We start from the raw sequence: 57523 nt of genomic DNA on the forward strand, positions 1-57523 counted from the left end.
GGCAACCTCGATGTGGTGACGCTGGCGCTCAACCTCTACACGCAGGGCATCGCGCCGGGACTGGACTTCTCGGACATCGCCGCCGTGGCGCGCATTGCGGAGGAATGCACGGCACTGCCCATCCACCCGCGCCACCCCTATGTGGGCGACCTGGTGTTCACGGCGTTTTCGGGCTCGCACCAGGACGCCATCGCCAAGGGCTTTGCGGCGCAGCGGCCCGATGCGCCCTGGCGCGTTCCCTACCTGCCCATCGACCCGCAGGACCTGGGCCGCACCTACGACAGCATCGTTCGCGTCAACAGCCAGTCGGGCAAGGGCGGCATTGCCTTTTTGCTGCAGCGTGACCATGGCGTGACCATGCCGCGCCGCATGCAGGTGGAGTTCAGCGCCGTGGTGCAAAAACAGGCGGACGCCTGCGAGGCCGAGCTGGCCAGCGACGACCTGTGGAAGCTGTTCGAGGCGACCTACCTCGCACCCCTGCAGCTTCCCTGGCACTACCGCAGCCACCACCTGTTCGACAGCGCCCAGGGCCAGGGCATTGCGCTGGAAGTGGTCCGGCCAGACGGCCTTCGGCTGCAGCTGTATGGCGAAGGCAGCGGCCCCATCGATGCCGTGGCCGCCGCCCTCGGCCAGCACCTGGGCGTGGCGCTGCGCATTGACCACTACGAAGAGCGCAGCCTGGGCCAGGGCGCCGGGGCCATGGCGCTGGCCATCGTCGAGGCCGCCCTGCCCGGCGTGGCGGGCACGCGCTTCGGTGCGGGGCGCCATGCCAACATCGTGACCGCGTCCATCCTGGCCGTGCTGCATGCGGCAGGCCGGCTGGTGGCGGCGCAGCCGGAAAGCCGGCGCGTACCTGCCCAAGCCTGAGGCGCAGCCTGAAAGGAAAAAGGACCGCCAAGGCGGTCCTTTTCTCGTGCGGCTTTTGCCGGTTCAGCGCACGGCGCCCGGATAGGTTCCGGGCAGCAGGATGCTGCGGTCCACGGTATCGATCTGCGTATGGCCGCAGAAGGCCATCGTGGTCTCCAGCTCCTTCTGGATGATCTGCAGTGCACGCGTCACGCCGTCCTGGCCATAAGCGCCCAGGCCGTAGAGGAAGCTGCGGCCGATCATGGTGCCCTGGGCGCCCAGGGCACGCGCCTTGAGCACGTCCTGGCCGCTGCGGATGCCGCCGTCCATCCAGACCTCGATGTCCTTGCCCGCCGCCTCGGCAATGCCGGGCAGCGCCTCGATGGACGAGGGTGCGCCGTCGAGCTGGCGGCCGCCGTGGTTGCTGACGATGAGCGCATCGGCGCCGCTGTCGGCCGCCAGTCGCGCGTCCTCGGCGTCCATGACGCCCTTGAGGATGAGCTTGCCGCCCCAGAGCTTCTTGATGCGCTCCACGTCGCCCCAGTTCAGGCTGGGATCGAACTGGCTGGCGGTCCACGACGACAGCGAACTCATGTCGGCCACGCCATCCACATGGCCGACGATGTTGCCGAAGGTGCGGCGCTTGGTGCCCAGCATGCCCAGGCACCAGTGCGGCTTGGTTGCCAGATTGGCCAGGTTGCGCAGCGTGGGCTTCGGGGGCGTGGACAGGCCGTTCTTGATGTCCTTGTGGCGCTGGCCCAGGATCTGCAGGTCCAGCGTCAGCACCAGGGCCGAGCAGTTGGCGGCACGGGCGCGCTCGATCAGGCGCTCCATGAACCGGCGGTCGCGCATCACATAGAGCTGGAACCAGAACGGATGGCGGGCCGTGTGTTCGGCAATGTCCTCGATGGAGCAGATGCTCATGGTGGACAGCGTGAACGGAATGCCGAAGGCCTGGGCCGCGCGCGCGCCCAGGATCTCGCCATCGGCGTGCTGCATGCCGGTCAGGCCCGTGGGCGCAATGGCCACGGGCATGGCCACCTGCTGGCCGATCATGGTGGTGCGCGTGCTGCGCCCCTCCATGTTCACGGCCACGCGCTGGCGCAGCTTGATCTTCTGGAAGTCGTCCTCGTTGGCGCGGTAGGTGCCCTGGGTGTAGGAGCCCGAGTCGGCGTAGTCATAGAACATGCGCGGCACGCGGCGCTGGGCCACGACGCGCAGGTCTTCGATGCAGGTGATTTTGGAAAGGTCGGTGGACACGTTTTCTGGCTTTCTGAAACCCGCATGGCGCGGGACTGCCGAGCATGGTAGTGCGCAGGGCGCGTTCCAGTCACCCGTTCGGGTTTGAAGTGATTTGTGCGCCGATTGAAATTTTCTCTCTCGCAGCCCAACCGAGGGCTAACGCTAGTGTGCCAACCAGCCATGAGAGCGACGATCCGCCCCGCACAACATCCTAAAAACTCTTCAGGAGACGCTCCTATGGTTTGGCAGCAGGTCTACGACCCTCTTTCCAACATGTGGCTGTCCACACTGCTCGCGGCCATCCCGGTCGTGGTCATGCTGGTGGGATTGGGCTTTTTGCACATGAAGGCCCACCTGGCGGCCGGCGCCGGGCTGATTGCGGCGCTGGTGATCGCGGTCTTCGTCTACAACATGCCGGCAGGCATGGCCGGGCGCGCGGCACTGTTCGGCGGCTTCACGGGGCTGCTGCCCATCGGCTGGATCGTCCTGAACATCATCTTCCTGCACCAGCTGACCGAGAAGAACGGCAGCTTCAAGATCCTGCAGGACTCCATTGCCGGCATCACCGAGGACAGGCGCATCCAGCTGCTGCTGATCGCCTTCGCCTTCGGCGCCTTCTTCGAGGGCGCGGCCGGCTTCGGCACGCCCGTGGCCGTGACGGCGGCCATCCTCATTGGGCTGGGCTTTTCGCCGCTGGCCGCCTCGGGCCTGTCGCTGATCGCCAATACCGCGCCCGTGGCCTTCGGCGCGCTGGGCACGCCGGTGATCACGCTGGCCAAGGTGCACGGCTACGACCTGATGGAGGTCACTGCCATGGTCGGCCGCCAGCTGCCGTTCTTCTCGGTGCTGGTGCCGTTCTGGCTGATCTGGGCCTTTGCCGGGCGCAAGGCCATGATGGAGATCTGGCCCATCATTTTGGTGACCGGCGTGTCCTTCGCCATTCCGCAGTACCTGGTGTCCAACTTCATCGGCCCCGAACTGGTGGACATCATCGCGGCCATCGTCTCCATGGTCTGCACGGTGGGCTTCCTGCGCATGTGGCAACCCAGGACCATCTGGCGCTCGACCTCGCTCAAGGGCCATGAGAACAGCGGCGGCGAAGCCCAGGCGCCCCGCGCCGTGACCCAGCACCCGCGCGCCGACGTGATCCGCGCCTGGACGCCCTGGGCCATCCTCACGGTCTTCGTCTTCATCTGGGGCCTGCCCTCGGTCAAGGCCGCGCTCAACGGCCTGTTCGCCCCGGCCTTTCCCATGGAAGGCCTGCACAACCTGATCGAGAAGGTGCCGCCCGTCGTGCGCCAGCCCACCAAGGAAGGCGCCATCTACACGCTGAACCTGCTGTCGGCCACGGGCACGGGCATCCTGCTGTCGGCCATCGTGGGCGGCCTGGTCATGAAGTACAACCCCGTGCAACTGGTCAGCCAGTTCGTGCGCACCATCTGGCTGGTGCGCTATTCGCTCATCACCATCGTGCTGATGCTGGCCCTGGGCACGCTGACGCGCTACTCGGGCACGGACACCACGCTGGGCCTGGCCTTCGCCAACACGGGCGTGTTCTACCCCTTCTTCGGCACCCTGATGGGCTGGCTGGGCGTGGCGCTGACGGGTTCGGACACGGCATCGAACGTGCTGTTCGGCGGCATGCAGAAGGTGGCGGCCGAGCAACTGGGCCTGTCGCCCAACCTCATGGGCGCGGCCAACAGCTCGGGCGGCGTGATGGGCAAGATGATCGATGCGCAGTCCATCGTCGTCGCCTCCACGGCCACGCGCTGGTTCAACCATGAGGGCGACATCCTGCGCTACGTGTTCTTCCACTCCGTCGCCCTGGCCTGCCTGATGGGCATCTTCGTGACACTGCAGGCCTATGTCTGGCCGTTCCGCCTGATGGTCAATTGAGCCTTGCGCATCTGCGCCAGGCCCCAGCCGCCCGCATGCGCCGGGCGGCTTTTTTACGCCTGGGGCATGCATCGCTGCATCAACAGATGCGCAGCGGCATTTATGGTTGTACCATGCAACCATATTCAAACCCTGCACGGCCACAAGGAGCACCCATGCCGCAGCACGATCTTTCCCTGGTGGATGGCATCCGCGCCGCCTCGCGCCTGATGGTGCGCGAGCTGGGCTTCATGCAGGCCACGCTGGCGGCCACGGACTACCCGCCCTCGGCCGTGCATGCCATCCTGGAGATCGGCGCACAGGGGCGCATGGCGGCCTCGCAGCTGGCCCAGGTCCTGGGGCTGGAGAAATCCAGCGTCAGCCGCATGGTGCGCAAGCTGGTGGAGGCGGGCGAGCTGAAGGAAGCCGCCGATGGAGAGGATGGCCGCGTCAAGCAGCTGGCCCTGACCGCCAAGGGCCGGCGCACGCTGGCCGCCATCGAGGCCTTCGGGCGCCAGCAGGTGACGGCGGCGCTGGACCGCATGCAGGCGCCGCAGCAGCAGGCCGTCGCCCAAGGGCTGGCACTGTACGCCCGGGCGCTGCAGGCGCACCGGCAGGAGGAGCCCCTGCCCCTGCCCCAGCCCGTACCCGTGCCCGCACAGATACAGGTCCTGCCCGGATACCGGCCCGGCTGCCTGGGCCGCATCGTGGACATGCATGCGCGCTTTTATGCGCGCCACGCAGGCTTTGGCGTCTTCTTCGAAAGCCGCGTGGCCAGCGGCCTGGCCGAGTTCGCGGGCCGGCTGGACAAGCCCTGCAACCAGCTGTGGACGGCGCTGGACGGCGACCGCATCGTGGGCTCCGTGGCCATCGATGGAGAGGACCTGGGCAAGCACCCCGAGGGCCGCCAGGCGCATCTGCGCTGGTTCATCCTGGAAGACGGCCTGCGCGGCGCCGGCACGGGGCGCCAGCTGCTGCAGCAAGCCCTGGCGTTCTGCGACCAGCAGGCCTTCGAGGCCACCCAGCTGTGGACCTTCCGGGGCCTGGATGCAGCACGCCGGCTCTACGAATCGTCAGGCTTCACCCTGGCCGAGGAATGGCCGGGCCAGCAATGGGGCGAGACCGTGATCGAGCAGCGCTTCGTACGGCCACGCCCTGCCGCGGCGGCATGGGCTGGCCAGGCCCCCTGAGTCAGGAGCCCTGCTCGCCCGCCACCAGCACGAAGGCAATGCGCGCAGGCCGGCCCGAGCGGTTGGCCCAGGCATGGTTGGTGCCGCGCTGTATGAGCACGTCACCGGCGCGCAGCACGGTTTCCTGGCGGTCCAGGATGGCGACCAGCTCGCCCTCCAGCATCAGCGCGTAGTCCACGGTATCCGTGCGGTGCATGCCCGGATGCTCGCCGGGCTGCACGTTGCGGTGGGCGTCGCCGTACATGCGTGTAAAGGTGGCATGCAGGGCGCGCGCCAGCTCCTGCGGATCGGCAGGTTCGGGCGGAATGTCCAGGATGCGCAGCACCGTGCCATAGGGCGGCGGTGCCACGCCCTGGTGGATGGCAATGGTGTCGGGCGCATTGATCTGCGCGGGTGAGGCATCGGTGCGCCACAGGTTGGTGATGCGGTAGCCGGGGCGTTCCTCGACCAGGCGCACGGCGGGCGAGGCGCCGTCCTCGGCGATGAAGGAGCGGCCCTGTGCGTCGTTGGCCGTGATCACGCGGCGGATGGGGGGCAGGCTGGAATCGGTCATGGATGAAGAGATGGCGGAAAGGAGGTCACTGCGCATGGCGTTCGGCCGCTGCGCCCTGTTTGCGGAATTCGTCGTGGATGCGCCGGTCCCACTGACGGCGGTCCTGGTGGAAGACCACCTGGTCGCCGCGCTGGGCCACCTGCCTGACGGCATCGGACCGCGCGGCGGCGGCGCAGGCAGCGTCCAGCCGGCCCAGCACCGCCTCGGGCACGCCACGCGGCACGAACAGGCCCGCAAACGATTCCTCCTGCACCGCCATGCCCAGTTCCTTGAAGGTGGGGACCTCGGGGAAGGCCGGGTGGCGGCGCTCCGAGGCCACGGCCAGCAGGCGCAGCTTGCCCGCGCGTATCTGGGGCGCAGCCGAGGCCGCGATGCTGCTGACGAAGTCCAGCCGCCCGGCCAGCAATTCCTGTATCGAGCCGGCATCGCCCTTGTAGGGCACATGCACGAGCTTGAGGCCCTGGTCGCGCTCCAGCTGGTCCATGGCCAGGAAGGGCGCCGAGTTCGGTCCCGGCGATCCGTAGCTCAGCGAGCCCTTCTTCGCCGCCGCCACCAGCTCGCCTATCGTCTTGAAAGGGCTGTCTGCGCGCACGCTGACGCCCAGGATGTTCTCCGTCACGCCGCACAGCAGCTGCACGCTGTCGGGCCCCAGCTTCAGGCCCTTGACGTAGTGGGGCTGCACGGTGATGGGGGTCATGGGCGTGAAGGCCAGCGTCAGCCCGTCGGCCGGCGCCTGGGCCAGCACATTCATGCCGATCACGCCCGAGCCCCCGTCGCGCGAGACCACGACCACGCTCTGGCCCAGCTGCTTGCGGAATTCCTCTGCCAACGTACGCGCCATCACGTCGGTGGAGCTGCCCGCCGCCCAGGGGTTGATGAGGGTCAGCGGCCGCGACGGGAACGGCTCCTGCGCGGTGGCCAGGGTGCAGCCCAGCGCCATCAGGGCGCCGAGCCACTTGCGGGTGGTCATGCTGTGTCTCCTTGTCGTTGTGTGATGGCTGCGCATGTTAATTCAGTCAGTCGACTGAATCAATCCATGTCACCACCATGCCATGGTTTGGTGCGGCAAGGGCCTGGCGCTGTCTATGATCCGCAGCCATGACGTCCAGCACCGATGACACCGCGGCCGAGGAACCCCGCGCCCAGGCCCGCGAACGCCTTCTGCAAGCCGCCGAGCAGCTGTTTGCGCGGCATGGCTACGCGGGCACGTCGCTGCGCGCCGTCATGGCGCTGGCCGATGTGGACACGGGCGCCATCCACTACCACTTCCGCAACAAGCTGGGCCTGCTCAAGGCCTTGTTCGAGCAGCGCGTGATGGCCGTCAACGGACAGCGCCATGCGCTGCTGCAAAGGCTGGAGCACCAGTCGCCGCAGCCCGCCGTGGAGGACATTCTTCGGGCCTTCATCGCCCCCGCGCTGCGCGCCGCCCACAGCGAGGGCGAGGCCGACTTCAACCGCGTCACGGCCCTGTGTTCGGTCGATCCCGACCAGGCAGTCAGGGAGGTGGTTTTTGCCGCCTACGACGAGGCTGCCAAACGCTTTGCGGCCCTGCTGCGCCAGGCTCTGCCGCAGCTGTCGCAGCACGATTTCCAGTGGCGCCTGGAATGCATGTACGGCGCCATGATGTACATCCGCTCCGACAACGGCCGAGTCAGCCGCATGCTGGGCGGCGGCCACCGCGCCGACCCCGTGGAGCATGTGATCGACGAGCTGGTGGCCTTCACTGCGGCGGGCTTCCGCGCGGCGGGCATCCGTGCGGCGGGCCCCCGCGCGGCGCAGTGATCACGACCGGCGCCTGATCAGCGCCCGCCCGCGCGCGAAGCCACCACGCCGGCGCCGCGCACCTCCACCTGCACGCTGTCCAGCACCTGCCCCTTGGCATCGACCAGTTCCAGCCGGTGGCGGCCGGGCCAGGGCATCCAGGCGGCGGCAGCACCCCGGCCGATCTCCTTGGGCGCAGGCTCGGCCGCGCCGGGCGGGGCGGCGCTGACCATGCGCCAGCGCAGGCTGGCGTCCTGCCATTCCTGCGTGGCGGCCGTGCCCGAGGGCCGGGCCGACAGCTGCACGCGCTGGCGGTCTGGCGGAATGTCGGGGTCCAGCGCGAGGATGGTGCCGTTGGCCGGGCGCGCAATGCGCACGGGCGAGGCCGCCGAAGTCCCGCGTGTCGATGCGGATGCGGCAGGCAGGCCGCTGCCTGCCATGGCGAACAGGCTCTGCTGCGTGCCCGCCACGAACCATTCGCTGCGCGCGCTCTCCAGCGGCAGGCCCGAGGCATCGGGGCCGAAGCGCACCGCCTGCTGCAGCACACCCGCCGGCGCCTTGGGCGCGCGGCTGGGTGTGCGGGCATGCAGGAAACCCATCACGGCCGCCCAGACAGGTGCCGCGCCGCTGGTGCCGCTGACCGAGTGCATGGCCTCGCCGCGCGCATTGCCCACCCACACGCCCACGGTGTAGCGCTGCGACCAGCCCACGGCCCAGTTGTCGCGCATGTCCTTGCTGGTGCCGGTCTTGACGGCCGACCAGAAGCGCGTGGCCAGCACGCTGTCCGTGCCGAAGGTGGGCGCGCGCGCCATGGGATCGGACAGGATGTCGCCCACGATGAAGGCCGCGCGTGCGTCGATGGCCTGCACGGGCGCAGCCGGCTTTTGCGCTGCGGACCCCGCGCCCGTGGGCTGCGCCGCCCAACGCACGGGCGTCAGTTGCCCGCCGTTGGCCAGGGCGCGGTAGGCATTGGTCAGTTGCAGCAGCGGCACCTCGGCGCTGCCCAGCGCCAGGCTGAAGCCGTGGTAGCCGCCGCTTTCGCGCAGCGGCAGGCCCAGGCGCTGCAGTTGCGAGAAGAAGGCATCGGGCGTGACCATGACCAGGGTGCGCACGGCCGGCACGTTGAGCGACGACGCCAGCGCCGTGCGCGCCGAGACCCAGCCCTTGAAGCGCCGGTCGTAGTTCTGCGGAATGTAGAGCCCGTTCTGCGTGGGAATGTGTGCCGATGAATCCTCGATCAGCGAGGCCGCCGTCAGCCGCCGCTCTGCAATGGCCTGGGCATAGAGAAAGGGCTTGAGCGTGGAGCCGGGCTGGCGCATGGCCGTGACGCCGTCCACCTCGGCCGCCTGGCTCAATTCGCCCGACGAGCCCACCCAGGCCAGCACCTCGCCCGTGGCGTTGTCCAGCACGACGATGGCGCCGTCCTCCACGTTGCGGCCCTGCAGCTCGCGCAGTTGCTGCTGCAGGCTTTGCACGGCAAAGCGCTGCACGGGCGCGCTCAGCGTGGAGCGTACGCGCGCCTGGCCTTTGGACTGCGGCTCGGCCAGCAGGCGGCGCGCCAGATGCGGGGCCTGGCCTTCGCTGGCGGCCCATTGCCGGCGCAGCAGCACGCTGGCGGTGAGCAATTCCATGGCCGTGCAGTCGCGCGCCGCCGCATCCTCGGGCGCCAGCGACTGCAGCACGCCGCAGGCGCGCCGGCCCACGCGCTCGGGCGAGGCGTTGGGGGCACGCACCAGGGCGGCGGCAATGGCGGCCTCGCGCGCGTCCAGCCCGTGCGCGGCCTTGCCGAACAGAGTGCGCGACAGCGCATCGATGCCCACGATCTCGCCCCGGAAGGGCACCAGGTTCAGGTAGGCCTCCAGGATCTGGTCCTTGCGCCAGCGCCGGTCCAGCACCTGGGCCGAGACGGTCTGGCCCAGTTTCTGCACCACGCTGCGCCCGCCCGGGCCCTGGCGCCAGTCGCCGTCCAGCAGACCCGCCAACTGCATGGTGATGGTGCTGGCGCCGCGCGTGCGCTGGTTCCAGAGGTTGCCCCAGGCGGCGGCGGACACTGCAGTCCAGTCCACGCCGCTGTGTTCGTAGAAGCGCTTGTCCTCGCTGACGACCAGAGCCGTGCGCAGCGCGGGCGAGATGTCGGCCAGGGCCACCCAGTCGCCACGGCGCACGCTGGCGTCGGTGCGCTGGCGCTGCAGCACCTCGCCCTCGCGCGAGAGCAATTCGGTCTCGGAGGAGCGGTGGCCTTCGCGGACCTCGGAAAAGCTGGGCAGCGCCTGGGCGGCACCGGCCGCCGCGAACAGCAGCGCGGCCGCCAGGGCCGCGCGGGGAAGACGCATGAAGGGAGAAGGTCGCCGGGATTCGATCATGGAGCCGGCATTGTCCGCCTTTGCACCAGCGGCTCAGGAAGAATGGCGTATGCCCTTCTTGAGCTTGAAGGACAGCAGCACCATGAGCACGCCGAAGACCACCGCATACGTGGCCAGCACCCAGAGCATGGCCATCATGCCCGCGCCCGGCTGGGCCAGCACGAAGGCGCCGAACAGCACGGACAGCACGCCGCCCAGGATCAGCAGCCACTCGCCCGTGATCTCCTTGCGCAGCCGCACGGCCGCCACGATCTGCAGCAGGCCCGTGACCAGGGCCCAGGCGCCGATGTACAGCGTCATCACCAGCGCCGTGACGCCGGGCGCGACCACGGTGAGCACGCCCACCACCACGCCGGCCACGCCCCACAGCAGCAACACCCACCAATGGCGCATCTGGTCGCGCCCCTGGATGGCCGAGTACACGCCCAGCAGGCCATCCACAAAGGTGAAGGCGCCGAAGGTCAGCACCAGCGCCGCCAGCGATACCGCCGGCTGCGCCCAGGTCAGCACGCCGAAGGCGATGGCGACCAGGCCGCGCAGCAGCAGCACCCACCAGGTGCGGTGAAGAATCGTGGACAGCGGATTGGGGCTCATGGATGCTCCTTCAAAACAGTCCCCATGACCTTGGAGCAGGCCCGCCACACTGTCTGTAGGCCAAGGCCGGCTTGGCGGCGGTCCCTGACCTGGATCAATCCAGCTGCAGCAGCACGGGCTGGTGGTCCGAGAGCCTTGTGTCGCTGTCCACGGCCCAGCCACGCACATGGCCGCGCAGGCTGTCGCTGACCCAGGCGAAATCGCAGGCGCCGGGCTCGGGACCCCACTGGCGGTCGAACAATCTGAAGGTGGGCGGCTGGGGCTGGTCCGGGTGCAGCACGCTCCAGCTGTTGTGCCACTGGCCGGCGCTCAGGGCGCCCTGCTCGCCGGCCGCCCAGGGGGCGGACAGGCCGGCGTATTCGTCCTCATGCGGCTCGAAGTTGAAGTCGCCGCAGAGCACGGCATGCGGCGTGTGCGGCTTGGTCTGCTGGGGCGAGCCGTCGCTGGCGGGCTGGGGCGGCGCCTCGGCCTGGCCCAGGGCCTCGATCTGCAGGGAACGCAGCGCCAGCGCCTGGGCCATGCGCTGGCGGCGCGAGAAATATTCGAGGTGGGTGCTCATCACCCGCACGGGGCCCAGCGCGGCATCCATCACCGTGGCCGCCGTGCAGCAGCGCGGCATGCTGCGCACGCCGCCATCGTGCGGATACGGCAGGCGGTGGTGGGCCAGTTGCAGCACCGGCAGGCGCGTGGCCACCAGGTTGCCAAAGCGCTGCCGGCCCACGGCCGTGAACTCGTCCACGGCGGCACCGAAGAAGACCTTCCAGCCTTCGGGCAGGGCCTGGCGGATCTGCGCCACCTGGTCGCCGGGCGCACCCTGCAGGCCGGGATAGTGGATGGCGATTTCCTGCAGGCACAGCACGTCGATATCGGCCATGGACAGCGCATGCGCCACGATGCGCTCCGGGTCCATGCGGCCGTCCAGGCCCAGGCACCATTGGGTGTTCCAGGTGAGGATCTGCATCATGCGGGCAGCGGCTCGCGCAGCTGGAACAGGTTGCCTTCGGGGTCCATGGCGTTGCAGACGCGAAAGCCAGGACCCTGCCAGGACTGCTCCCACAGCTGGCCGCCATGGGCGATGACCAGGGGACGGACGGCCGCGAAGCTGGTCACGGTGGCAAAGAATTTGAGGGCCACGTTCTCGCGCGGCTGGGGTGGCTCGGTGATGGTGATGTGCCGCGCAATCGCCTCGGGAATGGCGTGCAGCACCAGTTGCAGGTCCGGCGACTGCAGCACCATGAGCTCGCTCGTGTGGTGCAGCATGCGCATGGCCAGCACCTCCATGTAGAACAGCGCCAGCCGGTCAGGCTGCTTGGCGTAGATGAACAGACCTGCGGATGCGGGACCGGACATGGTGGACCTCGGGGTGAAAGGCTGGGACAAGGAACTTTAGCACCGCCCTCACTTGATCCCCGCACGCATGAAGCTCTGCACGAACTGGCGCTGGAACAGCACAAAGGCCACCAGCAGCGGGCCCGAGCTCATCAGCGTGGCGGCCGTGATGGTGGCCCATTCCACGCCCGACTCCACGCTGGAGAACACCTGCAGCCCTACCGTGAGCGGGCGCGCCTGCACGCTGTTGGTGATGATCAGCGGCCACAGGAAGTTGTTCCAGTGAAAGCTCACCGACACCAGCGCAAACGCCAGGTACACGGGCCGCGCCAGCGGCACGTAGACGCGCCACAGGATCTGCAGGGTGCTGGCGCCCTCCACCCGCGCGGCCTCGTCCAGTTCCCGGGGAATGCCCAGGAAGGTCTGGCGCAGCAAAAAGATGGCAAAGGCCGATGCGAAGTACGGCAGGCCGATGCCCAGCAGCGTATCGACGGCGCCCAGGCGCGACAGGGTCTGGTAGTTCGCCACCAGCAGGATGTCCGGCATGATCATCAGCTGCACCAGCACCAGGGCAAAGGCCAGGCCCTGGCCGCGAAAGCGGTAGCGCGCAAAGGCATAGGCGGCCAGCGTGCCCAGGACCAGCTGGGCCGCCAAAATCATGACCACCAGCACGGCCGTGTTCAGGAAATAGCGCGCAAAGGGCGCGGCCTGCCAGGCACGGCGGAAGTTCTCCAGCGTCCAGGGCGCTGCCAGGTCGAAGCGTGCCGAGTATTCGGGCGGATGGAAGGCCGTCCAGAACGCATAGGCCAGCGGCAGTATCCACAGCAGGGCCAGCAGCCAGGCGGCCAGCGTGTCCAGCCAGGTGGCGCCATACAGCGCGGGCGGCGCATGGCGCGGGGCAATGGATGCGGCGCTCATTGGTAGTGCACCTTCTTGTCGAGCACGAAGAACTGCAGCAGCGCCACGGCCGCCAGCACGGCGACCAGCACCACGGTGATGGCGGCCGCATAGCCCGTGTCCCAGAACTTGAAGCCCACTTCGTAGAGGTGATAGAGCAGCAGCGTGGAGGCGTTGTCCGGCCCGCCGCGCGTGAGGATGAAGAGGTGGTCCACCAGGCGGAAGGCATTGATCACCGCATTGACCAGCACGAACAGCGTGGTCGGCATCAGCAGCGGCCACTGCACGCGGCGCAGGAAGTACCAGCGCGAGGCCCCCTCGATGGCCGCCGCCTCCTTGAGGCTGGGGTTGAGGGTCTGCAGCGCGGCCAGGTAGAAGATCATGAAAAAGCCCGCCTCCTTCCACACCGCCACCACGGTCACGCAGGCCAGCGCCGTGGACGGATCGCCCAGCCAGTTGTGCGCGGGAAGGCCCAGTGCGCCGCGCAGCTGCTCCAGCAGCCCGTACTGCGGCGTGTAGAAGAACAGCCAGATATTGGCCACGGCAATCATGGGCAGCACCGTGGGCGTGAAATACGCCATGCGCACGAAGGCGCGGCCGGCCAGCCTCTCGTTGACCCACAGCGCCATGGCCAGCGCCAGCGCCATGGACAGCGGAATCGTGGCCGCCGCAAACCACAGGTTGTTGCGCACGGCCTGCCAGAACACCGGGTCGTCGGCCATGACGGCGTAGTTCTCCAGCCCCACCCATGGCCCCGGCTGGCCGCCGCGCGGCGTGGCATGCAGGCTGTCGATCAGCGTGGCCACGGCCGGCCAGTGCGTGAAGGCCACCAGCAGCACCAGCGCCGGCAGCAGCATCAGCCAGGCATGGACGGCCTGGCGGCCGCGGACAAGGGAGGCGGGAGCGGAGCTCATGCGGTCAGCGGCACTGCGCCATCACTTGTAGCGGCGCAGGATGCGGTCTGCTTCCTTTTGCGCATCCTGCAGGGCCTGGGCCGAGGTCTTGCTGCCGTTGAGGGCGGCCTGCACGGCGTCGTTGAGCACCTTGGTCACGCGCTGGTTCTCATGCGTGGAGAACTCGGCCACCGATACCGGCAGCTGGTCGCGCGCCACCAGGGCCTGCGGGAAGTCCTGGCCGTACTTCTTGAGCGCGGGCGTGTCATAGGCGGCGGGCGAGACGGCAACGTAGCCGCTGTCCATGCTCCACTGCGCGGCCAGCGGGGGCTGGGTGACCCACTTCATGAACTGGAAGGCCGCCTCCTGCTGCTCCCTGGGCGCCTTCTTGAACAGGTAGAAATTGCCGCCGCCCGTGGGCGAGCCCTTGCGCACGTTGCCTGCGATCTGGCCCACGCCGAAGTCGAATTTGGCATTGGCGCGGATATTGGTCAGGTTGCCCGTGGTGGTGACGATGATGGCGGCCTTCTTTTCCATGAAGTCCTTGGGCGTCGTGCCCCACTCCACCACGCCGGCCGGGTGCACGCCTTCCTTGACCAGGCCCACCCAGAAGTCCAGCGCCTCCACTACCCGGGGGCTGTCCAGCGTGACCTGGGTGCCGGCCTCGTTGGCCAGCAGCACGTCGTTGGGCGTGGTCAGGGTCTGCAGCATCCAGTAGGCAAAGCCCGTGGACGGGATCTGTATTCCGTACTGCACGACCTTGCCGCTGGCGTCCTTCTTCGTCAGCCTGTGGGCGGCTTCCTTGAGTTCCTTCCAGTTCTGCGGCGCCTTGTTCGGGTCCAGGCCGGCTTCCTTGAAGGCTTCCTTGTTGTAGTACATGACCACGGTGGAACGCTGGAAGGGCACGCCCCAGGTCTTGCCGCCCGCCTGGCTGTTGGCCATGAAGGCCGGGTAGAAGCCCTTGAGCCAGGCCCGGTCGGCATCGGTCTTCACGAAGTCGTCGATGGGGGCGATGGCGTCCTCGTCGATCAGCGTGAACATGTCGGTGGACAGCAGCACCGAGCTGGCCGGCGGCTTGCCCGACTTGTGGGCCGTCAGCGCCTTGACGATGGTCTCCTGGTAGGTGCCCGCATAGACGGGCGTGATCCGGTACTGCGGATGGGCCTTGTTGAACTCGGCCGCATAGCCGTCGATCACCTTGGTGATGGGGCCGCCCACGGCCACGGGGTAGTAGAACGGCACCTCCAGCGGCGTCTGCGCGCTGGCGGTGTTCAGCAGGCCCGTGGCGGCCACGGCGGCAGCGGCTGCGAGGGTTTTGAGGAAGGCATGGCGTTGCATGGCGGACTCTCCTGGAAGGTGCTTCGGGTGCGAAAGCCGGAACGGCTGAAACGGCTGAAACGGTGAATTGGCGAAGGAATTGGGGGCCGGTGCCTCGGCATCAGGCCGTGCAGCGCCGCCCCTTTTCGTCAAAGAAATGCGTGGCCTCGCGCGCCCAGCGCAGGCCCACGAGCTGGCCCGGCTGCAGGCCGCCGAGCTGGCTGCCAGCGGTGCGCACCATCAGTTGCTCGCTGCCCACGCGGCAGCGCAGCACCAGGTCGGCGCCCAGGTATTCGAGGCTTTCGATGTCGGCGGCCACCACGGGGCCGCTGCCGACATCGCCATGGAGCGACAGGCGCATGTCCTCGGGCCTGACGCCCAGCCAGCGCGCCTGGGCCGGCTGCTGCAGGCCGGCGGGCGCGGCGCTGGCATGGCTGCCCGCGATGTGCAGGCCGTCGAGGCGCGCGATGTTCATGGCCGGCGTGCCGATGAAGCGCGCGGCAAAGGTGGTGGCGGGCCGGCTGTAGATCTCCTGGGGCGCAGCGCACTGCTCCACGCGCCCCTGGCTGAGCAGCACCACCTGGTCGGCCATGCCCATGGCCTCGGCCTGGTCGTGCGTGACATAGACCACGGTCAGGCCCAGGCGCCGCTGCAGCTCGCGCAGCTCGGTGCGCATTTCCTGGCGCAGCTGGGCGTCGAGGTTGGACAGGGGCTCGTCCATCAGGCAGACCCGGGCGCGGGCCACCAGGGCGCGGCCCAGCGCCACGCGCTGCTGCTGGCCACCCGACAGCTGGCCGGGCCGGCGTGCCAGCAGCGCGTCCAGGCCCAGCAGCGCGGCGGCCTCGTCGATGCGCCGGCGCGCCTCGGCCGCCGGGACCTTGCGCACGGACAGGCCGAAGCCGATGTTCTGCGCCACCGTCAGGTGCGGGAACAGCGCGTAGTTCTGGAACACCATGGCAATGCCGCGCCGTGCGGGCGGCAGGTGGGTGACGTCCTGCCCATCGATGCGCACGCGGCCCGAGGTGGCGCTTTCCAGGCCCGCGATGATGCGCAGCGTGGTGGACTTGCCGCAGCCCGAGGGACCGAGCAGCACGCAAAAGGATCCGGGTTCAATGCGCAGATCCAGCGCCTGCAGTGCCGTGGTGCCGCCCCAGGACTTGGCGACACCTTCCATCTCGATCAAGGACATCACGCCAGTCTAGGAAGGCTGTGTGACAGGCCCGTGTCGCGCCACCGGACTGGCGCCCCCATGCAGCTCAGGCAGCAGGGTGCTGTCTGTGCCAATCCGTGGCCTGCTGGAACGCCCAGCCCGCGCGCACCAGCAGGTCTTCGCGGAAGTCGGGGGCCACGAACTGGAAGGCCACGGGCGCGCCCTCAGGAGTGCGTCCGCCGGGCAGCGTGATCGTGGGGCTGCCCGTCAGGTCGAACGGGCAGGTATAGCGCAGCATGCCCGAGAACAGCTCGGCATCGGAGCCGAAATGCGCCATGCGTTGCAGCGTGGGGGCCGCAAAGGCCGTGGCGGGGACCAGCAGCAGGTCCACCTGCGCGAAGAGTGCGCGCATCCGGCCCGTGAAGTCCGCGCGGCGCAGCAGCAGCCGCTGGTAGTCGGTGGCGGACAGGCCCAGCCCCAGGTCGATCAGCCCGGCGAGCCCGGGGCCATAGGCCTCGCGCCGTGCAGGGAAAGTGGCGCCGTGCGCCACGGCGGTCTCCACCGCGCACAGCGCCGGCCAGTCCTCCACCGCCTGGGTGGCATCGGGAAAGCGGACTTCCTGCACGCTGGCCCCCAGGCGCTGCGCCACCGCCAGGGCCTGCTCCACCGCCTGGCGGGAGGGGGCATCCACGCCGTCCAGTGCCCATTGCCGGTCCATGCCCAGGCGCAGGCCGGAGAATCCGCGCGTCATCATGGCCAGATAGTCGGGCACGCTGCACTGGCTGGCCGTAGGGTCCAGCGGGTCCGCCCCGGCGATGGCCGCGAGCATGGCTGCGGCATCGGCAGCACTGCGCGCCATCGGGCCTATGTGGTCCAGGGACGCGGCCAGTTCGAAGGCGCCGTGGCGGCTCACCCTGCCCCAGGTGGGCTTGAGCCCCGTGATGCCGTTGGCGGCCGATGGAAAGCGGATGGAGCCCCCGGTGTCCGTGCCCAGCGATCCGAAGCACAGCCCCGCCGCCGTGGCCACGCCCGAGCCGCTGGACGAGGCCCCGGGCCACAGCTGGGCGCCCCAGGGGTTGACGGGGGCAGTGATCTCGGGATGGTGGTCGGCGAAGGCGCCTTCGGTCTGCTGCAGCTTGCCCAGGATGACGGCGCCGGCCTCGCGCAGCCTGCGCACCACGGTGGCATCTTCCGTGGGGCGATGGTCGCGGTGCAGCGTCATTCCATGCGTGGTGGGGACGCCCCGGGTCCACAGCAGGTCCTTGAGCGCCAGCGGCACGCCGTGCAGCGCACCGCGGCGGCGGCCCTGCGCGATCTCGGCGTCGGCGCGGCGGGCGTCCTCCAGCGCCTGCTGCGCCATCACCGTCACGTAGCTGTGCAGCCGCGCGTCCACGGCCTCGATGCGCGCCAGCATGTGGCGGGTCACCTCTTCCGAGGAAATGCGGCGGGACTGGATCTCGCGCCCCACCTCCAGCAGTTCGAGATGGTGCAGTTCGCTGTCGTTCATGGCATGTCTCCCGGCGCCCGGCTCCGGGGCGCCACCGTTGTTGCACTGGAAAAGCCGCACGGGACGCACGGCAGATCCATGCTAGGGAGCCAGCAGCCCCGACGCTTGTTCGTGAGGGTCAGCGACCTTGCTCAGGCGGCCAGCAGGCTGCGGGGAGTGCAGCCGAACGCCTTGCGAAAGGCTCGGCTGAAGTGCGCCGCATCGGAGAACCCATGCGCGAAGGCCGCCTCGGTCACGCTGGAGCAGCGCCCCTGCATCAGGGCCTGGCGGCTGGCCTGCAACCGCAGCTGCCATACCAGGCCCATGGGCGTCTGGTTGTGCCGCGCAAAGGCCCGCGTCACGGTACGGGGCGAGACGTTGTGCTGCTGCGCCAGCCATTGCAGCGACAGCTCGGGCGAGCCCAGGTTGTCCTGGATGAACGCCTGGATGCGGCCATGCAGGTCCCTTTCCGCGCGGGGCTGCACGGCCATTTCCTGCATCTCCAGCGCCAGGGCCAGCACGTCGAGCAGCGCCATGCCGAAGCGCTGCGCCAAGGCATCACCGTGCGGCGCAGGCGGCATGGCGATGGCCTCGCCGAGCATGGCCCGCAGCGGCGCCACGGCCGGGGCATGGCCATGCAGCGCCCGGCCCACGTGCGAAGGTGCACGGGCAAAGCGATTCAACAATTCGCTGCGCGGAATGCGCATCAGCAGGATATCGCGGGGCGCCACCGAGAATTCGAAAGGCTGCGCAGCGTCATAAAGCACCAGATTGCCCGCACTCAGCCGGGCCACTTGCCCGCCCTGGCGCACCTCGGCCTGGCCCTGGAGCAGATAGCCCAGCCACAGCTCGTCGCGCGCATGCAGGCGCAGGTGGGCTGCGTTGCGCACCCAGCGGTGGCTGGGCGCCGACATGGCACTGATCTCCAGCAGTCCCAGGGACCGCACGGACAGCGTGGCCCCGAAGCCGCCGGGACCGGCACCATCCCCCTGCGCGCGGTGGCTGTCGGCCGGGATGCAGTGGCGGCAGACCACCTCGTGCCAGTAGTCGAAACGATGGCGTGGCTCCTGCGAATGGGTAGAGTATTCGAGCTGCATGGCAGCGCCCAGTATCCGCAGGCGGCCGCTGGCTGGCACCCCGGTGTTTACCCAAAGGCCCGGGGTGCCGCGACGGCGGCACTGCCAGACACGGCTCAGCTGTGGCCCGGCGCCCGGTTCAGCAGATGCGTGCGCTGGTCGGCGCTCAGCGACAGGTAGCGCTCGTAGTGGCGCAGGATGTCGGCGATGACTTCCTCGCTGCGCAGGTACTGGATGTCGTGGCCCAGGCGACCGTCCTCGAAGAAGGTGATGGGCTCGTAGACATGGCGGCGCTCCTGCTCGCTGGCCGCCTCGCTCACCAGGAAGGTGGGCACCGTGCGGCGCGTGGCGCGCACGCCGTAGACGAAGTCGCGCAGCGAGGGATCGGGCACGGTCAGGCGCACGGCGCCCTCGCCATCCAGGTCCTCGGTGACCACGGCCTCAACGCCGCGCCTTTGCATCTCGGCGGCCACCTCGTTCATGGCGGGCAGCACCACGCCGGCCAGGAACCTGCGCACATCGGCGCGCGAGGGCTGGTGCACGATCTGCTCCAGGCGCTTGCGCCAGTGCTGGCCGCTCCAGAAGCTGGTGGCCGGAGCCAGGTCGGGCGAGAAGTGCGCGCGGTCGGCCTGCAGGCCGCGCCACAGCCCGTAGCACAGGGCCAGCATGATGACGGCCACCGGCAGGGCCGCCACCAGGGTCATGGCCTGCAGCGCCTTGAGGCCGCCGGCCAGCATCAGCACCATGGCCGTCACGCCCAGCACGGCAGCCCAGAACAGCCGCTGCCAGACCGGCGAACGCGCATGGCCGCGCGAGGCGATGTTGTCCACCACGAAGGCCCCGGAGTCCGCCGAGGTGACGAAGAACACCGCGATCAGCACGATGGTGAGCCAGGCCACGGGCTTGAACCAGGGCAGGTACTCGAAGAAGCGGAACAGCAGCGCATCCACGTTCGAGGCCGTCTGCCCCAACGCGCCCATGGCCACGTGGGTGTCTATCCAGATGGCGCTGTTGCCGAAGGCCGTCATCCACAGCAGGTTGAAGGCCGTGGGCACCAGCAGCACGCCGGTCACGAACTGGCGGATGGTGCGACCGCGCGAGATGCGTGCGATGAACATGCCCACGAAGGGCGACCAGGAGATCCACCAGGCCCAGTAGAGGATGGTCCAGCCGCCGAACCAGCCTTCCTGGCTGGGCGGCTCGTAGGCAAAGGTGCGGAACGACAGCTGCACCAGGCCAGACACGTAGTTGCCGATGTTCTCGCTCAGCGCCTCGAAGAGGAAGACCGTGGGCCCGGCCACGATGACGAAGGCCAGCAGGATGAAGGCCAGCACGAGATTGAACTCGCTCAGGCGCCGCACGCCCTTGTCCAGGCCCGAGACGGCAGACAACCCGGCCAGGCAGACCACGATGACAATGACCGAGATGCGGAACAGCGCCGTGGAGGTGTCCCATCCCGTCAGCGTGTGCAGGCCGGCGGCCAGCTGCAGCGCGCCATAGCCCAGCGTGGTGGCGATACCTGCGATGGTGCCCACCAGCGCGAAGGCATCCACGCTGTGGCCGATGGGGCCGTTGATGCGCTTGCCCAGCAGCGGGTACAGGCCCGAGCGCATGGTCAGCGGCAGGTTGTAGCGAAAGCCGAAGTACGCCAGCACCAGGCCCATGGTCCCGTAGACGGCCCAGGCATGGAAGCCCCAGTGGAAGAAGGTGGACTGCAGCGCCTCGCGCGCGGCAGCCGGCGTGGAAGGCACGGCCGTGGGCGGCTTGAGGAAATGCTGCAGCGGCTCGCCCACGCCGAAGTACATCAGGCCGATGCCCATGCCGGCGGCGAACAGCATGGCGGTCCAGGAGATGAAGCTGAACTCGGGCTCAGCATCATCGGGACCCAGGCGGATATCACCGAAACGGCTGGACGCGACGAAGATCAGAAAGACCAGGAACAGCGTGACCGAGACGGCATAGAACCAGTCCATGTGCCCCACCACCCAGGCCTGGGCGCTGGAGAACAGCCGGTCGGCACTGTCGGGCATGAAGCCGCAGTACAGCAGCAGCAGGCCCAGAACCAGCAGGGAAGGAATGACGACGGGGCCGGAGAACGTGATGCGCGGTGCAGGCTCGGCTGGCGATGGCGTGGCCGCCTGCGGCGCATCCGGTGGCGCAGCCACTGGCGGCGCAGGTGGCGCCGGTCGGGGATCGGTGGTCGTGTCTGGCATATACCCTCTCTCTTGTGATCAATGGTGTGCCCGGGAACCGATTCGCAATGGTGGCGGCCCTGCCCTTGTGGGGCGGGCCGCGTTCCCTGCTCGGGGGATGTCCGCCGGGCAAAGGCCGCAAGTATCGTGATTCGCCGCGTCTGGTCGCGTCGGACGCAGGCCCTGAATGCTTCCGTTTTGCTGACGTACCGACCTCGGACCAGATCAGGCCTGGCTGGTTCAGGACGCCAGCCTGGCCACAACGGCCGGGGCGATGACGCGGTGGGCCGGCGTCACGCCCAGCATGTAGATGCGGCCCAGCGCGTTGTGCACATGGACCACGGTGGACATGGCCACGGTGAAGGTGGCCGACGACAGGCCCTCGGGCCGGGGCAGCTTCATGAGGGAGACCTGCACGTCCAGGTGCCTGTCGCTGTCGCCCAGCACCACTTCGCTGTCGCTCAGGGCATGGACACGGAAGATGCCGGCGCGGTCGCCCACGCGGTAGCTCGATGGCTGGCGCTGCGCATCGACGCCGCTGAGCGTGCCCAGGTCCTTGATGCCGAAGGGCGCCACCACGCGGTTGCGCAGGCGCATCAGAAAGTCGATCCAGCCCGGCGTGCGGCCCATGCAGCGCAGGTACAGCGCCATGGGGCTGCTGCCGTCGTCCGGCAATTGCAGCTGGTAGCTGTCGTGGAAATAGGCGGTCTTGAGGCGGTCCTGCAGGGCGCTGCCCGCGGGAACCGGAGAGAGGATGACTTGTGCCATGGAGCGGAGGTGATGAAAAAAGGGGGCGGTCCTGCAGCCATCATAGGCCGCAGGGCCGCCCCCTTGTCAGGGCGCCATCAACGCTGCATCAGCGCTTGTCGCTCACCTTGATGCGGGCGTTGGGAACCTCGCCGAACATCTCGGGCGCATACAGCGCCTCCACCCGCGTGGGCGGCAGCGCGAAGTCGCCGGCGTTGTTCAGCCGCACGGTGTACTCCACGCGCGTATTGCCCTTGGGCAGGTACTGGTAGTAGGCGCGGTAGGCCTCGAAGCTGCGCTCTTCATAAGCCAGCCAGCCCGCGCCTTCCGCGCGCTCGCCGCCCGAGGCGATCTCCGAGTCGCGCCCCAGACCGCCGCCCAGGATGGTGGCGCCCGTGGGCACGGGGTCGGTGATGGCCACCCAGGTCATGTCGGTGCGGGCCTGCACCTCCAGCGTGACGCGCAGCACGTCGCCGCGCGAGTACTGGCCTGCGGGCAGGCTCTTGTCGGCCTGCTCCACGGGCTTGACCGTGCGCGTGACGGTGTAGCCGGCGCTGAACGGCGCCTTCAGCTGCACGGCCGCCACGGACTGCAGCGTGAGCCAGGGCTTGCCGGTGCCCTGCTGGGTCACCGTCAGCTGGCCCTTGCGGGCATCACCCACCGCGCTCCAGGGCAGGAACATGGTGTTGTTGCGCAGGCCGCCGACCACCGTGGTCGCGCCGAAGCTGGACGCCTGGTGGGCCGCGCCCTCGGTGTCGCTGGCGCGCATGCGCGTGACCTGGCTCCACTCCACGCGGGCCTGGGACGCGCCCAAAGCCGCCTGGGTAGCGCCCGTCACGGGCGTGGCCTCGAACTGCTGCGAGAAGCGCTGCAGTGCCAGCGCCCCCCACAGGTTGGCCGTGGTCGTGCCCCAGGCGCCGTTGCTCTGGCGCGAGATGAAGCCGTTGGCCAGGCGCGGCAGCTCTTCCTTCCACGTCGGGTCGTCCATGTTGACCAGCATCAGGCGGGCCAGGTTGACCTCGGGGCCCTGCATCAGCCACCACCACTGGTCGTCCTGCTCGTTGCTGAAGGCCACGCGCGTGCCCTGGTAGCTCAGGCGGGCGCGCAGGATCTGCTGGGCCTGGGCCAGCTGCTGTTCGCGCTGGGGCAGCTCGCGCATGTGCTTGAGCAGGGCCACCCAGTCGATGACGGCATGCGTGGGCCAGTCGTTGGGCGCGATGGTGATGCTGTCGAGCATGCGCGGATTGGCGCGGCCCGTCAGCGCCAGCGCCTGGATGGCGGCCAGCTTGCGCATGTCCAGATCCTTGCGCGGGCTCCAGAAGCTGCGCTGGATGCGGCCTTCGACGAAGGCGATCAGGCCGTTTTCCATGCGCTCGCGCTCGGCCGCCGGCAGCACGAAGCGCTTGTCCACGCCCTGTGCCAGTGCCGAGAGGTTGAGCAGGTGGGCCGTCAGCGTATCGCTGCCGCGGGCCGCACGGCCCGACCCGTCGCCTGCCAGCGGGAAGTAGCTGGCCAGGCCGTCGCCGTCCAGGTAGCTGGGCAGCTGGCCCATCGTGGACTGCCACAGCGTGGCGTCGCTCATGCCCACGGCCTTGCTGGTGACCTGCTCCAGGCAGCTGTAGGGATAGCGCGCCCACCAGTCGCGCACGCCCGGCAGGCCTTCGGCCAGCTTGGGCGCCAGCGACATGCGCAGGCCGCCGCGGCCGGCCAGCGCATCGGCCGGCGGCTGCACGGGCAGGTTGATGCTGCCATCGACCTGCATCAGCGTGCCCTGCTGCACCGTCAGCGGCACGGCCGGGATGATGCGCTGGCTGACCTTCAGCCTGTCGCTGGCCGGCTTGTCACCGCCTGCGGTGTCGCGGGCCTCGATCTCCCAGATGAGCGCCTCGGCGCGGGTCTGGCCCAGCTGGGCGGGGGCCGTGACGTTCCAGGCGACCTCGCGCGCCTCGCCCGCGGGAATCTCCACGGTCTGCGCTGCCAGCTCCAGCAGCGTGGCACGCGGCGTGACCTGCACCTTCATGGCCTTGGCCGAGGTGTTGCGCAGCGTGACCATGGCACGGAACTGGTCCTCCTCGCGCACCAGCGGCGGCAGGCCGCTGATGATCTGCAGGTCCTGGGCCGTGCGGATGGGCGCCTGGCCCGTGCCGAACATCGACACGCCATGGTCGGCTACCGCCACCACCTGGAAGGTGGTCAGCGAGTCGTTCAGCGGCACGCTGACCTGGGCCTTGCCCTGGGCATCGAGCACCACGCTCGGGTTCCACAGCAGCAGCGTCTCGAACAGCTCGCGCGTCTGGCTGCGGCCACCGCCGCCGCCAGCGGCCACGGCCTTGCGGCCGTAGTGGCGCCTGCCGATCACCTCCATCTGCGCGGTCGAGGTCTGCACGCCCCACTCGCGGCGGCGCAGCATGGCGTCGGCCAGCTGCCAGCTGGTGTTGGGCATGAGCTCCAGCAGGGCCTGGTCCACGACCGCCAGCGCCACCTCGGCGCCAGCGGCGGGCTTGCCGTCGGGCAGCGTGGCGCTGATGGTGACCTTGGCGGTGCCGCGCACCTGGTAGCTGGCCTGGTCGGCCGTGACCTTGACGTCGATGCGGTGGGCCTTGGTGCCCACGCGGATCTCGGCCATGCCCAGGCGATAGGCGGGCTTGGACAGGTCGACCAGGGCCGTGGGCGCGATGTACTCCTTGCCCTCGTGCCAGAAGGCGTTCCACCACTCGCGCGGCGCCTTGAAGCCCCAGGTGAAGAAGCTGTACCAGGGCACCTCGCGCAGCCGCCCGCGCAGGGCCAGCACGCTCACGTAGACGTTGGGACCCCAGTCGGGCTGGACCTTCAGCTCCACGGTGGGGTTCTGGCCATTGAGCTGCATGACCTGGGTGCTGACGATGCCTTCGCGCTCCACGGCGACCAGGGCCGTCGCATAGCGGAAGGGCATGCGCACCTGGAAGCGCGCGGTCTCGCCGGGCTCGTAGCTGCGCTTTTCGGGCAGCACGTCCATGCGGTCATGGTCCTCGCCGCCGAACCACAGTTCGCCCTGGCGCGTGACCCAGACGCTGGAGGCGGCCTGGGCGGGCCGGCCATCCTTGTCGGAGGCGGTGACGATCAGCTCCACCTCGCCGGGCTGCGACAGCTGGGCCTCGCACTGCACCATGCCCTGGGCATCGCTGTTGCCCGTGCACACCGTGCCCATGGACTTGAGCGTGGTCTGGTTGTCGTAGCTGTAAAAGCCCCCCACCAGGCGCTTGCGGCTGCTGGTGGTGACGCGGGAGATGGCCTCGACCTTGACCGGCACGCCGGCCTGGGGCTTGCCGTCCACGCCCAGCGCCAGCGCCTGGAACTGGAGCTTGCGGCCCGTGGTGATCCAGCTTTCGGCACGTACGCCGGCCACGATGGCCGCGGGCCACAGCATCTGCGTGCTGCGCAGGGTCTGCACCTCGCCATTGGGATCGGCATAGGTGGCCTCGATCAGCAGCTCGCGCGGCTCGCGCAGCTTGGGCAGGTTCTCGATCTTGAGCTTGCCCAGTCCTTCACGGTCCAGCGTCACGGGCAGCTTGTCGGCCACCACCTTGCTGTCCTGGGAGGCCGTGGCCTCCTCGTCATCGCTCTGGCCCGTGTCCTGGGCGCTGCGCGGTGCCGAGAAGCTGAAGCCCTGCCAGTCGCTGCGGTCCATCCAGGTGGAGCGCACCAGGGCGGACACGCGCACCGGCAGGTTGGCGGCCGGGCCGCCGGAGACGTAGTTCACCTGCACCTGCACCGGCAGGCTGGAGACGCCGACCAGGGCCTGCTTGCCGTCGGGTCCCACGCGGCCTTCGAGCACGGGCAGGCGGAATTCCTCGACACGGAAGCTGCCCGTGCCGAAGCGGTTGTTGCGCCCGCGCGAGCCATTGCCCTCGCCGCGCAGCTCCACGGAATACGAACCGAGCTTGGCGCCCTTGGGCACGGAGAAGCTGTTTTCGGCGCTCAGGCCGCCGGTGCCCGTGGAACGCCACTGCAGCGGCTGCGTGTACTGCTGGCCGCTGCCTTCATGGGTGATGACCAGTTGCGTGGGCCGCTGCTCGGGCAGCGCAAAGCCGCCCTGCCCCTGGCCGATGCCGGTCTGGGTGCGCATCAGGTGCTTCATTGACACGGTCTCGCCGGCGCGCAGCAGCGTGCGGTCGAAGATGGTGTGGGCCACCTCGTCGCGCTGGGCGCTGCGGCTGGTGGGCACGTTGAAGCGCCAGGACTCGATGCCGCGCTGCCAGTCGCTCCAGGTGAAGGCCAGCTCCTGCTGGCCGTCCTTGCCCTGGGCGCGTGCGCTGACGAAGTAGGCAGGCGAGCGGTAGCCGACACCGCCCGTGCACTGGGGCGGCTCGGGCGACAGGCCTTCCAGGCGCGCCACGCCGCTGGCGTCGGTGGTGGCCGAGGTCAGCACCTTGCCATTGCAGTCGGAGACCTGGATCCTGGCATTGGCCACGGCCTGGCCCTTGTCCAGCGTGGTCACCCAGGCGGCCGCGTTCTCGCGGCCGAGCTTGAAATGCACGGACAGGTTGGTCACCAGGGCCGAGGTGCGCACATACATGCTGCGCGCCGAGCCGTAGCGCTCATCGAGCAGCGACTGGCCCAGCAGCGGCGAGGCGATCTCGACCACGTGAAAGCCCGGCGTGAGCGGAATGCCCACCACCTCGAAGGGGCGCGGATCGCCCTTGACGGGCTTGGGCAGCTCCAGCGTCTTGACGTCGCCCTGGCCGGCCAGCAGCGACAGCATGCGCGTCTGCACATAGTCGCGGTTTTCGTTGTCGATCACGGGCGGCAGCGGGCCCTTGATGTCGCGCGAGGCGCGCTTGCGGTCCATGTCGGAGGACTCGTAGTCGGCCACGCGGCGCATCCAGGCAATGATCTCGGCATCGCTGCCGGGCTGCTTGGTGCTCACGCGGCTGGCGTCCAGGGACTTGGTGGCCAGCTCGGACTCCACATTGCGCAGCGTCACGGGCAGCAGGGCCGGGCCGTCCGGGCCTTCGGCATAGCGCTCGACGATGCCGAAGGGCGAGGCCGCGAACTTGGCCAGCGGCGGCAGCGCGCCCGTGGCCACCTGCAGCGGGAACATGTCGGCATTGCTCAGGCTGCGGCCTGCCGCGTCCTTGAACTGCGGAGGCAGCTCCACCGTGTAGCGCGCCTGGGCCTGCATGGTGGCCGGGAAGCTCAGGTTCTGCACCAGCGAATCCTCGCTGAGCTTTTCGCCGTATTCGCCGTCGATCACGGGCGCCACCTTGGAGGCGCCGCTGCTCAGGCGAATGCCCTCGGCCAGCTTGCGCGGCACGGGGGCATTGAAGCTCAGGCGCATGGGGCGGATCGGCAGGCAGGCGGCCTGGGCGTTCTCGCGCTCGCAGCTGAACTCGGCCGCAAAGGGCTCGCGCACACGGTACTCGAAGCGCTTGTCCTGGCGGCTGGCCACGCCATTGGGCGTGGCGATGCCGGCGCCAAAAACCAGCTTCATGGTCGTGCCCGCCGTCAGGCGGCGGTTGCAGGCCAGCGTGGCGTACTGCAGCGGGTTCTTGGCGGCGGCCTTGTCCCAGCCGCGGTGCTTGAGCAGCTCGTCGCGCTCCTTGCCTTCGATCAGGCGCACGGGAATGCGCTCGCCCACGCCTTCGGCCGTGCACCACATGTGCTGCTGCAGGCTTTGCACGGTGGCCGGGCCCGACAGGCGCAGCGCGAAGTACTGCTCCTCGTCGATCTGTTCATAGGTGTCGGGCGCCATGTCCAGCACGGCCGGGCCGCCGGTCTGGAACTGGTAGCTGGCAGCGCCCGTCACGGCCGTGCCCGCAGGCGACTTGTAGCCGGCCACCAGCTGGGCCGTGCAGCGCACGCCCGGCGGCAGGGCCTGCTTGAAGTCGAACACCCATTCCCGGTCGCTGTTCCAGCGGCCCGTGCCCTGGGTGGCCGCCGCATCGCTGCAGCTGAGCGTGACCGGCGCGGCCGCCTTGGGGTCGCCAAAGCGCACGGCCGTGCCATCGAACTGCACCACCACCTGCTCGACCTTGGCCACCTCTCCCTGCGGGCTGAACTGGCGCACGCCCACGGCCTGCGCCGTCAGCGCCACCGATCCCAGCAGCAGCCCCAACCCCCACCGGCTCCAGGGCCGGCTGTGCGCCGGAGCCCCCTGCAACCCACTGATCGCTTTCGTGCGAAGCACCCCCATGGCAATCCCTTCTGTCGGGCTCAGATGGCCCGCTGTTTTCTTGGAATGAGCAGGCTTTCAGCACTGCGACGCGAGCTGTCCGCATGACACGCTGCAAATGAAAAACCCTGCGCTGCAGGCAGGGCTCGGCGGCAAGGGCTGGAACAAGGCGCAGGCCTGTCGCCCGCATGCACCGAATGCAGGGCCGCATCCGCTGCGGCTGAAAACCACTGCGCGGGATGATACCGGCCCGCATCCGCTGCAGGCCCTGCGGCGGGTGCCCGGAACCGGGTCTGCGGTGTATCCATCTGTAAGACATCGGCGCATCAACGCGTCGTATCCGTGCGATCACATGGCTCACCTTCCACCACAGGCCCCGTCAGACTACATACAGCGTGCTGCCTATACTGCGCGGATACAACACAGGGAGAGAGTCCGTCCATGAAGCCGAACCACGTTGCCGTGCCTCAGCCGTTCTGGCACCGGATCAACCAGTTCTTCGCCTTTCCGTTGCAGTCACAGCCGCTGGGCTATGCGCTGCTGCTGTCGCTGAGCAGCCTGCTGTTCAAGGCGCTGTTCTTCCTGCCCGCACCCCTGGCCATCGGGCTGGTGCAGATCGGTATCCTGCTGGCCGCCAGCCGCTATGGTTTCAAGGTGGCAGCGCTGGGTTCGCAGGGCATATCGCGCGCTGCGGACTATCCTCGCCACCTGGACCCGGACTGGACCCATCTGCCCTGGAAGCTGTTCGCCATTTTGGTGGTGCACGGCATCATCGTCGGCTGGTGTGCGCGGGTGAGCCTGGGCATGGCGCAACTGGCCCTGCTGCTGCTGTCCTTTTTGCTGCCGGCCAGCATCATCGTGCTGGTGCAGACGACGGGCTTTTTCTCCGCACTCAATCCGCTGCTGATCCTGGACACGGTGCGCATCATCGGCAAGCCCTATGCGCTGCTGTGCTTTTTTCTGTTCCTGTTGAGCAGCGGTGCGCAGATCGCCATGTCGCTGCTGCTGCCGCTGTTCAGCGGGCTGATCCTGCTGCCGCTGTTCAACTTCGCCATGATCTATTTCGGCTGGGTCATGGCCAGCCTGCTGGGCTATGTGATGTACCAGCACCATGAGGCGCTGGGCATCGACGCCGTGCCCCAGGCAGACAGCGGGCCCGACGGGGCGCCTGCGCGCACGCCCGAACAGATCGCCCGCCAGCAGCTGGACGAGGACGTGGCCGAGCACGTGGCCGCTGGCGACCTGGCCGCCGCGCTGGGCCTGGCCTACGAGGACCAGCGCACCCACCCCGACGACACGCATGCCCAGCGCCGCTACCACCGCTTGCTGCTGCTGTCGGACAAGACGGCCACGCTGCTGGACCACGGCCGGCGCTTCATCGCCCTGCTGCTGCGCCAGGGCCAGACCGCCGAGGCGCTCAAGGTGTTCCAGGCCTGCCGCGCCAAGGAAGCGACCTTTGCGCTGGACGATGCCGACCAGACACTGGCCCTGGCGCGCAGCACCTGGCGCGCGGGCGATGCTCAGGCGACGCTGACCCTGATCTCGGGCTTCGACAAACGCTTCAAGGGCCATGCGGCCGTGCCCCATGCCTATGAACTGGCGGCGCGCCTGATGCTGCAGGGCTTCGGGCGCCGGGACATGGCCCAGGGCATCCTGGCCACGCTGCAGGCGCGCCATCCCGACAGCGAGGCCACACAGGAGGTGCGGTGGCTGCTGCGTGACCCGGAACAGGGACCGGGACCGGACCCGCGCCCGGCCCCGCACTGATCACGCCGTGGCCTGGGACCGGGCCTGCCCGTCGAGCAACAGCCGGGTCACGGCCTCATCGGGCGCCCAGCGCTGCAGTTGTGGCAGCCAGGCGCGGGCGCGCTGTGCCAGCCCCTGCTGCAGCAGGCCGTTGACCAGCAGGCACAGCGTCTCGCCTAGGCCCGGCTGGCCGGGTGCTGCCTGCAGCAGCGCGTGGCACAGCTTCTCGGCATCGTCGAACGCACGGGCACGCGTGAAGCGGCGCACCAGCCTGGCCATGTCCTCGGGCGCGATCCTGGCGCCTGGGCGGGCCAGGTCCAGGTAGATGCGGTAGCTGGCGTGCTGCCAGGCCAGGGTGGCGGCATCACGGGCCGGCAGCCTGAAGATGCGCCGGGCCGCACGGTGGAAGTCCTCGCTGGCAGGCGCATAGCGGGCTGCGGCAAACCAGGCCCGCAGCACCTCGGTGTCGGCAGGCCGCAGCTGGGCTGCGGCGCGCCAGGCGCGCAGGGCGCCCTCCATGTCCAGCGCCTGGCCCAGGCGTCGCGCGTTGGCGACATGCGTGTCGAAGCCATCGTCCGGCGCCGAATGGCGGCCCGCCAATGCCGCCCGTGGCTTGCGGCGCAGATGCAGGGCCATCAGGGCTGCGCCTGTGAGCAGGCCGCCCAGGTGGGCCATGTAGTCCACGCCCCGGCCGCTGAAGAAGTGCTGCAGCACTTCATTCGCAATCCAGGCCGGCAACAGGATTAGGGCCGGTGCCGTGACGTAGTTGAAGTAGAAGAACAACTGGTAGAAAAAGCGGATGCGCCGCAGCCGGTACATGACGGCGTACATGCCCATCAGCGCTGCGACCGCGCCCGAAGCGCCCAGCCCGTGACCATAGACGCCCGCACCCCCAAGGACCCAGGAGGACAGCAGCGAAGCCCCGACGGCCCCCAGCAGATAAAAAAGCAGATAGGTGGCCCGCCCCAGTGCCAGCTCCACCGAAAAGCCGAACATGAAGAGAAACAGCATATTGCCGACCAGATGGCCCGTGCTGGCATGCAGGAAGGCCGACGTGATCCAGGTCACAGGGCGCAGCGGCGCGTCCTCGCCATAGTCCTGCGCCCAGCGCGTGGTGAAGGGCGGCGGCTGCAAGGCCTCGTAGCGGCTGCGGTCCGTCTGCCACTGCCCGTGCAGGGGATCGCTGGCCACAACGATCTGGCCGCTGCGCAGCAGCGCCAGGAAGGCGGGCTCCTGCTCCATGCGCTGCAGCAGCGGCTCGACCAGGCCCTTTTTCTGCAGCACCTTCGCCTGCTTGGCAATGGGCGAATCCGTGCGCTCCAGCCAATCCACGAAGCGCGGCAACTCGATGCCCGGCAGCGCGCTGGCGGCATAGAACTGCGCCGCCGCCTGCTGGGCACGCTCCTCGGAACGCTGCGGCCCGAAGAACACCAGCACGTTCACGAGGATGATCAGCAGCGTCATCCACGGCGGATTGCTCCAGCGGGGCCGGTCCTCCAGCGGAATCGCGTAGAACATGCGGGACCGCTGGACGCGCGCTTACTGCGGCTGGAAGCCGCTGGTCTGGATGATGCGTTTCCAGACCTGGGTATAGGTCTGCTCGCGCTCGGCCAGTTGCGCGGGCGGCATGTGGCCCACGGTCAGGCCCAGGGCGGTGAGCTGCTCGTGCACATCGGGCTGTTTGAGCACGGTGGCCACGGCGGCGGAGAAGCGGTCGATGAAGGCCTGGGGCGTGCCGCGCGGCGCGTAGATGCCGTAGTAGGGCGTGTCCTCGAAGCCCTTGACGCCCTGCTCGGCCAGCGTGGGCACTTCGGGCATGGTGGCCTGGCGGCGCGTGCCCAGCACGCCGATCACGCGCAGCTTGCCGGCCTTGTGGTTTTCCATGAAATCCTGCACCGAGGCGATGCCGGCCGGAATCTGGTTGCCCAGCATGTCGGCCAGCATGGGCGCGCTGCCCCGGTAGGGCGCAGCCACCAGGTCCAGCTTGTAGTGCTCGCCCAGAAGCCTGACCAGGAATTCCGGCGTGGACGCGGGCGCGGGTATGCCGATGCTGCCGCGCTTTGCGCCCTGGCGCACCCACTCCACATACTCGGCAAGGTTGCGCGCCGGCGTATTGGCGGAGACCGCCAGCGCGTTCACGAAGGTGGCAAAGCCGGCCACGGGAACGAAGTCATGGCCAGGGTCGAAACCCGGCTTCTTCACCACCTGGGGCAGGATGGAGATGGTGTGGTCGTGCGTGAGGAACAGCGTGTGGCCATCGGCCGCAGCCGCCTTGAGCTGCTGCGCCGCGATCTGCCCGCCCGCGCCGGGGCGGTTGTCCACCAGCACCGTGGTGCCCAGCACGTCCTTGAGCCGGTCGGCCAGCAGGCGTGCGATGGCATCCGTGCCGCCGCCCGGCGGAAAGCCCACCAGGATGCGGATGGCCTGCCCGGGCTGCGCCCAGGCCAGCGGAGCCAGGGCCGACGAGGCGGCAACGGCAGTCACTGCGCCGGCGGCGCGCAGCGCCCCGGTCAGCAGTTGGCGGCGGGAGGATGTCATGGCGCGGCTCCGGCGAACGGGGGGATCAGCCCAGGCGTGCGTTCAGGCGTGCATTCAAGCGCGCCTGGTGGCCTGCGAGCTGCTTGCGCACCTGGGCCGGCGCCGTGCCGCCCAGGGTGTTGCGCGCATTGAGCGAGCCTTCGAGGCTGAGCGCCTCGAAGACATCGGCCTCGATGCCGGGGTTGAAGGCCTGCAGTTCGGCCAGCGGCAGCTCGGTCAGGTCCACGCCCTTTTGCGAGGCCAGCTTGACGGCATGGGCCACGGTCTCGTGCGCATCGCGGAAGGGCAGGCCCTTCTTGACCAGGTAGTCGGCCAGGTCGGTGGCCGTGGCGTAGCCCTTGAGCGCGGCGGCGCGCATGGCTTCGGCGTTGACGGTGATGCCGCCCTTCTTGCCGCCCGTGGCCGGGTCGGCCTGGCCGCCGATCATCTCGGCGAAGATGCGCAGCGTGTCCTTCAGGGTGTCCACCGTGTCGAACAGCGGCTCCTTGTCTTCCTGGTTGTCCTTGTTGTAGGCCAGGGGCTGGCCCTTCATCAGGGTGATCAGACCCATCAGGTGGCCGACCACGCGGCCGGTCTTGCCGCGTGCCAGCTCGGGCACGTCGGGGTTCTTCTTCTGCGGCATGATCGACGAGCCCGTGGTGAAGCGGTCGGCGATGCGGATGAAGCCGAAGTTCTGGCTCATCCAGATGATCAGCTCTTCGGACAGGCGGCTCACGTGCACCATGCACAGGCTGGCGGCCGAGGTGAATTCGATGGCGAAGTCGCGGTCGCTGACGCCGTCCAGCGAGTTCTGGCAGACGCCTTCCATGCCCAGGGTGCGGGCCACGCGCTCGCGGTCCAGCGGGTAGGTGGTGCCGGCCAGGGCGGCGCTGCCCAGCGGCAGCACGTTGACGCGGCGGCGCAGGTCCAGCATGCGCTCGGCGTCGCGCTTGAACATTTCCACATAGGCCAGCAGGTGGTGGGCAAAGCTCACGGGCTGGGCCACCTGCAGGTGGGTGAAGCCGGGCAGGATCACGTCCACGTTCTTCTCGGCCACTTCGACCAGGGACAGCTGCAGCTCGCCGAGCAGGCCTTCGATGAGGTCGATCTCGCCGCGCAGCCACAGGCGCACGTCGGTGGCCACCTGGTCATTGCGGCTGCGGCCCGTGTGCAGGCGCTTGCCGGCGTCGCCGACCAACTGGGTCAGGCGGGCCTCGATGTTCAGGTGCACGTCTTCCAGGTCGAGCTTCCACTCGAACTGGCCGGACTCGATTTCCTGCGTGATCTGCGCCATGCCCTTGCGGATGGACTCGTGGTCGGCGGCGGCGATGATGCCCTGGGCCGCCAGCATCTCGGCATGCGCCAGGCTGCCCGTGATGTCGGCCTGCCACAGGCGCTTGTCGAAGAACACGCTGGAGGTATAGCGCTTGACCAGATCGCTCATCGGCTCTTCAAAGAGAGCGGACCAGGCCTGGGCCTTGGTGTCGAGCTGGTTGTGCGAGGCGGACGTTGGTTGATTGGCAGACATGTGAGGACGCGATCTTCGATTAGGCGGTGCAGGCGGTGGGCGGCACGCCCCCCGTGCGGGCAGGAAGCGAAGATTCTATCGACCTGGGCGGCGCCACGCCCGTGCAGGGGCCTGCATGGGCGGTGTGACCGCTGTGCAGGCCCGCCCGGCATGACCATAATCCGGGCATGCGGCGCGAACCCCACCCGCCGAAACACTACCTGCCGCCCCTTGCCGACCCAGCCGACCCCCACCACCGCTCCTCCGCCCCTGCCTGCGGCGCTGGTCTTCGACGCCTGCAACGTCGGCGTGGTGCTGCGCGCCGTGCTCTTCGTGCAGGCCGTGGCGGCCACGGCTGCGATGTTCGGCGCCGACTCGCTGCTGCAGTGGCTGGAGAACATGGCCCTGCTGACAGGTGCCAGCCTGCCCGGCACCCTGGTCTGGCTGGTGGCGGCCTGCCTGCTCAAGCATCCGCTGCAGCGCCTGCCGTCCACCGGGCAGTACGCGGCCGGCGTGCTGCTGGGCATGGCGGCCGGGCTGTATGCCTGCGCCATGCTGCAACTGGCCGGCGGCACCAGCGCCCCCTGGCTGGCCAGCGCCATGTCCGGCGGACTGCTGGCTGCCCTGCTGGTGGCCGCCCTGGTGCTGCGCGCACGCGGCCACACCCCCGCCGACACGCAGGCGCGGCTGGCCGAGCTGCAGTCGCGCATACGACCGCATTTCCTGTTCAACACGCTCAACAGCGCCATCGCCCTGGTGCGTGCCGAGCCCGCCAAGGCCGAGGCCCTGCTGGAAGACCTCAGCGACCTGTTCCGCTACGCACTGGCCGAGCCGCACAGCACGACCACGCTGGCCGAGGAGATCGAGCTGGCCCAGCGCTACCTGGCCATCGAGCAGGTGCGCTTCGGCGAACGGCTGCAGGTGCGCTGGCAACTGGACCCTGCCGCCCACGGCGCCCTGCTGCCGCCGCTGCTGCTGCAGCCGCTGGTGGAAAACGCCATACGCCATGGCGTGGAGCCCAGCGCACGCGGCGGCAAGCTGCAGGTGCGCACCGAGCGCCGTGGCGATCTGGTGGAGGTGCGCATCACCAACACCCTGCCCACCGAGATCGATTCCGCCAGCGCAGCTGGCACGCGCGGCAACGGCATTGCGCTGGCCAATGTGCGCGCCCGGCTGTCGCTGCTGCACGACCTGCAGGCCCACCTCACGGCGCGCACGCTCAAGGGCCATTTCGTGGTGCGCATCAGCCTGCCGCTGGCTGCGCCTGCCAGCCACCCCACGAAGGCCGTATCGAAGAAGAAGGACCATGCACATCCTGATCGTTGACGACGAAGCCCTGGCCCGCGCGCGACTGCGCACCCTGCTGGCCGATGTGGAAGCCTGCACGGGCACCGGCCCGCACCAGGTCAGTGAAGCGGCAGACGCGCGCCAGGCCATGGCCGTGCTGCAGGCGCCGGGCCCGCGCGCCGTGGAACTGGCGCTGCTGGACATCCACATGCCGGGCCAGGACGGACTGGCCCTGGCGCACGCACTGCGCCGCCTGCCGCTGCCGCCTGCCGTGGTCTTCGTCACCGCCCATGCCGGCCATGCGGTCGAGGCCTTCGACCTGGACGCCGCCGACTACCTGACCAAGCCCGTGCGCCGCGAGCGCCTGCAGCAGGCCCTGGCCAAGGCCGCACGCACGGCGGTGCACCAGACGGCCGAGCGCGACAGCGGCCCCGTGCTGCTGATACAGGACCGGGGCACCACCGTGCGCCTGCCCCTGTCCGAAGTGCTCTACCTCAAGGCCGAACAGAAATACGTGACCGTGCGCACCGTGGGCCGCAGCTACATCCTCGACGGCGCCCTGGCCGACCTGGAAACCCGCCACGCCGACCACCTGCTGCGCGTGCACCGCAACGCGCTGGTGGCCCGCAGCGCCCTGCGCGCCCTGGAACGCCACGACGACCCCACCGAAGGCGAAGGCTGGGCCCTGCGCCTGCACGGCATCCCCGAACTGCTCATGGTCTCCCGCCGCCAGCTCCCCCAGGTCCGCGCCGCCATCCGCGACGAAGGACAGCCCGGCTGAGACGCAGGGCTCAAGGAGCCCGGCCCAAGACAGCCCCCCCGCGTCAGAAAGCACGCCCGCAACACAAGCATGGCCCAACGCGAGGGACACCGAGCAAGGGCCGCCCCGCAGCGAGGGTGTCGTCCCCCTCGGGGGGAAGGCGCGCAGCGCCTCAGGGGGCTACATTTTTCTAGACAGATCCCACATCGCATCCACCAGCAGATCGACGTCCCGCGCGTCATGCCACAGGTGCGTGGAGACGCGCACGCCGTAGTGGTCTGCCGCCGCGCCGATCACGGGGAAGTTGGAGTTGCGGATCACGAAGCCCTGCGGATAGTCGCTGAGCATGCGCGCCACGAAGGTCGATGACTTGGTCCCGTTCATCACGTCGTCCTTGTTCTGGAACGGGTTGAAGCAGGTCAGCGCCGACAGCAGCTTGGGATCGTCCTTGGGCGAGTACAGCGAGTCCACGCCCCAGCGCTCGACGATCTTTTCCTTGAGGTAGGACGACAGCGTCAGGTCATAGGTCTCGATCTTCTTGCGGCCGATGCTGTCCCACTGCGCGCAGGCCTGGGCCAGCGCCATGAACATGGGCGTGTGCACGCTGCCGCAGGAGGTGACCGAGGCGGCGATGTCGTAGGTCTCCTTGGCCGTGGTCGTGCGCTCCAGCGCCGGGTAGGCGCTGGTGTGCACCGGGTACCACTTGGGCAGGGGTAGCGGGTTGGAAGCGCGCATCTTGTTGCGGATGATGAGGATGCCCGTCGAGCCCGGGCCGCACTGCCACTTGTGGCCCGCGCCCGACATGAAGTCCATGCCCAGCTCCGCATAGTTGTAGGCCATCATGCCCGGCAGGTGGGCGCCGTCCACGATGCTGATCAGGCCATGCGCCTTGACCACGCCCATCAGGTCGGCAATGGGCAGCATGGTGCCGGTCTTGTAGGTGGGCGAGGACCACATCATGGCGCGCACGCGCTTGCCCTGGGCCTTGAGCGCGCGGATGCGCTCGTCGAACAGGTTCACGTAGGTGGCCGCCGTCTGGTTGTTGCCCACGGGCAGCGCAATGCGCGAGACCTCGATGCCGTAGCGGTCCTGGGCGATCTTCAGCGGCGTGTCGCCGCCGCCATGCTCGTGGTTGGTGGTGACCACCACGTCGCCACGCTGCCAGTCGATGCCCAGGATGGCATGGCACATGCCCGAGGAGGTGTTGGCCGAGAAGGCCAGTTCGTCGGCATCCACGCCAAAGCCCGGCGCCACCTGCTTGCGCAGGTCCAGCAGGTTGCTGTAGCCATTGCCCGAGTCGGCGGCCTTCTTGCGGTTTTCGGTATCGAACACGTCGAGCACCAGCTTGGGCATGGAGCCGGCCGTGCCGATGTTCATGTAGGTCTTCTCGGGCTTGAGGATGAACATGCTCTGCACGTCGGTCCAGAAGGCCTCGTCGCGCATGAGCTGCTCGCGCAGCGCGGCGGCCGAGGTCTGGGCGTTGCCGCTGCCGCAGGCGGCCAGCAGCGGGCCCAGCGTGGCGGCGCCGGTGCCGTAGCCCAGCATGCGCAGGAAGTCGCGGCGCTTGGAAGTCCAGCGCGCGGGATAGCCGGATTCGCCGGCGGCCGCAGTGGCGGTCAGGGATGTGGCCTGCTCGGCCGCGATCTGGGGGTGTCGTGCGTTCATGCGGTCCTCCTGTCGTTGCGCAAGCGGTCAGCGGCGGCCGACGATGGCCGAGATTTCGATCTTCACATCGCGCGGCAGGCGCGCCACCTCCACCGTGGCCCGAGCGGGGGCGCCGGTCTTGAAGTACTCGCCATAGACCTTGTTCATGGCGGCGAACTCGTTGAGGTCCTTCATGAAGACCGAGGTGGACAGCACATCCTCATAGCCCAGTCCCTGGGACTTGAGCTTGGCGCCGATGTGGTCGAGCACGGCGCGCGTCTGCTCTTCGATGGTGGCGCCCTGGATGGCCGTGCCCTGTGCGTTCAGCGGCAGCACGCCCGAGAAGTAGATGGTGTTGCCATGCGCCACCATCTGCGAGTACGGGCCGATGGCCGGGTAGATCTGCGTGGTGGACAGCACCTCGCGCTTGTTGGGCGCAGCGCACCCCACCAGCGCCGCCGCCGTCACCGCCACCCCGCATGCCAGCGCCATGCGCCCCAGGTTCGTTCGAATATCCATGGTATTGCCCTTCTCAAACAAAAATACAAGCTGCCACTGCCGTGCCACGCATTACTGCATTGGCGTTATGGAAACACTTTGTCACCATTAACCCAGTCCTCAGAGGTGACCTGAATCATCGATACAAAATGATTCGAATTCGTGATTTCACGGAGAAATTCTAGGCAGGGATCTGGAGCATTCGATAATGAATTTTCCCCTACGCACCACTACGCACACGGACCCACGCAGTGCTACGCAGCCCTTCAACATTCTTTGAAAACAATGGTTTGGCACGGAATCTGCTCAACAGCAAGCAGCACATCAGGCATCAGAGGGACGGCGCACCACAATACGGCAAAACGATTATCCAAAACCCCAAAAAGGGGAGTACGCACCAAGAAAATGCATCTCGGATTTCCAGTATCCATGGGATATTGTTTCGCGCCCAAAAACTATTTTCCATGGTGTTTCCCTTGGGATATTCAAACGCCTTTTCACGCGCGCGTGAATCTGCGTGGATATACGGGGCGCACAGGCCATTGGAAAATACAGCGCCTGCCATTCAAAGGCCGCCGCCCTGGCGCTGGCGGCATGCGCGCAAGCCCTGTTGACAAGGCCCGGCCACTGGGCGGAAAAGATCGTCGGTGCACCCCACACAGGCTCCCATGCAACTTCCGCTGAAACTTGCACTTCTGTCGATTGCCGCCATCGCGCTCGCCCTGGGCCTGGTCGCGGCGACCGTGCAGCACCAGACCCTGGAGCTGGCCCACCAGGAACGGGAACTGGTCGAGACCGCCTACCTGCACAGCAAGGAGACGGAGCTGCGCCACTACGTCCAGCTGGCGACCACGGCGCTGACGCGCATCAAGTCCAGCGGCGAGGAGCAATCCGTGCAGCGGCGCCAGGCGCTGGAGATGCTGTCGCGCATGCAGTTCGGCGAGGACGGCTACTTCTTTGTCTACGACGAACACGGCAACGTGCTGCTGGATGCGCGCCAGATGGGCCTGTCGGGCGTGGACCTGTGCGATCCCAACAGCCCCGGCGGCGCAGGGCCCGCCCGGATCATCCTGGACGCCGCGCGCAGCGGCGGCGGCCTGGTGCGCTACCAGTGGCAAAAACCGTCATCGCTGCGTACCGAGGCCAAGCTCGCCTACGTGGCCACGGTGCCCGAATGGGGCTGGTCGCTGGGCACGGGCCTGTACCTGGACGATGTGGAGCAGGCGCTGCGCCAGATCGACGAAAGCGCCCAGGCCAACATCGCGGCCACGCGCTGGCGCATCTTCGGCATTGCGGCGCTGTGCATCGTGCTCATCGGCGTGGCGGGGCTGGTCTTCAATCTCAGCGATCACCGCGTGTCCAGCAACAAGCTGCAGCGGCTGGCCCAGCGCGTGGTGCATTCGCAGGAAGAGGAACGCACGCGCGTGGCGCGCGACCTGCATGACGGCGTGGTGCAGGTGCTGGTCTCCTCCAAGTTCCTGCTGGAGACGGCCCAGGCACAGCTCAGGCGGCTGGCCGCGCAGGACCCGGCCACGGCCCAGCGCATGGTGGACCAGGGCCTGGAGCAGCTCAACCACGCGCTGGTGGAGATACGGCGTGTCTCCCACGGCCTGCGCCCCGCCCTGCTGGACGACCTGGGCCTGGCCCCGGCCCTGGCGCTGATGAGCCAGCAAATGCAGGCCGAGGACGGCCTGCGCATGCAGTTCGGCTGCCGCGGCGAGACGCGCTTTCTGCCGCCCAGCCATGCCACGGCCCTGTTCCGCGTGGCCCAGGAGGCCGTGACGAATGCGCAAAACCATGCCCAGGCCACGCGCATCGATGTCAGCCTGCACTTTCAGCGCCGCCGCGTGGTGCTGCAGGTCAGCGACGACGGCCAGGGCTTCGACATGCGCCGCGTGCAGCGCGACCGCCAGGGCGGCATCGGCCTGCGCAACATGCGCGAGCGCATCGAAGGCCTGGGCGGCCATCTGTCCATCAGTTCGGGGCGCCGGGGCACCCGGCTGGTCGCCGTGCTCTACCGCGATGGCGGCATGCCGCTGTCTCCCTCACCGGAATTCGAACTCCCACGGGCCGCTGCATGAACCCCATGATCCGCATCCTCCTGGTGGACGACCACCCTCTCGTGCGCGACGGCGTGTCCATGCGCCTGCAGGCCACGGACCATATCCGTGTGGTGGGCGAAGCCGCCAGCGTGGACCAGGCCCTGCCGCTGGCCCGCGAGCTGTCGCCCGACCTGGTGGTCACCGACATCCGCATGCCGGGCGCCAGCGGCATCGACCTGGCCGCGCTGTTCCGCGATCAGTTCCCCCTGGTGCGCGTGCTGGTGCTGTCCATGCATGAGGATCCCGAATACGTGCGCCGCGCCGTGGCGCTGGGCGCGCGCGGCTATGTGCTCAAGGACGCGCCTGCGCAGCAGCTCATCGAGGCCATAGACCGGGTCTACGCCGGCGGCCTGTATTTCAGCCCCGGCCTGCAGCCCGTGGCCGAGGAAGACGGCAGCGCGTCCGGGCCCCGGCGCGCCCTCACGCCGCGCGAGGCCAGCGTGCTGCAGTGGATCTCGGAGGGCCGCTCCAACAAGGAAATCGCCGCGCTCATGGGCACCTCGGTGCGCACCGTGGAAACCCACCGCCTGCACCTGCGCCGCAAGCTGCGCATCGACGGCCATGCTGCCTTCATCAAGTACGCGGTGGATTACGCCGACCTGCTGGGGACGGCACCCCAGGAGGCCCGCGCAGGCTAGGACCCGCGCCTCAGCCTCAACATCAGCCTCAGTGCGCGTGCGCCGCGCGGCTGACCACGGTGACCAGCACGATGCCCAGCATCAGCCAGCCCACCTGGGCCACGGTCTCACGCGCGCTCAGGCGCTTTTGCAGCTGGGGAATCAGGTCGGCCAGCGCCACGTAGATGAAGCTGCTGGAGGCCACGGCCAGGAAGTACGGCAGCAGTTCCTGCAGCTGTCCCACCAGGAAATAGCCGCCAATGCCGCCCAGCGTGGTCACGGCCCCGGCCATGGACACCTTGATCAGCGCCACGCGCCGGTTGGAACTGGACTGGCGCAGCACCACGATGTCGCCCATGTGGTGCGGCACCTCGTGGGCCAGCACCGACACCGCAGCGATCAGCCCCAGGCGCATGTCGGCCATGAAGGCGGAGGCGATCAGCACGCCATCGCCGAAGCAGTGCACGCTGTCGCCGGTCAGCACCGCCCAGCCGCCGTGGCGGTGGCCATGATGGTGGTCATGGGAATGGTCATGGGCGTGGCCCTGGTGATCGTGATGTTCGTGGTGGTCATGCTCATGGGCCGGCGGCGCGCCGTGCTCGTGCCCGTGGTGCCACAGCTCGGCCTTGGACAGCAGGAAAAAGAACACCAGGCCCACCAGCAGCGTCACGAACAGGTCATGCGCGCCTGCCTCGCTCTCGAAGGCCTCGGGCAAGAGGTGCATGAAGGCCGTGGCCAGCAGCGCGCCCGCCGCCAGGCTCAACAGCCGCTGCGGCATCATGCCCGGCGAGCGATTGCCTCCCAGCCCCATCAACAACGCGGCCACCCAGACGCTGCCAATACCGGCGGCCAGGGTGGCCAGAATGATTGCTACCAATGTCATAGCGATTTGTGCTTCAACCGTATGCCCTTGCAGGCGAAACCCGCGAATTCTCGCAGAAAGACAGGCCCCATCGCAGCCGTGGCCTGCGATCCCATGAAGGAAGCAGGCCACGGTGTCGGGTGCCCTCGGTTTCAGCCTACAGAAGCTGTCAAGCCCCCCTGCGTGAAAAAGCTCAGGGCGCGACGCCGTTCTTGTTGAACCAGGCCAGCATTTTCTGCCAGCCGTCGCGCGCAGCCTGCTCGCGGTAGCTGGGCCGGTAGTCGGCATGGAAGGCGTGGGGCGCCTCCGGGTAGATCACGAACTCCGAGGCCTTGGCCGCTGCCGAGCCCTGCTTGAGCGCCTCGCGCATGCGCTCCACGGATTCCAGCGGAATGCCCGTGTCCTGCCCGCCATACAGGCCCAGCACCGGCGCCTTGAGGCTGGAGACCAGCTCCAGCGGATGGCGTGGCTGCAGCGCCGTCTTGGCGCCCTCCAGCCGGCCGTACCAGGCCACGCCGGCCTTGACCGGGCCATGGGCCGCATACAGCCAGGTGATGCGCCCGCCCCAGCAAAAGCCCGTGATGGCCACGCGCGCCGTATCGCCGCCCTGGGTGCCGGCCCATTGCACGGCGCCGTCCAGGTCGGCCATGACCTGCTCGTCGGGCACCTTGGAGACCAGCTCGCTCATGAGCTTGGCGATGTCGGTATAGGTCTTGGGGTCGCCCTGGCGCGCATACAGATCGGGGGCAATGGCCAGGTAGCCGGCACGCGCCAGGCGGCGGCAGGTGTCGGCAATGTATTCATGCACGCCGAAGATCTCGGAGATCACCAGCACCACGGGCACATTCTTCTTGCCCGCGGGCGCGGCGCGGTAGGCGGGCACCTTGAAGCCGTTCACGGTGAAATGCACCTCACCGGCCGTCAGGCCGTCGGCCGGCGTGGAGATGGCGGTCTGCGCCATGAGCGGCGTGGCCGCTGCGGCATAGCCCAGGCCCAGGGCCGTCTGCAATGCCAGGCGCCGCGTGGGCCCCTCTTCGCTGCTGCGCCCCGGAACCAGGGCCTTCAGGTCTTGCTGCTGATCGTCACGCATGCATCTCTCCTTGGTGGTGGTTGAGAACCGGCCAAGTCTACGATGCCTGCGTGAAGCTCAATGTGCCTTGTCCCAGTTGGGTCCCAGGCCCACCTCGGCGAGCAGCGGCACCTTCAGGTCGGCCACGCCGGCCATCAGGCGCGGGATCTCGGTGCGCACCCAGTCCGACTCGCCTTCGGGCAGCTCGAACACCAGTTCGTCGTGCACCTGCATGATGACGCGGACCTCGGACTGTCTGGCATCGAGCTCGGCCTGCACCGCCACCATGGCCTTCTTGATCAGGTCGGCCGCCGTGCCCTGCATGGGCGCGTTGATGGCCTGCCGTTCGGCCGCCTTCTTGCGCGGGCCGCTGCCGCCGTTGATGTCCACCAGGTACAGGCGGCGGCCGAAGACGGTTTCCACGTAGCCGTGGTCGCGCGCGAATTCCACCGTCTCGTCCATATAGCGCTTGACGCCCGGATAGCGCTGGAAATAGCGGTCGATGTAGGCGGCCGCAGCCTTGGTCTCTATGCCCAGGTTCTTGGCCAGCCCAAAGCTGCTCATGCCGTAGATCAGCCCGAAGTTGATGACCTTGGCATAGCGGCGCTGCTCGCTGCTGACCTGCTCCAGCTCCACGTTGAAGACTTCCGATGCCGTGGCACGGTGCACGTCGCGGCCTTCGTGGAAGGCGCGCAGCAGGGACTCGTCGCCCGACAGGTGGGCCATGATGCGCAGCTCGATCTGCGAGTAGTCGGCGCTGGCGATCACATGGCCGGGCGCGGCAATGAAGGCCTCGCGCACGCGCCGGCCTTCGGGCGTGCGGATGGGGATGTTCTGCAGGTTGGGGTCGTTGCTGGACAGGCGCCCCGTCACGGCCACGGCCTGGGCGTAGTGCGTGTGCACGCGGCCCGTGCGCGGCAGCGCCAGCTGGGCCAGCTTGTCGGTATAGGTGCCCTTGAGCTTGGACAGGCTGCGGTGCTCCAGCAGCTTGGCGGGCAGCGGATAGTCCTCGGCCAGCTTCTCCAGCACCTCTTCGTCGGTGCTGCGTGCGCCGGTGGCCGTCTTCTTGACCACGGGCATGCCCAGCTTGTCGAAGAAGATTTCGCCCAGCTGCTTGGGGCTGGCCAGGTTGAAGGGCTGGCCCGCGATGTCGTAGGCCTCCTGCTCCAGCTGCACGATGCGCTGGCCCAGGTCGTTGCTCTGCCTGGCCAGCGTGGCGGCATCAATGAGCACGCCGTTGCGCTCTATGCGGAACAGGGCCTCGCTGGTGGCGATCTCCAGCTCATAGACGCCGCGCAGGCCGTCGTTGGCCTGCAGCTGCGGCCACAGCACGCGGTGCACGTCCAGGGTCTGGTCGGCATCCTCGCAGGCATAGGCGGCAGCCTTGTCCACGGGCACCTGGGCGAACGGGATCTGGTGGGCGCCCTTGCCGCACAGGTCTTCATAGCTGATGCCCGTGCGGTTGGTGTGGCGCAGCGCCAGGCTGGCCAGGCCGTGCGGGCGGTGCACTTCCAGCACATAGCTTTGCAGCATGGTGTCGTGCACATAGCCGTGCACCTCGATGCCGGCATTGGCGAAGACATGGCGGTCGTATTTGACGTGCTGGCCCAGCTTGGGCCGGGCCGCATCCTCCAGCCAGGGCTTGAGGCGCTGCAGCACTTCGTCGGCCGGCAGTTGCTCGGGCGCATCGGGGCCGGCATGGCGCAGGGGGATGTAGGCAGCGGCGCCGGGCTCCACGCTCAGCGAGATGCCCACGATCTCGGCACGCATCTCGTCCAGCGAGGTGGTTTCGGTATCCAGGGCCGTGAGTTCGGCGGCGTTGATCTTGGCCAGCCACTGGTCGAACGCTTCCCAGGTCAGCACCACGTCATAGTCCAGCGGACGCTGCTGGACGGCCTCGGCCTCGGTGGTGGCGTCGTCGGATTCGGCCTGCTCCTGGGCAAACATGTCGCCCGTGGACTGGTCGGCACGCGGCTTGGCCGCTGGCTTGCGGCCGGCCTTGACGGCTTCCAGCGCATCGGGCTCGGGCGCGGCACCGCCGAGCATGCGCGCCAGGCCCTTGAAGCCGTAGCGCTCATAGAAGTCGCGCAGCGGCGCGGTATCGGGCTCGCGCGGCGCCAGCGCGTCGAGCACCGGCAGGGTGGGCACTTCGGCGCTCAGGTCGCAGTCGGTCTTCATGGTGACCAACTGGCGGCTCAGCGCCAGCTGGCCCGAGGCGATGGCATCGCGCAGGTTCTGGCCGGCCACGCCCTTGATGCCGTCGGCCGCAGCAATCAGGCCGTCGAGCGAGCCGTGCTCGGCCAGCCACTTGACGGCCGTCTTGGGGCCCACCTTGGACACGCCGGGCACGTTGTCCACGGCATCGCCGACCAGGGCCTGGTAGTCGATCATCTGCGTGGGCGGCACGCCGAACTCGGCCGTCACGCCGGCCACGTCGCGGCGCTTGCCGCTCATGGTGTCCATCACCATGATGTGGGAGTCCACCAGCTGGGACAGGTCCTTGTCGCCACTGGAGATCACCACGTTCACGCCCTGGGCGGCGGCCGTCTTGGCCAGGGTGCCGATCACGTCGTCGGCCTCCACGCCCTGGATGGCCAGCACGGGCCAGCCCAGCAGGCGGACCACTTCATGGATGGGCTCGATCTGCGAGCGCAGATCGTCGGGCATGGGCGAGCGGTGCGCCTTGTATTCGGGGTAGAGCGTGTCGCGGAAGGTGGGTCCGCTGGTATCGAACACGCAGACGGCGTAGTCGGCCGCCACTTCCTTCCTGATCGCCTGGAGCATGTTGATCATGCCGCGGATGGCGCCCGTGGCAGGGCTTTCCGGGTTGCCGGGCTCAGCGCGCAGGTCCGGCATGGCGTGGTAGGCGCGGTAGAGGTAGCTGGAGCCGTCGATCAGCACCAGGGTCTTGGAATTGCTCATGCGCCGATTGTGCACGCGCCGGCAGGGTGACAGGGCGGGACAGCGCCCGCTGCAAGTTCTACAATGGAGCCTATGCGCGCCGCTCCACTTTTCATCTTCCTGACCCTGGCCGCCAGTTCCGTGCTGGCCCAGAACCCCACGCCTGCCCCGGCTGCCTCCACCGCTCCTGCGGCGGCGACCGAGCAGACCGCGCCGGACACGGCCAAGCCCGAGGGCCGCGACCGAACCAATCAGCGCGTGGAACACATCCATGTGGAAGATGGCGGCAGCCGCGTTGACGAGCTGCGCGTGGGCGGCCAGACCCGCAGCATCACCGTGCAGCCCAAGGTCGGCGACATGCCTTCGTATGAAGTGCAGTCCAACGACGGCGCCCGTTCCTCGCGCAACCGCGGCGATGGCGACGGCACCAACGGCACGCGCGTCTGGAACCTCAAGAAGTTCTGATCCTCGCCGGACTGTCCGGGCCACCGGCCCGGCGGCATCCCAGGGGGCAGCACCTGACGGCGCTGCCCTCTTTCCATATCTGACGACAACGATTTCCGCCGAGCCGCGCTGGCCGGCAATGCAAACATGGCCGTTTTCACCGAAGTCTCCGACAAAGATGCGCGCGAGCTGCTGCGCCGCATGTCCCTGGGTTCCTTCAAGGAGCTGCGCGGCATCCAGGGCGGCATAGAGAACACCAACTACTTTCTCACCACCGAACAGGGCGAGTGGGTGCTGACGCTGTTCGAGCGCCTGACGGCCGAGCAACTGCCCTTCTACCTGTACCTGATGAAGCACCTGGCGCAGGCCGGCATTCCCGTGCCCGACCCGCAGGCCGAGACGCGCAGCGGCGACATCCTGCTGAGCGTGTGCGGCAAGCCGGCCTCCATCGTCAACCGCCTGCCCGGCAAGAGCGAGCTGGCGCCCCAGCCCGCGCACTGCGCCGCCGTGGGCGAGATGCTGGCGCGCATGCACCTGGCCGGACGCGACTACGATCGCCAGCAGCCCAATCTGCGCAGCCTGCCCTGGTGGAACGAGACCGTGCCCACGGTCATCCCGCACATCGACGCCCCCACGGCCGACCTGCTGCGCTCCGAGCTGGCCTTCCAGAACCATGTGGCCGCCTCGTCCGCCTATGCGGCGCTGCCGCGCGGCCCCGTGCACGCCGACCTGTTCCGCGACAACGTGATGTTCGAGGGCGAGCGCCTGACCGGCTTCTTCGACTTCTACTTCGCAGGTGTGGACAGCTGGCTGTTCGACCTGGCCGTGTGCCTCAACGACTGGTGCATCGAACACGCCACCGGCGCCCATGACGCCACCAAGGCCAGGGCCATGATCGACGCCTACCAGTCGGTGCGCCCCCTGACCGCCGCCGAGCGCGAGCTGTTCAACCCCATGCTGCGCGCGGGCGCGCTGCGCTTTTGGATTTCCCGCCTGTGGGATTTCCACCTGCCGCGCGAGGCCTCCATGCTCGTGCCCCACGACCCCACCCATTTCGAGCGCGTGCTGCGCCAGCGCCTGGCCCACCCGGTGGCGCTGGACTGACGTCCGAAGACCGCCACAGCGCGGCCGACAGAGGGCTTTGCGGTCCACGGGCCGCGCGTCCTCGGGTACAGTCCCCGTTCGGGCGCCAGCGGCGCGGCCCATGCCAGAGGCCATGCCCCATCCAGGCGCCCCGACTTCCTCACCCCATGAAACTTCTCATCGTTCCCGCCCGTACCGGCCTGCAATGGGTGCAGCAGGGCATCCGCACCTTCCGCCAGCAGCCGCTGGCACTGGCGGCGCTGTTCTTTCTGTCGATGGCGGCCATGTCGCTGGTCACGGTGCTGCCGCTGATCGGCCCCGTGATCGCGCTGGGCCTGCTGCCGGCCACCTCGCTGGCCATGATGGTGGCGGCAGCCGAGGCATCGCACGGGCGTGCGCCCACGCCGGCCCTGCTGCTGGTGGCCTTTCGCACCGGGCGCCAGCGCCTGAACTCCATGCTCACGCTGGGCGCCATGTATGCGGCAGGCTTCCTGCTGATCATGGGCCTGTCCATGCTGGTGGACGACGGCCAGTTTGCCAACGTCTACCTGGGCGGCGAGCCGCTGACGCGCGAGATCGCCGAGTCGCCCGACTTCCAGGCCGCCATGTGGCTGAGCATGGGCCTGTACCTGCCGCTGTCCCTGCTGTTCTGGCACGCGCCGGGGCTGGTGCACTGGCACAACGTGCCCCCGGTCAAGGCCGTGTTCTTCAGCCTGGTGGCCTGTGTGCGCAACATCGGCGCGCTGGTGGTCTTCGGCCTGAGCTGGATGGGCGTGTTCATCGTGGCCGGCATCGTGATGGCCCTGATCTCGGCCGTGCTGGCCCAGGTGCTGGGCAGCATTGCCAACGGCCTGATGATCGGCACGGCCATGCTGCTGGCCGCCATGTTCTTCACCTCCATCGTCTTCACCTTCCGCGACTGCTTTGCAGCGCCCGATGAAAGCGATGGCAGCGACGCCATCGGCACCGAGCCGCCTGCGCCGCCCGGACTGTCCGGCTGAGCGCTTCGCCACTGCACCCCACAAAGCCCCTTTCAAGGGGCTTTTTCTTTGGACCGTTCTTCGGGCCCTACTTCGCGCCTCTTCTTTGTTTTTTTGACGGGCCGCATCGCCTGGCACCCCTCGCCTGGCGGCTGTCATATGACGCTGTCACGGTTTCGTCATGCGGATGCCATCGCTCTGTCACACCGGCTGCCTAGCATGCCGTGCGGATGTCAAGCCAGCGAGTGCGCGGCGGCATCCCGGCCCATCCCGCCCCCGATGGGTTGACGCTGACAAACCCATAACGGAAGCCCCATGTCCCAATCCACGATGCTCTCCCGCCGCAAGGCGCTGCAATTCCTGACCGGCGCCCCCCTGCTGCCGCTCGGCTCCGCCGTGTCCGCCACCGGCCTGCTGACCGCCTGCGGCGGCGGTGACGACGGCCCCGCGAAGAACTATGTGGCGGCCAGCTTCACCTCCATGGCAGCGCCCACGCTGGCCAACCCCCAGGCCATGGCCAGGATGACCGTGGCCTCGCAGCTCAAGGTGCAGTTCAGCGACAACAGCGAGCAGAGCTTCGACCTGGGCTACCAGCCCTTCTTCGTGACCGGCGATGAAGTGCCGGACGGCAAGGGCGGCAAGGTCCTGGCCGGCGGCTACTACGACATCAACAACAACAAGATCATCGACCGCACCGTGGCCGGCAGCGAGCGCCACTTCTTCTCCGATTCGCCCGACGGCACCTCGCTGCTGACCGTGCCCAATGCCAAGGTGGACGGCGTCAAGGGCAAGCCCGTGTTCGCCGTGGTGCAGTTCGAATACACCACCTGGGCGCAGGACGGCAAGACCGACATGTACGGCAAGCTGCCCTCGCCCATCGCCGTGCTGACGCTGGACCAGGACCAGACCACCGGCAAGCTCAGCTTGGTCAAGTACCACAACGTGGACACCTCCAAGGTGCACGGCCTGTGGATCACCTGCGGCGCCAGCCTGTCGCCCTGGGGCACCCACCTGTCCAGCGAAGAGTACGAGCCCGACGCCTTCACCACCGGCAATGCCCAGCTGCTGGCCTTCAGCCAGAACCTGTATGGCGACCAGAACAAGGCCAACCCCTACCACTACGGCCACATGCCCGAAGTGACGGTCAACGCGGACGGCACGGCCAGCATCAAGAAGCATTTCTGCATGGGCCGCATCTCGCACGAGCTGGTCCAGGTCATGCCCGACCAGCGCACGGCGCTGATGGGCGACGACGCCACCAACAGCGGCTACTTCGTCTTCGTGGCCGACAAGGAAAAGGACCTGTCCTCGGGTTCGCTGTACGTGGCCAAGGTGGGCGCGGGCTTCTCCATCGACCCCGCATCGGGCAGCGCCGCCGCGCTGACCTGGATCAAGCTGGGCTCGGCCACCAGCGCCGAGATCGAGCAACTGGCCAACACGCTCAAGCCCACGGACATCATGACCGTGGCCAAGACCGATCCGGGCGACGCCAGCTACACCAAGATCACGGCCAACGGCAAGGTCGAGTGGATCAAGATCAACCCCGGCATGGACAAGGCTGCCGCCTTCCTGGAAACCCACCGCTACGCCGCCTTCAAGGGCGCAAGCATGGGCTTCACCAAGATGGAAGGCACGACCGTCAACGCCAAGGACAAGGTGGCCTACTCGGCCCTGCAGAACTGCGAAAAGTCCATGGTGGCCGGTGATGCGCTGAACGTGGCTGGCAACGGCGTGTCCATCCCCAAGCAGCTCAAGGCCGGCGCCGTGATGGCACTGAACCTGCGCGGCGGCCAGAAGGACACGGCAGGCGCCGCCATCAACAGCGAGTGGATGCCCGTGGACACCAAGGCCCTGCTGGCCGGCGAAGACATCAGCGCCGACGCGCTGGGCAACACCGGCAACCCGAACAAGATCTGCAACCCCGACAACCTCAAGTTCTCGGAGAAGATGCGCACCCTGTTCATCGGCGAGGACAGCGGCCAGCACGTGAACAACTTCCTGTGGGCCTACAACATCGACACCAAGCAGCTGTCGCGCCTGATGTCGATTCCCGCAGGCGGCGAATCCACCGGCCTGCATGCCGTGGACGAGATCAACGGCTGGACCTACATCATGAGCAACTTCCAGCACGCCGGTGACTGGGGCGCCATCCACAACGTGGTCAAGCCCACGCTGGACCCGCTGATCAGCGCCAACTATCGCGGCAAGTTCGGCGCAGCCGTCGGCTACCTGACCGGCACCGCGGCCCAGCCCAAGCTGTCGGCCTGACCGCCGCCACAGCGCCCCGCCGCCCTGCGGCGAGTGGCGCAGCCACACAAAAGGCCATGGATTTCCATGGCCTTTTTGCATGTCTGCGCCGCAATTGCATGGATGTCGTGAACCCGACTCCTGGCGTGCAAAACAAGAGTCATTCTCACCTGCTCGCTATAATTTCTGATGCATTGCGGCGTCGCTCGCCCGCCATCGCACCATCTTCAGTCCCGCCGGATCACGCCCCTCAAGGCCCGGCAGGCGCACGCAGAGCCACACCACAGGAGAGACTCCATGACCGACCCTTCCCGCATCCTTCGCAGCACCGCCGCCGCATGGCTGGCCGCCGCCGCACTGGCGGTGCCGGCCGCGCATGCCGACTATCTCTGGCTGCAGCAGGACGCAGGACAGGCCCGGGCCTATGCCGGAGAGCTGCGCAAGCCGCTGCAACAGCTGCCGGCCCTGGAAGACGCCAGGCAGGTCCTGCCCGACGGCAAGAGCATTCCCCTGAAGGCCGACGCCAGTCATTTCACCGCGGACGCAGGCCAGGGCGATGTGCGCATCGCCGCCACGCGCCCCGGCGCCAATGGCGTGCTGACCTACTACCAGGCCCGTTTCGGCCGCAACGACACCAAGGCCGTGAACGACCTGGAGCTGGTGCCCACCACGGCGGGCGGCGATACGTTCCAGCTGGTGTTCATGGGCCGCAAGGTCGCGGCCAGCCAGGTCAACGTGCAGACCAGCGAGGGCTGGTACCGCACGCTCACGCCATCGCAGGACGGCACGGTGAGCTTCAAGCCCTACTTCCCGGGCCTGTACGTGCTGGAGGTGACGGCGCGCGTGGACAACGGCTCGGTCACGCTGGACGGCAAGAAATACACCGACGTGCGCCACACCACCACGCTGAGCTTCGAAGTCAAGCCCTGAGAGCCGGGCGCGGCAGCCCGCGCCTCACTCCACGACCGTGAGCTTGGCAATGGACAGCGCCAGCCACTTCGTGCCGTGGCGCCCAAAGCTGACCTGGGCGCGCGCATCGTCGCCCGTGCCTTCCAGGGCCAGCACCTTGCCTTCACCGAACTTGTTGTGGAACACGTTCAGGCCCACGCGCAGGCCGTGGCCCGGAGCGGCCTTTTGCGGCGGCACGGGCGGGCTGGCGAAGACCTCGCTGCGCCAGCCTTCGGCCTTGTTGCCGAAGCCGCCGCGATCGCGTGAACCATAGCCACCACCACCACCGCCGCCACCGGGGCGGGGCGCGTAGCTGCCAAAGCCGCCCTGCTTGGGGGTGATCCACTTGAGCGCCTCATCGGGCAGCTCGTCGAAGAAGCGGCTCTTGACGTTGTAGCGCGTCTGCCCGTGCAGCATGCGCGTCTGCGAATGGCTCAGGTACAGGCGCTTGCGCGCGCGGGTGATGGCCACATAGGCCAGGCGGCGCTCTTCCTCCAGGCCGCCGCGGTCCATCATGGCGTTCTCATGCGGGAACAGGCCCTCTTCCACGCCGCCGATGAAGACGGCGTCGAACTCCAGCCCCTTGGAGGCATGCACGGTCATCAGCTGCACGGCGTCCTGGCCGGCCTGGGCCTGGTTGTCGCCAGCCTCCAGCGCCGCGTGCGTCAGGAAGGCGGCCAGCGGCGACAAGGTCTCGCCGGTATCGGCATCGACCATGCCGGCCACGGTGCCGGCCGGCGGCGTGAGCGGCGTGTCCAGCAGCGGCAGCGCAGGGTCCAGGCCCTGGCTGGCCGGGCTTTGCGTCAGCGCCCTGGCGCCGTCGTGCTCGTCCAGCGGCAGGGCCACGGCGTCGCGGCCAAAGCCTTCCTGGGTGACAAAGCTCTCGGCCGCGTTCACGAGTTCCTGCAGGTTCTCGATGCGGTCGGCGCCTTCCTTTTCGTTGCGGTAGTGCTCGATCAGGCCGCTTTCTTCCTCGATGGCCTCGATGATCTCGCGCAGCGTGCGGCCCTGGGTCTGCTCGCGCAGCACGTCGATCTTGGCGACAAAGCCTGCGAGCTTGGTGCCCGGCGCGCCCGGCACCGCCGAGACGGCATCGTGCAGCGAGCAGCCCGCGCTGCGCGCCGCGTCCTGCAGCGTCTCCACGCTGCGCGCGCCGATGCCGCGCGGCGGGAAGTTCACCACGCGCAGAAAGCTGGTGTCGTCGTGCGGGTTCTCCAGCAGGCGCAGGTAGGCCAGCGCATGCTTGATTTCGGCGCGCTCGAAAAAGCGCAGGCCACCGTACACGCGGTAGGGAATGGCGGCATTGAACAGCTGCGATTCGATCACCCGGCTTTGCGCATTGCTGCGGTAGAGCACGGCGATTTCCTGGCGCTGCCAGCCGTCCTTTTTCACGAGCTGCTGGATTTCCTCGACCATCCACTGCGCCTCGGCCATGTCCGTGGGCGCTTCGTAGATGCGCACGGGCTCGCCCGGGCCCTGGGTGGTACGCAGGTTCTTGCCCAGGCGCTGGCTGTTGTGGCTGATGAGCGCGTTGGCACAGTCCAGGATGTTGCTGTAGGAGCGGTAGTTCTGCTCCAGCTTGATCTGCTGGCGCACATCGAACTCGCGCACGAAGTCCTGCATGTTGCCCACGCGCGCACCGCGAAAGGCGTAGATGCTCTGGTCGTCGTCGCCCACGGCGATCACGCTGCCCGTGGCCTGCAGGCGGCCATCCACCATGTCGCCCGCCAGCTGCTTGAGCCACTGGTACTGCAGCTTGTTGGTGTCCTGGAACTCGTCCACCATGATGTGGCGAAAGCGCCGCTGGTAGTGGGCGCGCAGCGCGGCGTCGTCGCGCAGCAGCTCGTAGGAGCGCAGCATCAGCTCGCCGAAATCGACCACGCCCTCGCGCTGGCACTGCTCCTCGTAGAGCTGGTAGATCTCGACCTTCTTGCGCGTGTCCGGGTCATTGGCCACCACGTCGCCGGGGCGCATGCCCTCTTCCTTGCAGCCGGCAATGAAGTACTGCAGCTGCTTGGGCGGAAAGCGCTCGTCGTCCACGTTGAACTGCTTGCACAGGCGCTTGACGGCCGACAGCTGGTCCTGCGTGTCCAGGATCTGGAAGGTGGACGACAGCCCTGCCGCCTGGTGGTGGGCGCGCAGCAGCCGGTTGCACAGACCGTGGAAGGTGCCGATCCACATGCCGCGCACGTTGTAGGGCAGCATGGCCGACAGGCGGGCCAGCATTTCCTTGGCCGCCTTGTTGGTGAAGGTCACGGCCAGGATGGAGCCCGGCGTGGCCTGGCCCGTCTGCAGCAGCCAGGCGATGCGCGTGGTCAGCACCCGCGTCTTGCCCGAGCCCGCACCGGCCAGGATCAGCGCGTGGCCGGCCGGAAGCGTGACGGCAGCAAGCTGCTCCTCATTGAGGTTGGCCAGCAAAGGGGAGTTGGAGGCGGGTGCGGCACCGGAGGCGCCGTCGAGCAGATCGATCGGGAACATCCCGGCATTGTAGAAAGCACCTCGCGCCCCAGGGAAACCGATGCCGCATTTCCCGCAATCGGCCCGCAATCGGCCCGCAATCGGCCCGCAATAGGCCCGCGCAGCGCGCCCTTGCAGGTTCATAACGCCATCCCTATAACCGCTATATCGACAGGGTGCCCAGGCCCGTCGCCGGCAACGTATAGAATCAATCACCGGGCCCAAGTTTCTTGCGGTCCGGTTTTTTGTGCCCGGGCCACAGCCGCCCTGGCGACGCGGCCCGCCCGCGCCGCCCGCAAGACCGGCCTCCAAGCCAAGCGCCCCATCGCGGAGGGATGTTCCTGCCGCGACCTTTCATGGAGCTTGGAATCAAATGGAAATCTTCGACTACGACAACATCCTGCTGCTGCCGCGCAAGTGCCGCGTGGAAAGCCGCTCGGAGTGTGATGCCAGCGTGGAGCTGGGCGGTCGGTCCTTCCGCATCCCGGCCGTGCCGGCCAACATGAAGACGGTGGTGGATGAGAGCATCTGCACCTGGCTGGCCCAGAACGGCTACTTCTACGTGATGCACCGCTTTGACCTGGACAACGTGCAGTTCGTGCGCGAGATGCAGGGCAAGGGCTGCTTCGCCTCCATTTCGCTGGGCGTCAAGAAGCCCGACTACGACACCGTGGACCGCTTCGTCGCCGAAGGCCTGTGCCCCGAATACATCACCATCGACATCGCCCACGGCCATGCCGACAGCGTGAAGAACATGATCGGCTACCTCAAGGAAAAGCTGCCCAGGTCCTTCGTGATCGCCGGCAACGTGGGCACGCCCGAAGCCGTGATCGACCTGGAGAACTGGGGCGCTGACGCCACCAAGGTCGGCATCGGCCCCGGCAAGGTCTGCATCACCAAGCTCAAGACGGGCTTTGGCACGGGCGGCTGGCAGCTGTCGGCGCTCAAGTGGTGCGCGCGCGTGGCGACCAAGCCCATCATTGCCGATGGCGGCATCCGCAGCCACGGCGACATCGCCAAGAGCGTGCGCTTTGGCGCCACCATGGTGATGATCGGCTCGCTGTTCGCGGGCCACGAGGAATCGCCGGGCCAGACCGTCGAGGAAAACGGCCAACGCTTCAAGGAGTACTACGGCTCGGCCTCGGACTTCAACAAGGGCGAGTACAAGCACGTGGAGGGCAAGCGCATCCTCGAGCCCGTCAAGGGCCTTCTGGCCAACACCCTGATCGAGATGGAGCAGGACGTGCAAAGCTCGATCAGCTACTCCGGCGGCAAGAAGCTGATGGACATCCGCAAGGTCAACTACGTGATCCTGGGCGGTGACAACGCAGGCGAACATCTGCTGATGTAAGCGCGCTGCGCGCCAGCACCCCAAAGGCGGCCTCGGCCGCCTTTTTTGCGGCTGCGCACCGGGTGGCACGCGGGCCCGGCTCAGCGCCACCATGCCCATGAACTAAAAATTTGGCGCGTCTTCCTGCAAGCGCACAAAAAATGCCGCATAATTGCGGTCTCGTTTGCAGCGCAGACTTGTTTTTTGGGGCTCTTAGCTCAGCTGGTAGAGCAGCGGACTCTTAATCCGTTGGTCGAGTGTTCGAATCACTCAGGGCCCACCAAAAATTCCTTTTCAGCCTGGATTCATCCAGGCTGATTCCTTCGGAATACCCGAGGGGGCTCTTAGCTCAGCTGGTAGAGCAGCGGACTCTTAATCCGTTGGTCGAGTGTTCGAATCACTCAGGGCCCACCAAGAATTTTTTTGCCTGATCTCATCAGGCATCCACGCAGAAATACGTGGGCTCTTAGCTCAGCTGGTAGAGCAGCGGACTCTTAATCCGTTGGTCGAGTGTTCGAATCACTCAGGGCCCACCACCAATACCCAGAACAAGGCACTCGGCGCGACAGCGCTCAGTGCCTTTTCTTGTTGTATTCCATCAGCACAGACATATTGCTGCTGCCAGCCTTGGCCACCCACTCCCGGCCAAAGCGCTCCCCCACCAAATCCAGCATGCGGCGCAGGTCCGCCGATGGCGCGGTGACGGACATCTTGTTGTCGACAAGAACCTTCTTGCCCAGCTCATCGGCCTGCTGGGCCAGCGCCCAGCCTTCTTTCTCGGCCAGCACGGCGGCACGGCTGATGGCCTGGCGTTCCGGCTCGGCAAAGCCCTTCCAGGCAAGTTCGCTGACGCACAACATGTTCTTGGGAATCCAGGCCTTGATGTCCAGAAACACCTTCATGGTCTTCCAAGCCTGGCTGTCGACGCCGGTGGCACTGGATGAAACCATGGCGTCAATACCTCCCTGCTCCAGCACCATGCCAAGATCACCGGCCGCGAGCACCACCGGCTGCGCTCCCCAGAGTTCCGCCAGCCGCTTGGTCGCATCGCTTTGCACACGCAGCCTGAGCCCCCTGAGGTCCACGATGCTGTTGACCGGACGCCGGCAGAACAGGCCCTGCGCCGGCCAGGGCACGGCAAACAGCAGGCGCACACCCTGCTGAGCCAGCAAAAATTCCTGCAGCACGGGACGGGTCAGTTGCCACAAGCGCGCGGCCTCGTCAAAGCCGCGCACTATGAAAGGCAGCGAGTCCATGCCCAGCAGCGGATGCATATCCACATAGGACGACATGAGAACTTCGCCGAACTGGATTTCATTGCGCTTGAGCGCTGGAAGCACCTGCGCCATGGGCTTGAGCGCAGAGTTGGACACCACATCGATCTCCAGCGCCTGCTGGGTATCGGCATGCACGCGCGCCGCGAAGTTGCGCAGGTTCTGCGTGTGGAAGATGCCATCGCCATAGGCCGCCGAGAGCTGCAGTCGGTGGCCCTTGGACCAGGCAGCGCCGGCAGTCAGTTGCAACGCAGCCGGAGCCAGAGCCGATATCAACGTGCGGCGAGAAACAGTCATGAAAGATCCTTGGCGAAAGCGCCCAGAACCATGCCATCCACCCCAACGGCGGACCTGTGCATGCTGGCGCAAAAGATAAATTCTATCGATATTTACATCATTTAGATAAAAACTATCAACCAATTCCATCGCCCAGGCCATTCGCCAAGCCATCCGTCACACCGGATTCCAGCCAAGCCGCTACAGTGTCACCCTGCCGCAGGCGCAAGCGCGCGCGGCCTTTTTCTGCGCCTGCGGTCTTCCGCAACGCACAACCGCCTCGCCTGCATGCCACAAAATGTTTCCCCGCTCTGGCAGGGCCCGCGCTGGGCCCTGGCCGTCCTGCTTGCCATCCTGGGCATGCTGGGGCCGTTCTCGATCGATACCTACATCCCTGCCTTCTCCGGCATCGCCCAGGCCCTGAACGCCACGCCGCTGCAGATGCAGCAGACGCTGTCGGCCTATCTGTTCGGCTTTGCCTTCATGAACCTTTTCCACGGCGCCATGGCCGACAGCTTTGGCCGCCGCCCCGTGGTGCTGTGGGGGCTGGCCGTATTCACGCTGGCATCGGCGGGCTGTGCGCTGTCGCAGAACATCACGCAGCTGGTGCTGTTTCGCGCGCTGCAGGGCCTGTCCACGGGTGCCGGCATCGTGGTGTCGCGCGCCGTGGTGCGCGACCTGTTTCCACCCGCCCAGGCCCAGCGCGTGATGGCGCAGATCACCATCTTCTTTGGCATCGCGCCAGCCCTGGCCCCTGTGATGGGCGGCTGGCTGTTCATACACCTGGGCTGGGCGGCAGTGTTCTGGTTCCTGACCCTGGTGGGCGTGCTGCTGTGGGGCATCAACTGGCGATTCCTGCCGGAATCCCTGCCACAGGCGCAGCGCCAGCCCTTCCGCTTCAAGCCTCTGATGCACGGCTACAAGGAGCTGTGCAGCGATCCGCGCTTTGTGCTGCTGGCCTTTGCCAGCGGCGTGCCGTTCAACGGCATGTTTCTGTATGTGCTGTCGGCGCCCGCCTTCCTGGGCGACCTGCTGCACCTGCAGCCGCAGCAGTTCTTCTGGTTCTTCGTGATCTCGATCTCGGGAATCATGGGCGGCGCATGGGTAAGCGGCCGTCTGGCCGGGCGCATTCCGCCCAAGCACCAGATCCGCCATGGCTTTCTGATCATGTTCGTCGTGTCCATCATCAACCTGGTCGCCAACCTGATCTGGCCCGCCCACGTGAGCTGGGCGCTGATTCCCGTGGGGGTGTTCGCCTTCGGCTGGGCCATGATGGTGCCCGTGGTCACGCTGCTGGTGCTGGACATCCACC

General features: G+C 68.0%; 42 protein-coding genes and 3 tRNA genes (2 of these 45 only partly in view). 19 read left to right on the plus strand and 26 right to left on the minus strand.

Translation table 11 applies throughout. The features are described from left to right. Positions 1-867 carry the 3' portion of a 2-isopropylmalate synthase gene (locus JHD82_RS00275; RefSeq protein ID WP_199135096.1) on the plus strand. It extends 834 nt beyond the left edge of the window, so 867 of the gene's 1701 nt are visible here — the last part of the coding sequence; its start codon lies beyond the left edge, outside the window; its stop codon occupies positions 865-867. Between the two features lie 63 nt (positions 868-930). Here the strand turns inward: JHD82_RS00275 and JHD82_RS00280 are convergent, their stop codons facing one another. Then, on the minus strand, positions 931-2106 hold the full coding sequence (locus JHD82_RS00280; RefSeq protein WP_034396710.1) for an alpha-hydroxy acid oxidase: 1176 nt from the start codon (positions 2104-2106) through the stop codon (positions 931-933). A 219-nt stretch (positions 2107-2325) separates the two neighbouring features. On the opposite strand from JHD82_RS00280, the gene JHD82_RS00285 reads away from it, so the two are divergent. Then, positions 2326-3984 carry an L-lactate permease gene (locus JHD82_RS00285; RefSeq protein WP_013800968.1) on the plus strand — a complete coding sequence of 553 codons (1659 nt, stop codon included), beginning with the start codon at positions 2326-2328 and terminating at the stop codon, positions 3982-3984. Between the two features lie 155 nt (positions 3985-4139). Further along, complete coding sequence (locus JHD82_RS00290; protein WP_199135097.1) at positions 4140-5153, plus strand: helix-turn-helix domain-containing GNAT family N-acetyltransferase; 1014 nt, start codon at positions 4140-4142, stop codon at positions 5151-5153. 1 nt (position 5154) lies between these two features. Here JHD82_RS00290 and JHD82_RS00295 read toward each other — a convergent pair whose 3' ends face one another. Both JHD82_RS00295 and JHD82_RS00300 read right to left on the minus strand, forming a co-directional pair. Beyond that, positions 5155-5706: a cupin domain-containing protein gene (locus tag JHD82_RS00295; protein ID WP_012207095.1), complete on the minus strand. Its 552-nt coding sequence runs from the start codon at positions 5704-5706 to the stop codon at positions 5155-5157. A gap of 25 nt (positions 5707-5731) precedes the next feature. Next, positions 5732-6676: a tripartite tricarboxylate transporter substrate binding protein gene (locus JHD82_RS00300; protein ID WP_199135098.1), complete on the minus strand. Its 945-nt coding sequence runs from the start codon at positions 6674-6676 to the stop codon at positions 5732-5734. 128 nt (positions 6677-6804) lie between these two features. Here JHD82_RS00300 and JHD82_RS00305 point away from each other — a divergent pair, with 128 nt between their 5' ends. Next, entirely contained in the window at positions 6805-7488 is a 684-nt protein-coding gene (locus tag JHD82_RS00305) for a TetR/AcrR family transcriptional regulator (protein WP_199135099.1), read from the plus strand. A 17-nt stretch (positions 7489-7505) separates the two neighbouring features. Here the strand turns inward: JHD82_RS00305 and pbpC are convergent, their stop codons facing one another. The 13 genes from pbpC to JHD82_RS00370 form a co-directional block, all read right to left on the minus strand. Further along, positions 7506-9830 (minus strand): penicillin-binding protein 1C, encoded by a 2325-nt coding sequence (gene pbpC / locus JHD82_RS00310; protein WP_199135100.1) that lies wholly within the window; start codon positions 9828-9830, stop codon positions 7506-7508. A gap of 33 nt (positions 9831-9863) precedes the next feature. After that, positions 9864-10424 (minus strand): HdeD family acid-resistance protein, encoded by a 561-nt coding sequence (locus JHD82_RS00315; protein WP_199135101.1) that lies wholly within the window; start codon positions 10422-10424, stop codon positions 9864-9866. Positions 10425-10518: 94 nt separating this feature from the next. Next, positions 10519-11388, minus strand: coding sequence for an endonuclease/exonuclease/phosphatase family protein (locus tag JHD82_RS00320; protein WP_016451137.1), 870 nt, complete (start codon positions 11386-11388; stop codon positions 10519-10521). Next, positions 11385-11774, minus strand: a complete 390-nt coding sequence (locus tag JHD82_RS00325; protein ID WP_012207101.1) for a VOC family protein — start codon at positions 11772-11774, stop codon at positions 11385-11387. Before JHD82_RS00325 ends, JHD82_RS00320 begins: the two co-directional genes overlap by 4 nt. 48 nt (positions 11775-11822) lie before the next feature. Next, complete coding sequence (locus JHD82_RS00330) at positions 11823-12671, minus strand: carbohydrate ABC transporter permease (RefSeq protein ID WP_141834845.1); 849 nt, start codon at positions 12669-12671, stop codon at positions 11823-11825. Further along, complete coding sequence (locus JHD82_RS00335) at positions 12668-13564, minus strand: carbohydrate ABC transporter permease (protein ID WP_183019889.1); 897 nt, start codon at positions 13562-13564, stop codon at positions 12668-12670. Before JHD82_RS00335 ends, JHD82_RS00330 begins: the two co-directional genes overlap by 4 nt. A gap of 21 nt (positions 13565-13585) precedes the next feature. After that, a complete protein-coding gene (locus JHD82_RS00340; RefSeq protein ID WP_012207104.1) occupies positions 13586-14881 on the minus strand; it encodes an ABC transporter substrate-binding protein in 1296 nt (431 codons plus the stop codon). 100 nt (positions 14882-14981) lie between these two features. Continuing rightward, on the minus strand, positions 14982-16049 hold the full coding sequence (locus JHD82_RS00345) for an ABC transporter ATP-binding protein (RefSeq protein WP_199135102.1): 1068 nt from the start codon (positions 16047-16049) through the stop codon (positions 14982-14984). Between the two features lie 67 nt (positions 16050-16116). Continuing rightward, positions 16117-17517 carry an amidase gene (locus JHD82_RS00350; RefSeq protein ID WP_199135103.1) on the minus strand — a complete coding sequence of 467 codons (1401 nt, stop codon included), beginning with the start codon at positions 17515-17517 and terminating at the stop codon, positions 16117-16119. Between the two features lie 131 nt (positions 17518-17648). Further along, positions 17649-18593: a helix-turn-helix domain-containing protein gene (locus tag JHD82_RS00355; protein WP_199135104.1), complete on the minus strand. Its 945-nt coding sequence runs from the start codon at positions 18591-18593 to the stop codon at positions 17649-17651. A gap of 95 nt (positions 18594-18688) precedes the next feature. Further along, entirely contained in the window at positions 18689-20785 is a 2097-nt protein-coding gene (locus JHD82_RS00360; RefSeq protein ID WP_199135105.1) for a BCCT family transporter, read from the minus strand. A gap of 219 nt (positions 20786-21004) precedes the next feature. Beyond that, on the minus strand, positions 21005-21532 hold the full coding sequence (locus JHD82_RS00365) for a DUF2867 domain-containing protein (protein ID WP_199135106.1): 528 nt from the start codon (positions 21530-21532) through the stop codon (positions 21005-21007). 88 nt (positions 21533-21620) lie between these two features. Further along, on the minus strand, positions 21621-27683 hold the full coding sequence (locus tag JHD82_RS00370) for an alpha-2-macroglobulin (RefSeq protein ID WP_199135107.1): 6063 nt from the start codon (positions 27681-27683) through the stop codon (positions 21621-21623). A 420-nt stretch (positions 27684-28103) separates the two neighbouring features. Here JHD82_RS00370 and JHD82_RS00375 point away from each other — a divergent pair, with 420 nt between their 5' ends. After that, positions 28104-29429 carry a tol-pal system YbgF family protein gene (locus tag JHD82_RS00375; RefSeq protein ID WP_199135108.1) on the plus strand — a complete coding sequence of 442 codons (1326 nt, stop codon included), beginning with the start codon at positions 28104-28106 and terminating at the stop codon, positions 29427-29429. Here JHD82_RS00375 and JHD82_RS00380 read toward each other — a convergent pair whose 3' ends face one another. Genes JHD82_RS00380 through argH form a run of 3 tightly spaced genes read right to left on the minus strand, consistent with a single transcriptional unit; the run spans position 29430 to position 33453 of the window. Next, entirely contained in the window at positions 29430-30926 is a 1497-nt protein-coding gene (locus tag JHD82_RS00380) for a rhomboid family intramembrane serine protease (RefSeq protein ID WP_199135109.1), read from the minus strand. A gap of 21 nt (positions 30927-30947) precedes the next feature. After that, entirely contained in the window at positions 30948-31946 is a 999-nt protein-coding gene (locus JHD82_RS00385) for a Bug family tripartite tricarboxylate transporter substrate binding protein (protein ID WP_199135110.1), read from the minus strand. Between the two features lie 25 nt (positions 31947-31971). Then, positions 31972-33453 carry an argininosuccinate lyase gene (gene argH / locus JHD82_RS00390; RefSeq protein WP_012207114.1) on the minus strand — a complete coding sequence of 494 codons (1482 nt, stop codon included), beginning with the start codon at positions 33451-33453 and terminating at the stop codon, positions 31972-31974. A gap of 150 nt (positions 33454-33603) precedes the next feature. Between argH and JHD82_RS00395 the strand changes: the two genes are divergently transcribed. Both JHD82_RS00395 and JHD82_RS00400 read left to right on the plus strand, forming a co-directional pair. Then, positions 33604-34758: a sensor histidine kinase gene (locus JHD82_RS00395; RefSeq protein ID WP_065345621.1), complete on the plus strand. Its 1155-nt coding sequence runs from the start codon at positions 33604-33606 to the stop codon at positions 34756-34758. Continuing rightward, positions 34739-35500, plus strand: coding sequence for a LytTR family DNA-binding domain-containing protein (locus tag JHD82_RS00400; protein ID WP_012207116.1), 762 nt, complete (start codon positions 34739-34741; stop codon positions 35498-35500). Before JHD82_RS00395 ends, JHD82_RS00400 begins: the two co-directional genes overlap by 20 nt. A gap of 159 nt (positions 35501-35659) precedes the next feature. On the opposite strand, the gene JHD82_RS00405 is transcribed toward JHD82_RS00400, so the two are convergent. Beyond that, the gene (locus tag JHD82_RS00405) at positions 35660-37144 is read right to left on the minus strand and encodes an aminotransferase class V-fold PLP-dependent enzyme (protein WP_088163943.1); all 1485 of its coding nucleotides are present in this window, start codon (positions 37142-37144) and stop codon (positions 35660-35662) included. Positions 37145-37171: 27 nt separating this feature from the next. Next, positions 37172-37642 (minus strand): Rid family detoxifying hydrolase, encoded by a 471-nt coding sequence (locus JHD82_RS00410; RefSeq protein ID WP_012207118.1) that lies wholly within the window; start codon positions 37640-37642, stop codon positions 37172-37174. 647 nt (positions 37643-38289) lie between these two features. Here JHD82_RS00410 and JHD82_RS00415 point away from each other — a divergent pair. Then, on the plus strand, positions 38290-39702 hold the full coding sequence (locus JHD82_RS00415; RefSeq protein ID WP_012207119.1) for a cache domain-containing protein: 1413 nt from the start codon (positions 38290-38292) through the stop codon (positions 39700-39702). After that, positions 39699-40361 (plus strand): response regulator transcription factor, encoded by a 663-nt coding sequence (locus JHD82_RS00420; protein WP_097201526.1) that lies wholly within the window; start codon positions 39699-39701, stop codon positions 40359-40361. Before JHD82_RS00415 ends, JHD82_RS00420 begins: the two co-directional genes overlap by 4 nt. Before the next feature lie 28 nt (positions 40362-40389). On the opposite strand, the gene JHD82_RS00425 is transcribed toward JHD82_RS00420, so the two are convergent. The 3 genes from JHD82_RS00425 to polA all read right to left on the minus strand — a co-directional run bounded on the left by JHD82_RS00425 (position 40390) and on the right by polA (position 45193). Then, on the minus strand, positions 40390-41223 hold the full coding sequence (locus tag JHD82_RS00425) for a ZIP family metal transporter (protein WP_034396735.1): 834 nt from the start codon (positions 41221-41223) through the stop codon (positions 40390-40392). Positions 41224-41395: 172 nt separating this feature from the next. Next, on the minus strand, positions 41396-42292 hold the full coding sequence (locus tag JHD82_RS00430; protein WP_012207122.1) for a dienelactone hydrolase family protein: 897 nt from the start codon (positions 42290-42292) through the stop codon (positions 41396-41398). Between the two features lie 57 nt (positions 42293-42349). After that, positions 42350-45193, minus strand: coding sequence for a DNA polymerase I (polA, locus tag JHD82_RS00435; RefSeq protein ID WP_012207123.1), 2844 nt, complete (start codon positions 45191-45193; stop codon positions 42350-42352). A 72-nt stretch (positions 45194-45265) separates the two neighbouring features. Here polA and JHD82_RS00440 point away from each other — a divergent pair, with 72 nt between their 5' ends. From JHD82_RS00440 to JHD82_RS00460, 5 genes are all read left to right on the plus strand, one after another. Next, positions 45266-45637, plus strand: a complete 372-nt coding sequence (locus JHD82_RS00440; RefSeq protein ID WP_013800945.1) for a hypothetical protein — start codon at positions 45266-45268, stop codon at positions 45635-45637. A gap of 126 nt (positions 45638-45763) precedes the next feature. Next, positions 45764-46720, plus strand: coding sequence for a homoserine kinase (locus tag JHD82_RS00445; RefSeq protein ID WP_199135111.1), 957 nt, complete (start codon positions 45764-45766; stop codon positions 46718-46720). Positions 46721-46866: 146 nt separating this feature from the next. Beyond that, the gene (locus JHD82_RS00450; RefSeq protein ID WP_012207126.1) at positions 46867-47700 is read left to right on the plus strand and encodes a BPSS1780 family membrane protein; all 834 of its coding nucleotides are present in this window, start codon (positions 46867-46869) and stop codon (positions 47698-47700) included. 294 nt (positions 47701-47994) lie between these two features. Next, positions 47995-49947 (plus strand): PhoX family phosphatase, encoded by a 1953-nt coding sequence (locus JHD82_RS00455; protein ID WP_199135112.1) that lies wholly within the window; start codon positions 47995-47997, stop codon positions 49945-49947. Between the two features lie 276 nt (positions 49948-50223). Further along, a complete protein-coding gene (locus tag JHD82_RS00460) occupies positions 50224-50856 on the plus strand; it encodes a hypothetical protein (protein WP_199135113.1) in 633 nt (210 codons plus the stop codon). A 24-nt stretch (positions 50857-50880) separates the two neighbouring features. On the opposite strand, the gene JHD82_RS00465 is transcribed toward JHD82_RS00460, so the two are convergent. Beyond that, entirely contained in the window at positions 50881-53352 is a 2472-nt protein-coding gene (locus tag JHD82_RS00465) for a UvrD-helicase domain-containing protein (RefSeq protein ID WP_199135114.1), read from the minus strand. A gap of 352 nt (positions 53353-53704) precedes the next feature. Here JHD82_RS00465 and JHD82_RS00470 point away from each other — a divergent pair, with 352 nt between their 5' ends. The 4 genes from JHD82_RS00470 to JHD82_RS00485 all read left to right on the plus strand — a co-directional run bounded on the left by JHD82_RS00470 (position 53705) and on the right by JHD82_RS00485 (position 55197). Next, positions 53705-54682 carry a GMP reductase gene (locus JHD82_RS00470; RefSeq protein WP_012207130.1) on the plus strand — a complete coding sequence of 326 codons (978 nt, stop codon included), beginning with the start codon at positions 53705-53707 and terminating at the stop codon, positions 54680-54682. A 186-nt stretch (positions 54683-54868) separates the two neighbouring features. Beyond that, positions 54869-54944: transfer RNA gene (locus JHD82_RS00475), tRNA-Lys, on the plus strand. A 55-nt stretch (positions 54945-54999) separates the two neighbouring features. Beyond that, positions 55000-55075: transfer RNA gene (locus JHD82_RS00480), tRNA-Lys, on the plus strand. A 46-nt stretch (positions 55076-55121) separates the two neighbouring features. Then, positions 55122-55197, plus strand: a tRNA-Lys gene (locus tag JHD82_RS00485). A gap of 36 nt (positions 55198-55233) precedes the next feature. On the opposite strand, the gene JHD82_RS00490 is transcribed toward JHD82_RS00485, so the two are convergent. Then, a complete protein-coding gene (locus JHD82_RS00490; RefSeq protein WP_233174574.1) occupies positions 55234-56373 on the minus strand; it encodes a TRAP transporter substrate-binding protein in 1140 nt (379 codons plus the stop codon). A gap of 126 nt (positions 56374-56499) precedes the next feature. On the opposite strand from JHD82_RS00490, the gene JHD82_RS00495 reads away from it, so the two are divergent. Continuing rightward, positions 56500-57523 carry the 5' portion of a multidrug effflux MFS transporter gene (locus JHD82_RS00495; RefSeq protein WP_012207132.1) on the plus strand. It continues 209 nt past the right edge of the window, so the window shows 1024 of its 1233 coding nt (coding positions 1-1024); the start codon lies at positions 56500-56502; the stop codon falls past the right edge of the window.

The organism is Delftia sp. ASV31 (assembly GCF_016428765.1).
In the GTDB taxonomy this organism is placed as follows: domain Bacteria; phylum Pseudomonadota; class Gammaproteobacteria; order Burkholderiales; family Burkholderiaceae_C; genus Comamonas; species Comamonas acidovorans.

What these genes read in the sequence shown, in the direction of transcription:
- JHD82_RS00285 (WP_013800968.1), top strand. Translation starts at nt 2,326, where the DNA reads ATGGTTTGGCAGCAGGTCTACGACCCTCTTTCCAACATGTGGCTGTCC.
- JHD82_RS00290 (WP_199135097.1), top strand. Translation starts at nt 4,140, where the DNA reads ATGCCGCAGCACGATCTTTCCCTGGTGGATGGCATCCGCGCCGCCTCG.
- JHD82_RS00295 (WP_012207095.1), bottom strand. Translation starts at nt 5,706, where the DNA reads ATGACCGATTCCAGCCTGCCCCCCATCCGCCGCGTGATCACGGCCAAC.
- JHD82_RS00300 (WP_199135098.1), bottom strand. Translation starts at nt 6,676, where the DNA reads ATGACCACCCGCAAGTGGCTCGGCGCCCTGATGGCGCTGGGCTGCACC.
- JHD82_RS00305 (WP_199135099.1), top strand. Translation starts at nt 6,805, where the DNA reads ATGACGTCCAGCACCGATGACACCGCGGCCGAGGAACCCCGCGCCCAG.
- pbpC (WP_199135100.1), bottom strand. Translation starts at nt 9,830, where the DNA reads ATGATCGAATCCCGGCGACCTTCTCCCTTCATGCGTCTTCCCCGCGCG.
- JHD82_RS00315 (WP_199135101.1), bottom strand. Translation starts at nt 10,424, where the DNA reads ATGAGCCCCAATCCGCTGTCCACGATTCTTCACCGCACCTGGTGGGTG.
- JHD82_RS00320 (WP_016451137.1), bottom strand. Translation starts at nt 11,388, where the DNA reads ATGATGCAGATCCTCACCTGGAACACCCAATGGTGCCTGGGCCTGGAC.
- JHD82_RS00325 (WP_012207101.1), bottom strand. Translation starts at nt 11,774, where the DNA reads ATGTCCGGTCCCGCATCCGCAGGTCTGTTCATCTACGCCAAGCAGCCT.
- JHD82_RS00330 (WP_141834845.1), bottom strand. Translation starts at nt 12,671, where the DNA reads ATGAGCGCCGCATCCATTGCCCCGCGCCATGCGCCGCCCGCGCTGTAT.
- JHD82_RS00335 (WP_183019889.1), bottom strand. Translation starts at nt 13,564, where the DNA reads ATGAGCTCCGCTCCCGCCTCCCTTGTCCGCGGCCGCCAGGCCGTCCAT.
- JHD82_RS00340 (WP_012207104.1), bottom strand. Translation starts at nt 14,881, where the DNA reads ATGCAACGCCATGCCTTCCTCAAAACCCTCGCAGCCGCTGCCGCCGTG.
- JHD82_RS00345 (WP_199135102.1), bottom strand. Translation starts at nt 16,049, where the DNA reads ATGTCCTTGATCGAGATGGAAGGTGTCGCCAAGTCCTGGGGCGGCACC.
- JHD82_RS00350 (WP_199135103.1), bottom strand. Translation starts at nt 17,517, where the DNA reads ATGAACGACAGCGAACTGCACCATCTCGAACTGCTGGAGGTGGGGCGC.
- JHD82_RS00355 (WP_199135104.1), bottom strand. Translation starts at nt 18,593, where the DNA reads ATGCAGCTCGAATACTCTACCCATTCGCAGGAGCCACGCCATCGTTTC.
- JHD82_RS00360 (WP_199135105.1), bottom strand. Translation starts at nt 20,785, where the DNA reads ATGCCAGACACGACCACCGATCCCCGACCGGCGCCACCTGCGCCGCCA.
- JHD82_RS00365 (WP_199135106.1), bottom strand. Translation starts at nt 21,532, where the DNA reads ATGGCACAAGTCATCCTCTCTCCGGTTCCCGCGGGCAGCGCCCTGCAG.
- JHD82_RS00370 (WP_199135107.1), bottom strand. Translation starts at nt 27,683, where the DNA reads ATGGGGGTGCTTCGCACGAAAGCGATCAGTGGGTTGCAGGGGGCTCCG.
- JHD82_RS00375 (WP_199135108.1), top strand. Translation starts at nt 28,104, where the DNA reads ATGAAGCCGAACCACGTTGCCGTGCCTCAGCCGTTCTGGCACCGGATC.
- JHD82_RS00380 (WP_199135109.1), bottom strand. Translation starts at nt 30,926, where the DNA reads ATGTTCTACGCGATTCCGCTGGAGGACCGGCCCCGCTGGAGCAATCCG.
- JHD82_RS00385 (WP_199135110.1), bottom strand. Translation starts at nt 31,946, where the DNA reads ATGACATCCTCCCGCCGCCAACTGCTGACCGGGGCGCTGCGCGCCGCC.
- argH (WP_012207114.1), bottom strand. Translation starts at nt 33,453, where the DNA reads ATGTCTGCCAATCAACCAACGTCCGCCTCGCACAACCAGCTCGACACC.
- JHD82_RS00395 (WP_065345621.1), top strand. Translation starts at nt 33,604, where the DNA reads ATGACCATAATCCGGGCATGCGGCGCGAACCCCACCCGCCGAAACACT.
- JHD82_RS00400 (WP_012207116.1), top strand. Translation starts at nt 34,739, where the DNA reads ATGCACATCCTGATCGTTGACGACGAAGCCCTGGCCCGCGCGCGACTG.
- JHD82_RS00405 (WP_088163943.1), bottom strand. Translation starts at nt 37,144, where the DNA reads ATGAACGCACGACACCCCCAGATCGCGGCCGAGCAGGCCACATCCCTG.
- JHD82_RS00410 (WP_012207118.1), bottom strand. Translation starts at nt 37,642, where the DNA reads ATGGATATTCGAACGAACCTGGGGCGCATGGCGCTGGCATGCGGGGTG.
- JHD82_RS00415 (WP_012207119.1), top strand. Translation starts at nt 38,290, where the DNA reads ATGCAACTTCCGCTGAAACTTGCACTTCTGTCGATTGCCGCCATCGCG.
- JHD82_RS00420 (WP_097201526.1), top strand. Translation starts at nt 39,699, where the DNA reads ATGAACCCCATGATCCGCATCCTCCTGGTGGACGACCACCCTCTCGTG.
- JHD82_RS00425 (WP_034396735.1), bottom strand. Translation starts at nt 41,223, where the DNA reads ATGACATTGGTAGCAATCATTCTGGCCACCCTGGCCGCCGGTATTGGC.
- JHD82_RS00430 (WP_012207122.1), bottom strand. Translation starts at nt 42,292, where the DNA reads ATGCGTGACGATCAGCAGCAAGACCTGAAGGCCCTGGTTCCGGGGCGC.
- polA (WP_012207123.1), bottom strand. Translation starts at nt 45,193, where the DNA reads ATGAGCAATTCCAAGACCCTGGTGCTGATCGACGGCTCCAGCTACCTC.
- JHD82_RS00440 (WP_013800945.1), top strand. Translation starts at nt 45,266, where the DNA reads ATGCGCGCCGCTCCACTTTTCATCTTCCTGACCCTGGCCGCCAGTTCC.
- JHD82_RS00445 (WP_199135111.1), top strand. Translation starts at nt 45,764, where the DNA reads ATGGCCGTTTTCACCGAAGTCTCCGACAAAGATGCGCGCGAGCTGCTG.
- JHD82_RS00450 (WP_012207126.1), top strand. Translation starts at nt 46,867, where the DNA reads ATGAAACTTCTCATCGTTCCCGCCCGTACCGGCCTGCAATGGGTGCAG.
- JHD82_RS00455 (WP_199135112.1), top strand. Translation starts at nt 47,995, where the DNA reads ATGTCCCAATCCACGATGCTCTCCCGCCGCAAGGCGCTGCAATTCCTG.
- JHD82_RS00460 (WP_199135113.1), top strand. Translation starts at nt 50,224, where the DNA reads ATGACCGACCCTTCCCGCATCCTTCGCAGCACCGCCGCCGCATGGCTG.
- JHD82_RS00465 (WP_199135114.1), bottom strand. Translation starts at nt 53,352, where the DNA reads ATGTTCCCGATCGATCTGCTCGACGGCGCCTCCGGTGCCGCACCCGCC.
- JHD82_RS00470 (WP_012207130.1), top strand. Translation starts at nt 53,705, where the DNA reads ATGGAAATCTTCGACTACGACAACATCCTGCTGCTGCCGCGCAAGTGC.
- JHD82_RS00490 (WP_233174574.1), bottom strand. Translation starts at nt 56,373, where the DNA reads ATGGCCTGGGCGATGGAATTGGTTGATAGTTTTTATCTAAATGATGTA.